Source organism: uncultured Streptococcus sp., assembly GCF_901875575.1.
Taxonomy (GTDB): domain Bacteria; phylum Bacillota; class Bacilli; order Lactobacillales; family Streptococcaceae; genus Streptococcus.
On record NZ_CABFMF010000077.1, the window covers coordinates 1 to 57,671 of the forward strand.

42 protein-coding genes and 2 pseudogenes (1 of these 44 running past the window's edge) are annotated in these 57,671 nt (G+C 31.3%); 25 read left to right on the plus strand and 19 right to left on the minus strand.

What is annotated here, in order from left to right; genetic code table 11:
- Positions 1–552, plus strand: a 552-nt coding sequence (locus QZ114_RS09000) for a zeta toxin family protein (protein ID WP_295502420.1), incomplete at its 5' end; no start/stop codon positions are given.
- Between the two features lie 143 nt (positions 553–695).
- On the opposite strand, the pseudogene QZ114_RS09005 reads toward QZ114_RS09000, so the two are convergent.
- Positions 696–1,482: pseudogene (locus QZ114_RS09005) on the minus strand (IS630 transposase-related protein).
- A 150-nt stretch (positions 1,483–1,632) separates the two neighbouring features.
- A pseudogene (locus QZ114_RS09010) lies at positions 1,633–2,635 on the minus strand (IS30 family transposase).
- 219 nt (positions 2,636–2,854) lie between these two features.
- Between QZ114_RS09010 and QZ114_RS09015 the strand changes: the two are divergent.
- The 22 genes from QZ114_RS09015 (at position 2,855) to xerS (ending at position 42,952) form a co-directional block, all read left to right on the plus strand.
- A complete protein-coding gene (locus QZ114_RS09015; protein ID WP_295502422.1) occupies positions 2,855–3,427 on the plus strand; it encodes a TetR/AcrR family transcriptional regulator in 573 nt (190 codons plus the stop codon).
- A 14-nt stretch (positions 3,428–3,441) separates the two neighbouring features.
- On the plus strand, positions 3,442–10,656 hold the full coding sequence (locus QZ114_RS09020) for a condensation domain-containing protein (protein ID WP_295502424.1): 7,215 nt from the start codon (positions 3,442–3,444) through the stop codon (positions 10,654–10,656).
- Positions 10,640–14,908, plus strand: a complete 4,269-nt coding sequence (locus QZ114_RS09025) for a condensation domain-containing protein (RefSeq protein ID WP_295502426.1) — start codon at positions 10,640–10,642, stop codon at positions 14,906–14,908. Before QZ114_RS09020 ends, QZ114_RS09025 begins: the two co-directional genes overlap by 17 nt.
- A 21-nt stretch (positions 14,909–14,929) precedes the next feature.
- Positions 14,930–24,913 carry a condensation domain-containing protein gene (locus QZ114_RS09030; protein WP_295502428.1) on the plus strand — a complete coding sequence of 3,328 codons (9,984 nt, stop codon included), beginning with the start codon at positions 14,930–14,932 and terminating at the stop codon, positions 24,911–24,913.
- Entirely contained in the window at positions 24,910–25,602 is a 693-nt protein-coding gene (locus tag QZ114_RS09035) for a thioesterase II family protein (protein WP_295502430.1), read from the plus strand. Before QZ114_RS09030 ends, QZ114_RS09035 begins: the two co-directional genes overlap by 4 nt.
- A gap of 23 nt (positions 25,603–25,625) precedes the next feature.
- Positions 25,626–26,342, plus strand: a complete 717-nt coding sequence (locus QZ114_RS09040) for an ABC transporter ATP-binding protein (RefSeq protein WP_295502432.1) — start codon at positions 25,626–25,628, stop codon at positions 26,340–26,342.
- Positions 26,335–27,873 carry a hypothetical protein gene (locus QZ114_RS09045; protein ID WP_295502434.1) on the plus strand — a complete coding sequence of 513 codons (1,539 nt, stop codon included), beginning with the start codon at positions 26,335–26,337 and terminating at the stop codon, positions 27,871–27,873. Before QZ114_RS09040 ends, QZ114_RS09045 begins: the two co-directional genes overlap by 8 nt.
- Before the next feature lie 227 nt (positions 27,874–28,100).
- On the plus strand, positions 28,101–29,825 hold the full coding sequence (locus QZ114_RS09050; RefSeq protein WP_295502436.1) for a non-ribosomal peptide synthetase: 1,725 nt from the start codon (positions 28,101–28,103) through the stop codon (positions 29,823–29,825).
- Between the two features lie 33 nt (positions 29,826–29,858).
- The gene (locus QZ114_RS09055; protein WP_295502438.1) at positions 29,859–30,086 is read left to right on the plus strand and encodes a PLDc N-terminal domain-containing protein; all 228 of its coding nucleotides are present in this window, start codon (positions 29,859–29,861) and stop codon (positions 30,084–30,086) included.
- Positions 30,086–31,030, plus strand: a complete 945-nt coding sequence (locus QZ114_RS09060) for an ABC transporter ATP-binding protein (protein ID WP_295502440.1) — start codon at positions 30,086–30,088, stop codon at positions 31,028–31,030. Before QZ114_RS09055 ends, QZ114_RS09060 begins: the two co-directional genes overlap by 1 nt.
- On the plus strand, positions 31,002–31,775 hold the full coding sequence (locus QZ114_RS09065; protein WP_295502442.1) for an ABC transporter permease: 774 nt from the start codon (positions 31,002–31,004) through the stop codon (positions 31,773–31,775). The genes QZ114_RS09060 and QZ114_RS09065 overlap by 29 nt, the downstream gene beginning before the upstream one ends.
- A 6-nt stretch (positions 31,776–31,781) precedes the next feature.
- Positions 31,782–32,465 carry a 4'-phosphopantetheinyl transferase superfamily protein gene (locus QZ114_RS09070; RefSeq protein WP_295502445.1) on the plus strand — a complete coding sequence of 228 codons (684 nt, stop codon included), beginning with the start codon at positions 31,782–31,784 and terminating at the stop codon, positions 32,463–32,465.
- Positions 32,466–32,872: 407 nt separating this feature from the next.
- A complete protein-coding gene (locus QZ114_RS09075) occupies positions 32,873–33,229 on the plus strand; it encodes an SAG1252 family conjugative relaxosome accessory protein (RefSeq protein ID WP_295502446.1) in 357 nt (118 codons plus the stop codon).
- 4 nt (positions 33,230–33,233) lie between these two features.
- Positions 33,234–33,599, plus strand: a complete 366-nt coding sequence (locus QZ114_RS09080; RefSeq protein WP_295502448.1) for a MobC family plasmid mobilization relaxosome protein — start codon at positions 33,234–33,236, stop codon at positions 33,597–33,599.
- Entirely contained in the window at positions 33,586–35,415 is a 1,830-nt protein-coding gene (locus QZ114_RS09085) for an SAG1250 family conjugative relaxase (protein ID WP_295502450.1), read from the plus strand. The genes QZ114_RS09080 and QZ114_RS09085 overlap by 14 nt, the downstream gene beginning before the upstream one ends.
- Before the next feature lie 103 nt (positions 35,416–35,518).
- Positions 35,519–35,743, plus strand: coding sequence for a helix-turn-helix domain-containing protein (locus QZ114_RS09090; RefSeq protein WP_004261340.1), 225 nt, complete (start codon positions 35,519–35,521; stop codon positions 35,741–35,743).
- Between the two features lie 270 nt (positions 35,744–36,013).
- Complete coding sequence (locus QZ114_RS09095) at positions 36,014–36,247, plus strand: hypothetical protein (RefSeq protein ID WP_001022845.1); 234 nt, start codon at positions 36,014–36,016, stop codon at positions 36,245–36,247.
- A gap of 84 nt (positions 36,248–36,331) precedes the next feature.
- Complete coding sequence (locus QZ114_RS09100; protein WP_295502453.1) at positions 36,332–37,840, plus strand: site-specific integrase; 1,509 nt, start codon at positions 36,332–36,334, stop codon at positions 37,838–37,840.
- Positions 37,841–37,921: 81 nt separating this feature from the next.
- Positions 37,922–38,773 (plus strand): ribosome biogenesis GTPase YlqF, encoded by an 852-nt coding sequence (ylqF, locus tag QZ114_RS09105; RefSeq protein ID WP_295502455.1) that lies wholly within the window; start codon positions 37,922–37,924, stop codon positions 38,771–38,773.
- Positions 38,760–39,539, plus strand: a complete 780-nt coding sequence (locus QZ114_RS09110; protein WP_295502458.1) for a ribonuclease HII — start codon at positions 38,760–38,762, stop codon at positions 39,537–39,539. The genes ylqF and QZ114_RS09110 overlap by 14 nt, the downstream gene beginning before the upstream one ends.
- 15 nt (positions 39,540–39,554) lie before the next feature.
- On the plus strand, positions 39,555–41,105 hold the full coding sequence (locus tag QZ114_RS09115; RefSeq protein WP_295502460.1) for a ClC family H(+)/Cl(-) exchange transporter: 1,551 nt from the start codon (positions 39,555–39,557) through the stop codon (positions 41,103–41,105).
- A 776-nt stretch (positions 41,106–41,881) separates the two neighbouring features.
- Complete coding sequence (gene xerS, locus QZ114_RS09120; RefSeq protein ID WP_295502462.1) at positions 41,882–42,952, plus strand: tyrosine recombinase XerS; 1,071 nt, start codon at positions 41,882–41,884, stop codon at positions 42,950–42,952.
- Between the two features lie 162 nt (positions 42,953–43,114).
- Here the strand turns inward: xerS and QZ114_RS09125 are convergent, their stop codons facing one another.
- The 14 genes from QZ114_RS09125 to dhaK all read right to left on the minus strand — a co-directional run bounded on the left by QZ114_RS09125 (position 43,115) and on the right by dhaK (position 54,335).
- On the minus strand, positions 43,115–44,458 hold the full coding sequence (locus tag QZ114_RS09125; protein ID WP_295502464.1) for an MATE family efflux transporter: 1,344 nt from the start codon (positions 44,456–44,458) through the stop codon (positions 43,115–43,117).
- 41 nt (positions 44,459–44,499) lie between these two features.
- Positions 44,500–45,768: a dihydroorotase gene (locus QZ114_RS09130; RefSeq protein WP_295502466.1), complete on the minus strand. Its 1,269-nt coding sequence runs from the start codon at positions 45,766–45,768 to the stop codon at positions 44,500–44,502.
- 12 nt (positions 45,769–45,780) lie between these two features.
- On the minus strand, positions 45,781–46,245 hold the full coding sequence (locus tag QZ114_RS09135) for an 8-oxo-dGTP diphosphatase (protein WP_119943325.1): 465 nt from the start codon (positions 46,243–46,245) through the stop codon (positions 45,781–45,783).
- 9 nt (positions 46,246–46,254) lie between these two features.
- Positions 46,255–46,908 carry a uracil-DNA glycosylase gene (locus QZ114_RS09140; protein WP_295502469.1) on the minus strand — a complete coding sequence of 218 codons (654 nt, stop codon included), beginning with the start codon at positions 46,906–46,908 and terminating at the stop codon, positions 46,255–46,257.
- A gap of 275 nt (positions 46,909–47,183) precedes the next feature.
- Positions 47,184–48,275 (minus strand): hypothetical protein, encoded by a 1,092-nt coding sequence (locus tag QZ114_RS09145; protein WP_295502471.1) that lies wholly within the window; start codon positions 48,273–48,275, stop codon positions 47,184–47,186.
- Positions 48,276–48,277: 2 nt separating this feature from the next.
- Positions 48,278–48,922 carry a YiiX/YebB-like N1pC/P60 family cysteine hydrolase gene (locus tag QZ114_RS09150; protein ID WP_042751211.1) on the minus strand — a complete coding sequence of 215 codons (645 nt, stop codon included), beginning with the start codon at positions 48,920–48,922 and terminating at the stop codon, positions 48,278–48,280.
- A gap of 218 nt (positions 48,923–49,140) precedes the next feature.
- Positions 49,141–49,833 carry a YjjG family noncanonical pyrimidine nucleotidase gene (locus QZ114_RS09155; protein ID WP_295502474.1) on the minus strand — a complete coding sequence of 231 codons (693 nt, stop codon included), beginning with the start codon at positions 49,831–49,833 and terminating at the stop codon, positions 49,141–49,143.
- 119 nt (positions 49,834–49,952) lie between these two features.
- A complete protein-coding gene (locus QZ114_RS09160; protein WP_295502512.1) occupies positions 49,953–50,165 on the minus strand; it encodes a hypothetical protein in 213 nt (70 codons plus the stop codon).
- Positions 50,166–50,193: 28 nt separating this feature from the next.
- On the minus strand, positions 50,194–50,427 hold the full coding sequence (locus tag QZ114_RS09165; protein WP_295502514.1) for a hypothetical protein: 234 nt from the start codon (positions 50,425–50,427) through the stop codon (positions 50,194–50,196).
- 113 nt (positions 50,428–50,540) lie between these two features.
- A complete protein-coding gene (locus QZ114_RS09870; RefSeq protein WP_366926348.1) occupies positions 50,541–50,720 on the minus strand; it encodes a hypothetical protein in 180 nt (59 codons plus the stop codon).
- Between the two features lie 281 nt (positions 50,721–51,001).
- The gene (locus QZ114_RS09170; RefSeq protein ID WP_295502475.1) at positions 51,002–51,733 is read right to left on the minus strand and encodes a hypothetical protein; all 732 of its coding nucleotides are present in this window, start codon (positions 51,731–51,733) and stop codon (positions 51,002–51,004) included.
- Between the two features lie 641 nt (positions 51,734–52,374).
- A complete protein-coding gene (dhaM, locus tag QZ114_RS09175; protein ID WP_295502477.1) occupies positions 52,375–52,749 on the minus strand; it encodes a dihydroxyacetone kinase phosphoryl donor subunit DhaM in 375 nt (124 codons plus the stop codon).
- Positions 52,749–53,324, minus strand: coding sequence for a dihydroxyacetone kinase subunit DhaL (gene dhaL, locus QZ114_RS09180; protein WP_295502479.1), 576 nt, complete (start codon positions 53,322–53,324; stop codon positions 52,749–52,751). Before dhaL ends, dhaM begins: the two co-directional genes overlap by 1 nt.
- A 21-nt stretch (positions 53,325–53,345) precedes the next feature.
- Positions 53,346–54,335, minus strand: a complete 990-nt coding sequence (dhaK, locus tag QZ114_RS09185) for a dihydroxyacetone kinase subunit DhaK (RefSeq protein WP_295502481.1) — start codon at positions 54,333–54,335, stop codon at positions 53,346–53,348.
- A 153-nt stretch (positions 54,336–54,488) separates the two neighbouring features.
- Here dhaK and dhaS point away from each other — a divergent pair, with 153 nt between their 5' ends.
- Positions 54,489–55,019 (plus strand): dihydroxyacetone kinase transcriptional activator DhaS, encoded by a 531-nt coding sequence (gene dhaS / locus QZ114_RS09190; protein WP_295502483.1) that lies wholly within the window; start codon positions 54,489–54,491, stop codon positions 55,017–55,019.
- Positions 55,016–56,005 (plus strand): DhaKLM operon coactivator DhaQ, encoded by a 990-nt coding sequence (gene dhaQ / locus QZ114_RS09195; RefSeq protein ID WP_295502485.1) that lies wholly within the window; start codon positions 55,016–55,018, stop codon positions 56,003–56,005. The genes dhaS and dhaQ overlap by 4 nt, the downstream gene beginning before the upstream one ends.
- Before the next feature lie 249 nt (positions 56,006–56,254).
- On the opposite strand, the gene QZ114_RS09200 is transcribed toward dhaQ, so the two are convergent.
- The 3 genes from QZ114_RS09200 to QZ114_RS09210 form a co-directional block, all read right to left on the minus strand.
- Positions 56,255–56,794: a ClbS/DfsB family four-helix bundle protein gene (locus QZ114_RS09200; RefSeq protein WP_295502487.1), complete on the minus strand. Its 540-nt coding sequence runs from the start codon at positions 56,792–56,794 to the stop codon at positions 56,255–56,257.
- Between the two features lie 39 nt (positions 56,795–56,833).
- Positions 56,834–57,328: a YkgJ family cysteine cluster protein gene (locus QZ114_RS09205; protein ID WP_295502489.1), complete on the minus strand. Its 495-nt coding sequence runs from the start codon at positions 57,326–57,328 to the stop codon at positions 56,834–56,836.
- A 170-nt stretch (positions 57,329–57,498) separates the two neighbouring features.
- On the minus strand, positions 57,499–57,671 hold the 3' portion of the coding sequence (locus QZ114_RS09210) for an MBL fold metallo-hydrolase (RefSeq protein ID WP_295502491.1). It continues 637 nt past the right edge of the window; 173 of the gene's 810 nt are visible here — the last part of the coding sequence; its start codon lies off the right edge, out of view — the gene reads right to left on this strand; it ends in the stop codon at positions 57,499–57,501.

The following is a 57,671-nucleotide window of genomic DNA, read 5'->3' on the forward strand; positions in this document are numbered from 1 at the left end:
TCTCAGCATCCACACTATTTAGAACTGCAGCAAGAATATGGCAAAGATAGTGTAGAATACACCAAAGATTTTGCAGGTAAAATGGTAGAGTCTTTAGTAACAGAATTGAGTCATTTGGGATACAATCTTTTGATAGAGGGAACTTTACGAACGATTGATGTTCCAAAGAAAACAGCACAACTCTTGAAAAGTAGGGGATATGAAGTACAATTAGCCTTGATTGCGACAAAGCCTAAGCTGTCCTATCTGAGCACTCTTATTCGATACGAAGAACTGTACGCTATCAATCCAAATCAAGCACGCGCAACTCCAAAAGAACATCATGATTTCATTGTAAATCATCTAGTTGATAATACACGACAATTGGAAGAACTAGCTATCTTTGAAAGAATTCAAATTTATCAACGAGATAGAAGTTGTGTATATGATTCAAAAGAAAATACAACTTCAGCAGCAACCGTTCTTCATGATTTACTATTTGGAGAATGGAATCAAGTGGAGAAAGAGATGCTTGAATCTGGAGAAGAAAGATTGAAAGATTTAACTAATTGAAATGGTTGTTAGATTTTTGATTTTAAAATACAGCTAAATTTCCAAATTAAGTTCCACCTCTAGTACAAGTGGAAGTTAGTCTGATAAAAATTATAAAAACCAGTGGAATTCCGTGTCAGAGTAAGTTCCACTGGTTTTTATAGTTAATTGAAACAAGAACAAGATAAAAGAGCCTCGTAAAAGGTATTGCAAGTTGGTAATACCTTTTTGAGGTGCTTTTTGATATGAGCCCATGTTTTCTCAATAGGATTGTACTCAGGTGAGTAGGGAGGAAGAGGTAAAAGTTTATGCCCAAACTCTTCACACAAGACTTCTAGCTTACCCATTCTATGAAATCTTGCATTATCCACAATAATAACTGATGGTGTATTTAATGTTGGTAAGAGAAACTTCTGAAACCAAGCTTCAAAAAAGTCGTTCATCATCGTCTCTTCGTAAGTCGTTGGAGCGACTAACTCACCATTTTTTAGCCCTGCAACCAAAGAAATCCTCTGATATCTTCTTCCAGATACTTTACCTCTTATTAACTGCCCTTTTAATGAGCGACCATATTCTCGATAAAAATAAGTATCGAACCCTGTTTCATCTTCTGGGTCTTGTTCATAGTAGGTATGGTTCTTTTTTTCGAGTGTAGCCCATTGCTTTGAGAGCATAGTGGATGGTAGTTGGATGACAGTTAAATTCAGAAGCTATTTCAGTCAAATAAGCATCTGGATTGTCAGTAAGATAGTTTTTAAGTCTATCTCTATCAACTTTTCTTGGTTTTGTTCCTTTTACTTGATGTTTTAGCTCTCCTGTTTTCTCTTTTAGCTTTAACCAGCCATAAATGGTATTACGTGAGATTTAGAAAACGTGTGCTGCTTCTGTTATACTACCTGTTATCTCACAATAGGCGAGAACTTTTTTACGAAAATCTATTGAATATGCCATAAGAACACTATACCACATTATGTACTATTTTTGATTCATTCTACTATAATAATGCTTGATTTCATCGCTTTTGTAGCCGAAATGAATCGGAAAAAAGAGCGCACAAAATCCCCTCATCTGAAACGTTTGAATGGGGTTTAAAGTTAATTTTTAGAACTTATGTTGGAGTAATGTAGAAGATTGACAGACGTCTTCTGCAGGTATTTTAGAAATACCTAGAAGCTTAGAAATCTCTTCTCCATAAGTAAAGGCAAAGAGTTCATAAGCTGATTTTCCATTCAAAGCAGCGCGTTTGACACTGTTGACATGCGAACAGACGAGATTAATATCCTCTTGAGTTAAGTTGTCAAAAGAAGTTCCTTTAGGTAGAATGTCGCGAATTAGCGTGTGATTTTTCTCAATTCTCCCTTTCTGGTCAGAGCGATTAGGATCACAAAAGAAGAGTTTACTCTCTCCTCGAACATCCATTTCGATATCATCAACCTTGGCAAACTCTCCACCATTATCGGTAAGGATGACAGGGAAGAGTTGACAGAAATCTTTGTCAGCTTGGTGAAGAGTGTTCTTGATATCATAGAGGTGTTTGGTAACCTCAAGGGCAGTTTTATTATCGAGAAGTCTAGCGAAGATAAAGTTACAGAAAGAGAGATTGAAGGTGAGTAGGACTTTACCTCCCATTCTGCCCAGAACTGTATCCATTTCCAGCCAGTAGTTCAGTTGGTTGAGGGATAAATAATTTTGGAAATCCTCATAGGAGCGGCCTTTTTTGGCTTCTTTAGGAATGGAAGGTAGATTACTTTTTCTTCTTTCTTTAAATTTAACGGCTCTGGCTAGGTCAATAGGAGCGATAGATAGGTATCCTTTTCAGATATGTCGATAGACAGTTGAGGAGCTGACATCAAGATTGTGAGTTTTGAGGATATGATAGATGTGTTGTCCCTTTTTAACCCCATCAGAAATGATTTTATCCATGTCCCAGAAGGTCTTGGAATTGAGGGGAGTTCCTTCACGAGCTTCGACAAGTCACTTTTTTAGAAACAGTAGTTGGATTTTTTAGTATGAATTGTCCAATAGCTTTGAAGGTTTTACTGCACTCTAAATCTAATTAAATATCATTACCGTCTGAAAGGGGAAGGTGTGTATGTTTTATAATAGTAGACCTCATTTTTAATTCAAACGTCTCATACTTAATTACACCATAAAAATCTGTTTTAGACTAATTTCCACTTCGGTTAGACAAATGTAAGTTACTTTGAGAAGTTACCCTATTTAATAACTTAACTTTTATATTGTTCATTTTTGTCAAAAGATTTCTAAAGTGTTATAATAAAAATGACCAGATAATTTTTTTGGGTCATAAATGGAGGGGGAAATGGCGTTTACAGATTTAGAAAAAGAAAATATAAAGAGAAGATTGATAAATAGTTGTGAAAAAAAATGGTCTAAATTTGGTTATAGAAAAACAAAGGTTGAAGAATTATGTATTGAAGCAGGTATTTCAAAAGGAGCATTTTACAAGTTTTACAACTCTAAAGAAGAATTATTCTTGGATGTTATGATTAATGTTCAAAATCGCTTTGTTAATCAAATTTATAGTGGATTACATGAAAATATAACGAAAAAAGAATTTGCTAACTTATTGAAAAATGTTTACAAAGAATTTGTTAAAATACCATTCATATTTGAAACACAATCTCCAGATTTTATTACATTTATTAATAAATTACCAGATGATAAGGTAAAAGAATTGACCTCACGAGGTAATTATGATTTAGATAAGATTATTGGAGAAACAAATTTAATATATTGTGTGGATAAGAGGTTAGCTTTATCTAGCCTAGGTCTTATATTTTCTCCTATTCCTGAGGAGGAACAAAACTTACTAGAGAAAGTTGGAACTATTGACTTTCTGATTGATTTGATTGTTGATAATATTTTTAGTTAGTAATGGAGGATAGTATGAATTTTGAAAATTATAAAATGCCAACAGAAGTAGAGGCGGGATTATTTGCTTTATGCAATCAAAAAAAGAATAAAAGTCTTTATACAGAGACTTGGTGCTATGAAATTGACTCAAGTATAAAAGTGAGTGATTTAGAGCGTGGTATTGTTGAATTTATGAAGTATGCAGAAGGTTTACGAATGAACTTCTTTTCTGTAGATGGTAAAATCAGAAAAAAATTTAATGATTCCAAGGTATCTATAAATAATGTGACATCTGACGAAAAAACACTGGAATCTCTTATTTTAGAATATAAAAATCGTGAATATGATTTAATGAATGATTTATTGGTAGAGTTCAGTATATACCATGAATTAGATAATAATTGTCTATACCTATTGATAAATTCTCACCATATTGTTACAGATGCATGGTCAAAAAATTTGATTCTTTCCGAAATAATGAAGCTAAGTAGGGGTGAGCTACTAAAAAAAGAGTTAGAATTTCCTATAAAAGAAAGACGAACTGTATCTGATAAAATTAAACAAGAATTTAAACTATATCAGGATGTAATTCGTAATTATCCTACTAGATTAAATAATTTTTCAAATCACAATGTAAATAATACGGGGTACTCTCTATCTCATTTTTTTAATAAAGATAATGTATCTAAGCTTATGGAAAATGCATATAAAAATAGAGTTTCTTTATTTTCATATTTACTGAGTCTTTTCTATGTTTATACATGTCATTTTTCCAAGGAAAGTAATTTTAATATCGGAATTCCTTTTGCTAAGAGACTTGATAAGGTAGATGAAGAAAGCTTAGGTTATTTCGTTAAAATTTTACCTTTTGGTTTGAGTAGTAAAATTGAAAATATTTTAGATGATATTCCTGGATATTTTAGAGAGACACAAAAATTATTGTTGAAACTTTCTTCATTTCTGCCAATTGATAATAGTAATGATTTAGCCATAAATACAGTATTTAGTTTTCAAGAAACCGAAAAAATAGACGGAATAAATAGAGAGTTATTTTTAACTCAAAATGGTGCAAAATTTGAGCTGACTGTTAACTTTAAAAAAGCTTATGATGTGATGGCGTGCGAATTTGAGTTTTCTGATGAAGTTTGGAGTAATAATTCATCAGAAGAATTTTTTGAAGGTTTTTGTGAATTTATTTACAATATCCTGGATGATCCTAATCTTAAATTATTAGACAATATTCTCTCTATTGATAAAAATAGAAGTCAATCAATTATTAGTGGACCACAAAAAAGTGTGGAATCTAATATCTATGAGAGATTTTTAATGATTAATAAAAACTCCTCGAAAGTAGCTATTATTGAGGACGATAATGTTATTACTTATAAAGAGTTAAATGAAAGAGTTAATAAGTTTAGTCGCATATTAAGAGATTACAAGCTAGATTTTGAAATAGTATGTTTGCAATTATCTCGTAGTATAAATTCTATTGCACTTATTTTGGCTTTGGCTAAAAATAATGTAACTCACGTTAATTTAAGTAGATTGTACCCTGAAGAGAGAGTGAAATTTATTATAGATAGTAGTGGAGCAGATCTATATATTTCAGATTATGAAATTCCAGATTTCATAGATATAAATTCTATTTTACTTTCTAATCTTTTAAAATTAGAAAAAAATACTGATAACATTTTTGAATCGTTAGTGGATGATGGAAGTACTTTTAAGAATGCAGATAATAAAATTTTTGAGCTAATTTACACATCAGGAACAACAGGAAAACCTAAAGGTGTAAAAATAACACAGCAAAATATTTTAAATTTTGTTGCAAATTTTGATCGCTTTTCTCTAAAACAAACGGATATTTTTACTCATTCGACTTCTTATACATTTGATGCATGGTTTTTTGAAGTATGGATGCCATTATTAAATAATGCGAGCATATATATTATTAAGGATCCAATAATTGAACTTTCAAATTGGGATTTTAAAGAGAGTATTTATAAGCCAACTGTTTCCTTTTTTACTACATCGTTATTTAATTTGTTAGTGGATAATGGCTTTATTGGTAAACTTAATAGTATCGATAGAATATATATTGGTGGCGAAGTAGCATCCGAAAAATTTATTAATAAAGCAATAAATGAGTATAGAAAAAAGATAATCAATGTTTATGGACCCACTGAAAATACTTGTATCACTTCTACAATGCTTTTTGATAAAACAATAACCGATGAGATTCCGTTAGGGAAAGTCATCACAAATACTTCAGTTGGTATTGTTAATTCAAAGAATGAATTTTTACCTCGTGATATTTTTGGAGAGATTGTAATTAGCAGCGATAGTCTTATGGAAGGATATTACAGAGATGACGAAAAAACTCAGGAAAGTATTGTATATTTAAGAACAAGTTCAGGTACACTAGAAAAATTTTATAAGACAGGAGATATAGGAAGGATAGGTCATGATTCTTTATTATATTATAAATCGAGAAAAGATAGACAAGTAAAAATTCGTGGATTTAGAGTAGAGTTATCTGAAATAGAAATGCAAGTTATGAAATTCGACGGAGTAAGTAAATGTGTTGTTGATTTTAACAAAGATAATCTAAGTAGATCACTTTCTTTAGTTTATGAAGGTAGTATTTTAAGCAAAGATTTAAGAGAGTATATGATAAAAACATTACCTCCTTATATGATCCCGAATGAAATTAAGCATGTTCAAGAATTAAAATTGAATATTAATGGAAAGATTGAGCAAGAGCTGAGTTATATTGAAGAAATCAAAGAAGAACACTTGATTGATAAAGAATCAAGTAATAATACTAAAATAGAAAATATTATTTTTGAGGCGATAAAAGAAACTCTACAAATCAAATATGTAAATAAAGATGTTGATTTTTATGAATTGGGAATTGATTCGATTGTCTCTATTCAAATTTGTTCTTACTTAAATAACAGAGGAATAGATGTAAAAGTATCCGATATTTTTAATTACCCTACTGTAGAATTATTGACGGAAAGAATCCAACACATAAAAAATAATTCTAATACTTCAGAGTATTTGAGAACTTGGCGAAAAAATAAGTTGTCGCCTATTCAAAAATGGTTCTTTATTACACAACATGAAAATAAATCTTTAAATCATTTTAATCAGACTTTTCTTATAAAATTAACCCCTTACATTGAGAACGATGAGATTCTAAGGGGACTGCGAGAAATTATCGATGTATTTCCGATTTTTAATACATATTTCTCAACAAAAAACAACAAGTGGTATCAAACTATGAAAGATACTTATAAGTACTTTATTGAGACTTACAGTGTTGAAAATTATAGTGAGTTTGAAAAATTATTAGCGACTCTTCAAGGGAGTTTAGATATACATGAAAAACTATACAATTTTTGTTTAATTAACTTCAATGGAAGGGATTATTTATTCTTTGTCATTCATCATTTAATTATAGATGGTGTTTCCTGGAGAGTTTTTCTTGATAATTTCTCTAGAAGGTTAATATCCATAGAAGAAAATAGAGGAAAAATTATAGCTCCAAATTTTTCTGAATGGATTAGATATATTGAAGATTATAAGGTTTCGGAAGATGTTTCTGAGTATTGGAAAAAATTTGAATTATACCCTCAGAAAAATAATGTTCGTTTTTCAACTTTCGATTATGAAGTAATAGAATTTTCTTCAAGAGAAACAGAACGTTTTAAAGAGATAGTAAATGAAAGCTATTTTGCAGATATGGAAAGTTGTTTACTGTCTATAGTTTCAAATGCTTTTTATAAAAATTTTATCTCACAAAAATTCTTAGTCAAAATTGAAGGTCATGGTAGACCTTGGAAAGCAGAGCAATTTAACGATAGTTTAGGATGGTTTACTGCTGTTTATCCATTTCAAAGTAGAACTAAAGATAATTTAAAAGATAGCATTATAGATATTCATAATAGATTAGGAAGCGTTCCAAATAAAGGATTTGACTTTCAATTAGAAAATGACTTAAATTTTGATTCTGATTTTTCATTCAATTTTATGGGAGAATTTTATTCAAATAGTTATAAAAATTTTGAAATATGTTCAATGTTTCGAAAAGACGATTTTGATTTAAACTTATTTTCTACAGATTTGGTGTTATTTGTTCCAATTATTGTGGATGGAAAGTTGCAGTTACGAGTTTCATATGCTAGGAATTTAGTAAATGAAACTGGGATTAAAAATACTTTGGAATCCTTTATAAATTTAATGAAAAATTTCATTAAGGGAAGTCATTCACGATATTTACCAGTAACCTCTTTGCAAAGTAGTTTATTGCTGAAGGATGTTTCAGAAGTGAATACTGGTGCTTATGTGATTCAATGGAGTGGTTATTTTAAAGAATTTGACTTTTCTAAATTTCAAAATTCAATTAATAAACTGATTAGAAGCACAGATACTTTAAGAAGCGTTTTTGAATTTAGTGGAACCAATGCTATTCAACTTATAATGAAACCAGAAGAATTCTTTACTAATAGCTATATAAAAGCTTTAGATTGGTCAGTTTATTCGAAAGAGGAATCTAAATTAAAATTAGAAACTTACTTAAATGATAACAGAAGTAAGGGATTTGATTTGAATAATGGACCACTATTTAGAGTTACAATAGTTAAATTAGGTATTGGGTATTACCTTGTTTTCGAGCATCATCACATTATTTTAGATGGTTGGAGTATGCCAATCTTATTTAAAAAATTATCAAGATTTTATAGTGATTCGAACTCAGATGATAACAATAATAATAAACTAGATAGTTTAAACTCTACATATAGATATATTGAAAATAGGAAAAAAACTTTAAATACTTCAATATATAGAAAAGTTTTTGAAGACTATAATCCTGTTGAATTTTATGAGAAAAATGAAGAAACTACTGGTCAATACCAATATCTAGGTTGTTTTGAAAATAGTAATAAGCTTAAGTTGTTTTTAAAAAGACACCAAATAACTTTGAATGAATTCTTTTTAAGTATTTGGGTTCTAGTATTATCTTTTACATTTGGTCGTGAAGATATCTTATTAGGAGTAAGTTTATCTGGTCGCTCCACATTTCCTATAAATATTTTAAATTCTATAGGAATGTTTGTCACTACATTACCATGTAGAATTAAAAATATTGAATATTACACTAATATAAACACGCTTTTTAAAGATATTCAAACTCAGTCATCTCAAATGCAAGATAGCGACTTAATATCGTGGAATGATTTAGCTCTTCAAAATGGTTTCAATGTAGACATACAATTTGGATATGTATTTGAAAATTATCCTATTAGTGATAAAGACGAGTTCTTTTCATTTGATAAATTCAAAGGTAAGGAAAGAGTGGATTTTCCATTAGCACTCTCAGTAACTGAAAATATTTCTCAAATTAATTATGAGTTGCATTATAAAGGTGAGACACTTAGTGAAGATGCAATAAAGGTAATAAGTGATTTATTTGATAATATTGTGAAATTATTACTTGAAAATAATTTTGATTCTCTCAATGCTTTGAAAGCTGTTCTAATAAAAAATAATAATCTTTATCCTAAAAAAAGAGATACTATCTTTGAATTTAAAGATAATTTTTCGTATGAACTAATAAATAACTTTAAGAAGTATGAATCAAGAATTTTTATAAAAAGATTTGAAAATGAACTGTCATATAAAGAGGTCTTTTTAAAAATTGAAAATATCATTGAAAGGACCAAGATTAAAGATTCGGATGTTGTAGGGATTTTAAGTAATGACAGATATGTGCAGACTCTATTAGCAATTGCTTGCTTTATTTCAGGAGCAACCTATATTCCTTTAGATGATAGTATGAGTGATGAGCGAATACAGTTTATAATCGAAGATTCAAGTATTAACTGTATGTTTACTGATGCAGGTGAGTTTCAAAGATTGGATGGTAAATCTAATCTTGTAGATTGCAACGATCTTGCCTATATTATCTATACGTCTGGAACTACAGGTTCCCCAAAAGGAGTAAAAGTAAGTAAAGAGAACATTCTAAGTACAATTGAAAATCTAAAAACTAAGAATATTTTAAATAAAGATGATATAGTTTATCAAAATATGTCAATGATTTTTGATCCTTCAATTATGGATATTTTATACCCTATTGTTGTTGGAGCGTCAATTTACATTCCTCAGCAAAGGTTTTATGGGGAAGAACTGGAAGAAGTATTACAAGAAGAAAAAATTACAGTATTAACAATGACACCATCATTACTTAGGGTATCTAACTTATCCAAAAATACTTTTTTAGAGAAAATTATAGTTGGAGGTGAAAAATTACGTAAAGGTGACTTAGAAGGTATACCAGATAAAATAAAGATTTATAATGAGTATGGACCTACTGAGGTTTCTATTGTTGCCTCTACTTTTTCTATAGATGAGAAAAATAGAAATCAATATGATTATTATCCAATAGGAAAAGGTTTTGATAATATGAATTATTATGTGGAATCTAAGGAAGGATATAAATTGCCTTATAATGTTCCAGGTGAGCTTGTTATAGAGGGACCACAAGTTTCAAGAGGTTACACCCAAGAATTATTAAATGATAAAGTATTTGATTTTTCAGAGAATCGTTCAAAATACCGAACTGGAGATATTTGTTTTATTGAAAAATCAGGAAATATCGTTTTTCTTGGAAGAAATGATAGACAGGTTAAAATCAGAGGTTTTCGAATTGAACTTGAAGAAATCGAAAAAGTAGTAAATTCTATTGAAGGAATACAGTTATGCCAAGTTTTAGTTGATGAAAATAAGACGAAACTGTATCTAGCATATATAGGAAATGTGAATGAAAGTAGGGTACATGAAATAGTATCGAAAAAGCTTCCTGATTATATGCTTCCTCAATATATTAAGAAGTTTACTAAGTTTCCATTATTATCAAGTGGTAAAACTGACTTCAAATCATTGATATCATCACTTGAGAAGAATATAATCACTTTTTCAGAAATGAAAGATGAAGAGGATAGCGAAATCAAAAATACGATAAAAAAACTATTAATTGATATTGTAGGAATTGATGATAATTTCAATATTAAGTGTAACTTTTTTGAATTAGGGGGAACATCAATTCTTGCAATTCAATTCATTAGAAGTATTAACGATTCATTAAATATTAGTATGAAGATAACTACTCTTTTTGAAAGTAATAGTATTGAGGATTTTATAGAGAAGGTGGAGGAATATATTGATGGAGAAAGTATATAATCTAACTCCTTTGCAAAAGGGAATTTGGAATCGAATTAAATTATTTGGGGAAAATACAGAATATGAAATCCCTTGTTTAATAGAGTTATCTAAAGAGTATACAGAATTTGAGATTGAAAAATCACTTAGAACTCTAATAGAATACAATGCCGCTTTAAGAGTTAAAATCTTCGGTTCAGATCATCCTAAACAATCCATATCAAAAGTTCAAGAAATAGATCTTAAAGCAGAATATCTTGATGTTAATTCAGAAGAAATATTATTAAAATTTTTGAAAAGCAGTTCAGTGAGTATAGATAATAAATTGTCAATTTTTAAATTATATTGTTTTCCAGAACGTAAAATTTTAGCTTGTAAATTTCATCATATTATCTTTGATGGCTTCTCTGTACAGCTTTTTGAGAAAGAACTCAAGACATTATTAAGTGGACAAATTCTTGGAAAAAGAGGAACAGAATACGAAGAACTGTTAGAAAATAATAATGAATCCGAGTCATCTAATAGGTTTTGGAAAAAATATTTAGAAAAACCGATAGACCTTTTGGAACCGAATAGTATTACACATATTCGGAAGAGGGAAAAAATAAGAGTAGAACTTAATTTAACAGGAGGTGATTTAAAAAAATATGCAAAGAAATTTGGGACTACAGAATTTTGTTTAGCATTATCTTCAGTAAAAGTGTTTACTAGTTGCTTTTTTGATAAACAAAATTTACTAGTTGCCACACCTATAAATACACGCAAAACACTGAATGATAATAATACTATAAACTTTATGGCCAATGTACTTCCAGTCATATTGCAACTAACTCCCAATATGACGGTGAACGAGGCCTGCATAGCGATACAAGATATTTTAGCAAAAATAATCAACTATTGTGATTATCCTACATTAAGTGTATCTAATCATCTAAAGAAGAATACATCAATGGAGAAGGTAGATAATTTCTTTTCTATTGTATTTGATATGAAAAAAATAGTTAACACTGATTTGGAGAACTTAGTGATGGATTATTCAAATGAAACAGAATATCCACTACTTTTAAGTTTTGTTCAATCTGATAATAAAACTTATTTAGAATTGAATTATGATTGCGATTTTTTAGATGATTTAATTGCTAGTGAATTTCAAGAATCATTTAAAAATTTTATTGATGTATTTTTTGAAGATACAAATAGATTTATAGCTGACTTACCAATATCTTCAAAAAATTTCCATAAAATGTTACTAGAACGTAATGACATTGATTCAAACCATAATATATATGATTCAAAACTATCGTATATAGATAAGGAACATGTAGAAATATTCTATGGTGATAAAAAATTAGATTCAGAAAAATTAAGAAGATTCTCGGATTCTTTCAAAACATTCTTATCTCAAAATAATATATCAAAAGGAGCTAAAATAGCTGTATGTAACAGCAACAAGATTTTGAATGCATTGTTATTTTTCTGTATTCAGGATAATCAATGCTGTTATATTCCTATTGATTCCGCTTATCCTAAACAGAAAATAATTGAAATATTAAATGAATCGAATCCTTTGTTTTTATTTACAGATATTAATGGCTTAAACTTTAATAGAACTTTCTTCATTAAAAGTGTAGCAGATTTTGAAGATGTTTTAAAAAAATCAATAGCTGATATAACAATTACTGGAAGTGAATACTTACCTGATACTTCATATATTATTTTCACATCTGGTTCAACAGGTAAACCAAAAGGAGTCCCTATTTCCTATAGCAACTTGTTTAGTTTAGTTTCGATATATGAAAAATATTTTGATATTTGTAACGAGGACAGAGTTGCACAAGTATCTAGTTTTTCATTTGATGCAAGTATTTTTGAAATGACCCTTGCGTATTCTAGAGGAGCAAAATTAATAATATTTGATAAAAATAAAGGACTAGATAAATTTCCTCAATTCATTCAAGAAAGCAATATAACTCACTTTTTATTAACACCAGACTTATATACTTTGTTAGATTTTTCTGACTGCCATACTTTGAAATGTGTAGTTGTAGGAGGTTCGAATTACAAAGAAAACGAGACACTTCCATCAGCAGCAAAGTTAATTAATGCATATGGACCGAGTGAGTCAACAATTATGACAACGATAAAGTTTATTAATAAAGATACTGAAATGAATAATATAGGGCAAGTTCTGGATAATTCAAAAGTAATATTGATTAATAGCTTTGGCCAAATAGTTCCCAAAGGAGTCAATGGGGAGATTTGTATCCTTGGAGAAGCAGTATTCCAAGGATACTTAAATATTGATAATTCTTCAACATTTAAGACAGTTAATTATAATAATAAGAAGTTTATATACTATCCTACCGGAGATATTGGATATTTTGATAATAATAATGATCTTCACTTTGTTTCCAGAACAAATAACTTAGTAAAAATAAGAGGGAATCGTGTAGATCCAAATGAAGTTTCAAAACTTTTGATAGATAAACTAAAAGTAAAAAATGCGATTACAATTTTTTATAAAGATAACTTGTACGCATTTTATTCAGGAATACAATCTATAACAACTCTTTTGAACTCTCTGAAAGAGTTTTTACCAGGTTATATGATGCCACGTAAAATCATTAATTTGGAAAATATTCCGATTAATACAAATGGTAAACCAGACATTGCGGTTTTAAAAGATAAAATTGATAAACTTGGGACTTCAGCTCGCAGTATTTCTGAATCAAGTTTAAAAAGTTTATCACCGATAGAAAATGATTTTTTAAGTGTTTTTAGAACAGCACTAAATAATCAAAATATCAATTTGGATTCTAATTTTTTCTCTGAGGGTGGCGATTCAATAAAGAGCATACAAGTTGCAAATGAATTGGGCAAAAAAGGCTATAATATCTCTTCTATAGATATTTTAAAAGCGAGTAAAATTGGAGATATTTATGGAAATGAGTTTAGTTCTCAAACAATATATGATCAGGCTGAGGTTATTGGAAAAATAAGTCTTACACCGATTCAGAAATGGTTTTTTGAACATAAATTCTATAATATAAACTTTTGGAATCAATCAGAAGTATTTGATATTGAGGGTGAATATTCTGAAGAAGACTTCAAAGAATACTTTTATAAGTTACGTTTAATACATGACAATCTTAGAATAAAATTTGCTAAAAAAGGTAATAAATGGTCAGCTACAATTAGAGAAAATAATTTAATTGAAGCTAATAAAGAATTTTCTTTTATCAATTTATCTGGAGTTAATTCTCAACAATTACAGATTGAGAGTAATCAAATTAAGCAAGATTTAAATGGAAATCTTGATATAGAAAAAGGTATATTAAATAAACTCTGTGTAATTCAATATAGTGAAACAAATTTTAGGTTAATTTGGGTAATGCATCACCTAATTTGCGACAATATTAGTTGGTCAATACTAAAATCAGATTTATTTCTATTGTTAAGTAAGGATGATAATCCTAAATTATTAGATAAAAAAACGAATATTAGGCAATGGAGTGATTACCTACAACAATATGAAGTTAGTCAGGAAGTTAAAGAGATTTGGAATGAATATATTGATGACAAAAAGAAATTAAACAATGCTTTCAATACTCAGACAGATAATTCTATTATGAAAATAAAAATAGTAGATGACTGCTTTATTTCAGAGAGTATCATAAAATATTTAAATAAACAAAATATTAGTATGGAGTTGTTTTGGTTAGTCGTTTTCAGTAGAAGTCTTGCTGAAACTTTAGATTTGGAAGAAGTTTGGATTTCAAAAGAAAGTAATGGAAGGAATAATCATCCATCTTTCATTCAATTAGATAGACTTGTAGGATGGTGTACTTCAGTATATCCTATTTGTATTAAAAATCAACATACTTTAAAAGAAACATTATCGTTCAATCGTTTTAAAATTGAACAAATGTCATCAATTGGTTTTGATTATCATATGATCAATTCTAGTTTACAAGTTCCTAATATTTCATTCAATTATTTAGGAGATATAACTACTGAAGATAATCTGAAAAATATCGCAGAAACCTTTGATATAAATGAGTTCGATTTCTTTGATGAAATAGGTTTAAATGTCATCAAGATAGAAAATAAGTATTATTTACTTATAATGTTTAATGAACAAAATTCTATTAAAGTTGAATCTGTTGTTAGTAATATAAAAGAAAATATTTCAAATAATTTCGAGCAAGAACATGGAATTCTAGGGTTTGGGTTATCTCAAGAGACTTTAATTAGTTTAGAAGACTTATTTTAAAAAAATTATAGGAGGATAAAAATGATGAATACAAAAGCAGCTTTTCCTATGTTAAATTTACAAAGAGGCATTGCTTATGAATGCCAATTAAATCCTGAAACGCCACTATATGTTAGTCAGATAATATTAGAAGTTAATTATCAAGATATTTTTAGTTATAAGAAAGCTTGGGAATTTATTTTAAATAAATACGAAATCTTTAGAACTAGATTTGTATTTGGGAAACTTGAAGAAGATGTCCAAGTTGTAGTTGAGCAAAGTGAGTTTGTTTGGGAAGATAAGGACATCAAATATAATAATCTAAAAAAATTGGCTGAAGAAAAAAGAAATCTATTGTTAGATGATTTTCCGTTGACAAAATTTACTCTTGCAAGAACAGAAAAGGGAACTTTTTTGATTTGGACATTTCATCACATTTTGCTTGATGGTTGGAGTAGTTCACTTGTATTGGAGGAAGTTGATAAAACTTATATTAGGTTAACAAAAAAGGGTTTGGAATCTGTGTTGATTGAAGGAGATAATTCTTATAGTAATTTTGTATTGTGGAAACTTTCTAATCTACAGAACAAAGATATATCTTTTTGGGAAAAATATTTAAAGGGATACAACGGTTTCAAATTTCCGACTCTAACTAATGGTAAGCGTTATGATTCTTTTGATGAAACTTATATTAATACAGATATTTCCGCTAGAAAAGTTGAAGAATACTGTCGAAAGAATTCTGTTTCCACAGCAACCTTTTTTCAAACTATTTTTGCTGTTTTTCTCAGTCTATATACTAATCAAAAGCAAGTTGCTTTTAATGTTATTGATTCAGGTAGAACAGGAGGAAGTTTTCCAAACTTAGATAAAGTAGTTGGGTTATTAATTGATAATTCAATACGTTACTATGAAATTGATGAAAGCAATGTATTTTCCACATTTTTAAAGAGTGTACAAGATAAGGAGTTGAGAATTAAGGAAACAAATTTGTATCAATCATCAGTTCGTTCGCCAATATCTATTCCTAATACAAATGTTACATTTGTATATGAAAATTATCCGACCTCAGAACAGAATGAGAGATATAGAATAATATCTGGAATTGAAATGTCAAGCGATGATATTACATTCTCAGTAGGAGCTAGTGGAGAATCGTTTGATATGAAATTGATGTATTCTCTAGATATTATTAATCATATTCAGGCTAATGAAATTCTTAAGACGATACAGCGATTTATTAATATTGTTCTTAAAATGGATACACAACAAAATGTGGCAATAGTAGTCAAAGATTTTAATAAGGAGATTAGATATAGCAAAGTAAGTTCTTCACAGACGGTTCTTCCTAGTTTAAAAAGTTTTTATGAACAATTTAAAAATATTGCAAGTAAGAAACCCAAAAAAATTGCAATCAATGATGAAACAGAAGTTCTAACTTATGAGGACTTGTGCCAAAAGATAGAACTTTTGGTAGCTAATTTACACAAACTAGAATTGAAAAGTGGTAAGTCGGTTGGGATTATAGGGAATAGAACTGCTAATAGTATATCTTTAATGGCAGCACTACAGTATCTGCAGATTCCATATACTTTCCTTGATGATAAAAATACTAAAGAAAGATTAGAATATATATTATCCGATGCTGAAGTTGATTATGTTATAAATTGTTATATTAACCCAAAGGACTTACCAAATATAGGTAGTAATTATGAAATAATCAATTATTTTAGTTTAGAAGTCAATTTTAATGATGAGATAGAAAATATAACAATTGACAATAGTTCAACATTTTGTCAATTGATTTATACTTCTGGTTCAACAGGAAATCCTAAAGGGATTGAAATGACCTTCGAAAATATATTGTCACTTTCCTTTGATAATGGCTTTTATCATATTAAAGAAAATGACAATTTTGCACAAGCTTCCTCAATGGCTTTTGATGCCAGTATTTTTGAGATTTGGTTCCCACTTCTTAATGGTGCCTGCGTTACAATTATACCGGATCCCGTTATAGATTTATCGAATTGGAAGAAGCGAATTGAAGAAAACGAAATAACAACAGCTTGGCTCACATCTGGCCTGTTCAATACATTTTCTGATTTGGATATATCTATATTTGAACCATTAAGATCAATTTTTGTTGGAGGAGAGATTATCTCTCCAAAGCACATCAAAAATGCAATGAGGCAGTGTAAAGAAACTCAATTTTATAATGGATATGGTCCAACTGAAAATACGACATTTACTACAGTTTATGAAATTCCTAGTGATTTTAATACAGATAATCCAATTCCAATTGGTAAATTATTAAATAATTCAGGAGCTAAAGTAGTTGATGATTTTGGGAATGTTGTACCAATTGGTTTTCCTGGTGAATTAGTGGTCAGTGGAACTGGAGTAACAAACGGTTATCACAAAATTTCTTTAGATACCCCCTTTACTTATAATGATTTTGGAAAATATTATAATACTGGTGATATTGTAATGTTTGACGGTGAAATCTTTCATTTTGTAGAAAGAAAAGATCGTCAAGTAAAGATTAGAGGTTTTAGAGTTGAACTGTCAGAGATAGAGCATGTAATAGAGCAAATACCTAATGTAGAAAAGGCAGCAGTTATAGATATTACCTCAGAAGGCATAACAAAATTACTTGCATTTTATACAGGAACATTGGCAGACGAAACTTTGAGAAAAGTGATACAAGATAAGTTACCAAATTACATGTCGCCAAGTCTTATCAAAAATGTTTCTAGTATACCTTTGACGTTAAACGGCAAAGTTGATAAGAAAAAATTATTGGAAGCTGGTGATGAGATCCGAGTTTCTAACAAGTCAGATTACTCAGATAATAAAAAAAGATTTTTAGAAATTTTGTCTAAATATTCGAACACTGTAAATATTGATTTAGACTCAGATTTATTTGAAATTGGAATAGATTCCTTGATTGCTGTTAGGTTGCATAATTTGTTAAATGATGAATATTCTAAGGATATTTCATTGAAAGAATTTATTGAGGCTGGTTCCATTAATAATATGATCGATTTATATGAGTTTAATACACATAAGAAAATTGCAAGTGAAAAAAAATATAATGAATTGATAATATCAGAGAACAGTCAAGATGACTTCCTATCTTTAGCTACTGAAATTCAAAAGTCGATGTATTATTTTCAAGTGGAAAATGAAGAGAAAACTATTTATAACATTCCTTATGTTAGTAAACATGAGAAGACTAAGTTCTCACTGAACGAACTTTCAGAACGATTTGATTTATTTATAAAATCTAATCCAATTTTTCATTCCTATTTAAGTGAAGATGAAGATGGTGAGCTAGGATGGTACAATCTTACTTCAAAAAAATTATATAAGATTAATCATATAGAAATAGACTTTGAAACAGAAAATAAGATCAATGATTTAATACAAAAAGAATTGAACTATAATTTTATTTTATCAAATAAAAAAGAGCCACTGTTACGTTTCACTATTCTTGAGACTCCAACCTGCTACTATTTAATTATTGTGGCTCATCATATAATAGCTGATGGAAATTCAATAGATATTCTACTTGATAATATCTTTGGTTCAGTTGATAGTTTGGATAAAACACAAGATTATTTTAAATTTTTGAGCTCATACGAGGAAGACTCACCTGAAGATATTAGCTATTGGGAAGACAAACTAAATAGTGTACAACCTATTCCACTATTTGATAAAGTTGATGAGGAATTTGAGCATTTAGGCAAAGCTGAAAATCTCTCATTAGATTTTCAATTTTTTAAAAAAATCGAAAAGCTATCTGTTGAATATAAGGTATCTAAATACAATGTTTTACTATCGCTTTATTCACAATTCTTAATGCTCTACTTTAATCGGAATAATATTTTTGTTGGTACACCTGTTTCAACACGTACCGATGAATACAATACTTCTTTTGGAATGTTTTTATCATTTCTCCCAATAATTAGTAGTAGAAATAGTAAAAAAACATTTTTAGATAATTTACTGGTGGATAGACTAGAGGTTTTAGAAACGATAAATCATTCTTCTGTTAGTTTCTCATCGTTAAGCCAATTAATGAATACAAAAGTAAGTTTATCTTCCATTGTACAGGCAGTATTTAATTATCAAGAGGGTGGGAGAGAGGTTGATTTTTTAGATAAGGATATCATTACTAAGCATAGAGACTATATTCAGTTCCCGCTAACTTTTACTGTATATAACTTCCCTTCTCAGGCATTTGTACAAGTTGAATATGCAAGTAATATGTTTAATAGGGAACAAATTCAAAATTTATTACTAACATTTAATAAGTGGTCAAATAGAATACTGGATAATTTAGAAAAACCAATGGGAACTATACCTTTGTTTTCTGAAGTTGAGAGTGCAGATTTAGTAACTGAACTTAATCCTAAGTTTATCTTTAGAAAAGAAGAATTGGGAACGTATTTAACTCACTTAAAACCTAAAAATAATAATATCGCAATTGTAGATTCAGAAAAATCATTAACCTATGCAGAAGTATATTATTTAATCCTTATGCTTGATAAAAAACTGAAAAGAATAGGTGCATATAAAGGGATGAAGATTTGCTTCTTTGGAGTACGTTCTTGGCAACAAGTTGTTATATTTTATCTTTGTTTGCTTAAAAATTATGTATACGTTCCAATAGATAGTCAACACTCAAAAAATAGATTAGTTGATGTAGTATCAGAATTAAAACCAGATTTGATTCTTTCTTCTGATGAATATTTTGATGATGAATTAGAAGTTATTGAAGTAAATAGCTTATTCGATAATAATATTTCATCAGAAATTCTCATCAAAAATCCATGTAATAATCATGTGAGAGATTTAGCGTATATACTTTTCACTTCAGGAACTACAGGTAAACCAAAAGGGGTGCAAATTTCTAGAAGTAATTTAGCACATTTTGCATCTACCTATAAAAGAGATTGGTATTTTGAAAAGGAATGGCGTAGTTTATTTTTGACTTCAATTTCTTTTGATGCAAGCATCATGGAAATGATGAGTGCTCTTTCTTTGGGGAACTCTCTCCATATCTTTTCTGATGAATATCAAAATTTACCTAATTTTATAAATGAAAATAAAATAGAGTCTATGATCATCACACCATCACTATACAGTATTCTAGATTTTTCTAAATGTGAAAATCTAAAATTGGTAATAAATGGAGGAGATAAATTTAGAAAGAATAATACTATCCCTCAAACAACAAGAGTTGTAAATGGGTATGGACCAACAGAAGGAACAGTTGGGGTAAGTAATGCTGACGTATTAGTTGATTCTACCATCGGAATACCAACTTCAAATTCCATTGTATTAGTTATGGATAAACTATTTAATATATTACCAACTGGTAGTGTTGGAGAAATTTGTATTATTGGACCATCAGTTATGGTTTCTTATGTGAATAATGCTGACAATATTGATAAACTGTATTCCCCACCAAGTTTTCTAACCCCCTACGGGTCAAAAATCTATAGAACTGGAGATTTAGGATATTTTGATAGTAAAGGTAGGCTTAATTTTTATGGAAGGAATGATGGACAAGTAAAAATTAGAGGTCACCGAATTGAATTATCAGAAATAACTGGTCGAGCTTTAGAAGAGTCACAGATCAAAGATGCCTTCACAAATTTAGTTGAACTGAAGGCAGGAAATACAAAGTTAATTGTATTATATGTGGTTTTACATTCAGGAGTTGAGTTTTTTGAAGATAAGTTTAAAGAAAAATTATCTAATATATTACCTAGTTATATGGTTCCAGATAGAATAATGGTAGTGGATTCATTTGAACTTACTGTTAATGGAAAAATTGATACGACTAAATTACCAAATTTGGGAATAAAAAATAGTATGATAGAAAATGATACAGATATCACTATTTTTGAAAAAGACTTACTTTGTGTTTGGAAAGAAATTTTTAATTTAGAACAGATCAATATCCATACAAATTTTTATGAGATTGGTGGAGATTCAATAAAAGCAATTCAAATTGTATCTAAACTTCGTAAAAAAGGATTTGATTTATCTGTTTCAGATATTTATAAAAATCAGACTATCAATTTAATTTCTAAAAATGCTCTTAAGATCGATAAGAATTCGATGGTATCTAATAATATAAAAGATTATCAATTTGTAGATAATTTTCCTATATTACCAATTCAGGAATGGTTTTTTAAATTAGATATGAATGTTTCTAATCATTGGAATCAGTCAAATTATTTTGTGATTCAAAGCGATGATGAGCTACAAATTTTAAATACAATACACCAAATTTATAATAACCATCCTATGCTCAGAGGAAAGGTTATAAAAAACAAAGAAAATTATAAAATAGTTATTTCTGATAAGGAGGATTTTAAGATACAAGAGATTATCCAAAAATTCTCTGATAGACTTACTTTAGAGGAACAATGGTCAGAATTGCAGAGTAGTTTGAATATATATAAAGCGCCTACTTCAAGGATTGCGTACTATGTTGAAGATGGAAAGACATTTATTTATTGGACAGTTCATCATTTGTTTATTGATTCGTATTCTTGGATAGTTATAAAAAATGAATTAGAGGTCTTAAATAATAATATTAACTATCGTTTAAATCCGGATATTTTAACAGATGAGGAAGTAATTCAAAATATATTAGATACAACATTTCATTTTCCTAGTTCGAAGAATAATTTACTGGATACTAGTACAGGAGTGAAAGAATATATTTTTGAAAATGAAGAATTTGCTAAAGTAGGTGAATCTAATTTTGGATTATTAGTAAGTAGTTTACTTTGTACAGTTATATCTAGGATTGAAAAGAGTGATCTAACTGTTGTCAGAGAAAATAATAGTAGATTTAATGAAGTTAATAAAAACTATGATTTCAGCCAAACAATAGGTTGGATGACTGAATTTAATTTTCATCATATTTCTAAGGATTCAAAATGGGAAGAGAATTATGTAAGTCTATTAAAAAGTTCACAAGATTATTTAGATTCTGAAGTTTATTTTTATTTAAATATCACTGATATGTCTAAAAAAGTACAAAATGATTTTATTTTGAGAGAGACAAGTGATATTAATCAAGCTAACATAAAAGCAATGCCAGCAACAATTAATATTATTTGCTATGATTCAAAGGTTAGTATCACTACTCTAAATCTGAAAAATACTGATTTAATTTTGAAAGAATTAAATAAAGAACTAAAAGTTATTAAAAAGTTTGCTGGAATTGCAAAATTTGTAAAAGAGATTGAAAAATTAGAATATAATGTTATTTCTGCTGAAGAATTTTCTGAAATTTATTTGCAGTATGGAGATGATATAGAATCTATTTACCCTCTTTTTCCATTGCAACAAGAGATGTCATTATCATCTGTGAAATCAGCATCTAGCTATATTAATCATATTTCGTGGATTTCAAAATTTAGTCTTGAAAAATTTGTTAATCGATTTACACAAGTGTATTATAAATATGAAGCTTTGAGAACAAGCATTTATTATACTGACCGCCTTAATTTTGTTCAAATCATTAAAAATAAAGAGATACCATTGCAATTTAACTACTATTCGATTGATGGTTTAAATAAAGAAAAACAGGAGGAATTTTTAAATAGAATTATACAAGAAGAGGCTGGAAAATATATCCCTAGAAATGAGAATAAACTATACGGCATATATATTTTTAAAATTGATAATGACAATATCAGAATTCTGTGGTTGTTTAATCATTTAATTTTAGATGGATGGAGTATAGGGATTATTTTACGAGAGCTTTGGTCAGAGATTAATTTTCCACATGAAAGTTCTATAACTAATTTACCTTATATAAAGTGGTTGTTATCTAATAAAAATGATACTGAAATCTATCAAGTAAATTCCGATGTACAAAATAGAATTGGAAGAGTGTTCTCTAATGAAGAATTGACAAGTCTCGAAATGAGCCATAATGTTGATAAACATTTTACTATAAGTAAAAATTTATCGGATAATATTCTTACTTTTTCTAAAAATAATAAAATTAGTGTAGCTAATATTTTAGGTTCTTTATGGGGATATATTCTTTGTAGTTTAAGTAATAGCAATACTGTCATTTTTGGTTCTGTGAACTCAGGTAGAAATTGCCCTATTGACAACATTGAGAGCCAAGTTGGTTTATTTATAACTACTAATCCAGTTTATTTTAAGGTGTATAATTCAGAGTCTATTTTAGTATTTTTAGAACGAAATTCTAAAATATTAGATGAATTAAATCAAGTTTATTTTGTTGATCAAAGTTGTTTTAGAAGACAATACGGCTTGAATGAGAAGGAGACATTATTTGAGACTATTTTCGTGTATGAAAATTATCCAGAACCCGAAGCGAATTCTAACTTTATTAAAGACTTTAGAGCTAATGAGCAATCAGGTTTGCCTCTTAGTTTGAGTGCAGGTGGAGATAAAAATTTAATTTATAAATTGTCGTATAATAGTCAACTTGTTTCTGAAAAAGACATTGATATTATAGGAAAATGGATACAACTTCTTCTTGAGTATATCGTGATGTACTATAATGTAGAAAAGAAAGTAACTAACTTGCCTAATTTGAGTCATGAAATTGTATTAGGGAAACATATCAATTGTCAACTAGGTGCTAAAAAGAAAAGAACAGATATTGAAGATTTGAAAATGACAAAAACAACAAAAAATATTATAGACATTTATTCAAATGTTTTAGGTCACAATAAATTTAATTTAAATGATAGCTTCTTTGAAATTGGTGGGGATTCTTTAAAATTATCAAAATTAATATACTTCCTGAAAGAAAAATATAATATTAAACTTGACACATTAAGTTTTTTTGAAAATCCAACTTTAAAATTCATCATTGACAATGAACCAGTTACTTTTGAAGTTGACAATAACCATTCACTAAGTCTCCCAGAAGTACAACTTGGAACGAGTTCGTTAAAAATGGAAAAAAAGAAATCTATCTTGATTACGGGAGCAACTGGTTTAGTAGGGAGTGAACTAGTATATCAGAATTTGAAAAAGGGATATGATGTTTATTGTATTACAAGAAGAACAGCAAAGAGTGCTGAAGAGAGAGTGAAAGAATGTTTAGATAATATTTCAAACACAAATGATGATATCTGTTTTAAAAAACTACATGTATATTCAGGTGATATTACTAAAGAAAATTTTGGATTATCAAATCAAGACTATGAGTTTTTGAGTTCAGAAGTTTCAATAGTTTATCATGCAGCAGGAAATATTAATTTTATGTCTTCATTTGAGGATTCATACAACACTAATGTTAGTGGACTTGATCAAGTTATGAAGTTTGCACAGACAAATGTTATTAAGAAAATAAATTACCTTTCAACTTTATCAGTAGTTGGACATGATCACTATTTAGTTGAGGATATTAATATGGCACCAATTAGTTATGTGAAGACAAAGGCTATGTCCGAGAAGTATCTTAGACAGTATCGTACAGTTAGAGATAGCGTAATTATTTCCAGACTTGGAAGAATATCAGGTAATACTAGAAATTCATCAATACCTAGAGATGATCTATTTTGGAGATTGATACAATCAATTATTCAATTGAAAGCATACCCAGAAGAATTTTTAGGAAATGAAACTGATTTGACTCCAGTTAATGCAATCGTAGAAAAATTAATAAATGACACTGAAAAAGGGGGGAGCAATAATCAGATTAATAATTATTTTTCAAATTACATAATTACTTTTGATAGAGCGATAGCTCTGCTAGAAAGTTTAATAGAAGATAACCTACAAAAAATCAGTTATGAAGAATGGTTGAATCTAGTAGAAACTTCTGATGATAATAATAGCATCAAAGTACTTGCTCCTTTATTTAGAGAAAATGTATTTTATGAGCCCGAAGAAGCTACTATTGTTTCTGAAAATTCTCCTGATATTGGTTATCAAAAAGATATTTTATTTGGAAAAAAACTTGAGGATGAGGTGTTTATATGCTATGTAAAAAATCTCTTATCGTGAACAATGAAATTCAATTGCTAGTATTTCCTCATGCAGTAGGTTCATTAGGAAATTACATAAAATTTAAAAGAGTAGATAATTTGCATTTGGTAGATTATGAACTCCCAGGTAGAGGACATCGTCTTTCAGAAGGTATTTATGATATGAATCAAATTATCAACGAGGTAGTCTCGTGTATCGATTTTTCAAATGAGTATATTTTATTCGGTCATAGTATGGGAGCTTTTATAGCTTATGAAATTTGCTCTTCAATTGAACGAAGGAAATTACCAAAGCCTAATAAATTAATTTTAAGTGGTCAAAATCCTCCTAATTTAAATAATAAGTTCGAAGAATACAAATATTACTCTATTAAAGATTCTATTAAGTATTTTAAAGAAATGGGTGGCACCTCCAAAGAAATCTTAAATAATACTGAATTGATGAGTATATATACTGATATTTTAAATAAGGATTTGAATTTTTTAAATATGTATTTAAATAATTTTGAGTTTAAGAGACTTGAGACGAATTTAGAAATTTGGATTGGTAAAGAAGATAAATCGATATTTACTGAGAATTGTCTTGATTGGAAAGATTTTACTAGTGGAAATTGTAAATTACTTCAATTTGAAGGGGGACATTTTTTTATAAATAAGTTATTGTCAGAAAGTAAAAGATTAAGTGTTCTTTTGGGGATGAGGTTGTAAAATATCGAAAGAAAGGAATGAACATGTTAAGTATTAAAAATTTAAAAAAAATTTATGGAAAAAGTGGGAAAGGTATAACTAACTTAAATTTATTCTTATCGGAAGGAACTATTTGCGCCTTTATTGGCTCTAATGGTGCTGGAAAATCTACTTCAATTAAATCAATTGTTGGTATTCATCCTTTTGATCAAGGTGAAGTTATATTAGATGATATTAGTTTGACTCAAAAACCTCGGCTTTTTAAGTCTCTTATGGGGTATGCAGCAGATTCACCCGAGTTATATGATAATTTAAGAGGTTATGAATTTTTAAATTTTATTGCTTCAATCTATAAAGTATCAGGTATTGAATTTACAAGACGAGTAAATTATTTAGTTGAGAAATTAGAAATGAAAAGTGCATTAAGTCAGTTGATTTCCACGTATTCCCATGGAATGAAGCAACGACTTGTTTTAATTTCTATCTTTCTACATAATCCTAAGTTGATCGTATTAGATGAGCCATTTGTTGGTTTAGATCCGAATGCAACTCACTTTCTAGTGGAAGAATTAAAAAGAAGGGCACAGCAGGGGAGCATTATCATATATTCTACCCATGTTTTAGAGGTTGCAGAAAAATTATGTAATCATGTTGTTTTAATTGACAATGGTGTTGTAAAAATAAATAATAATATGGCTACAGTGACCAAAGAATTATCTTTAAATGAAGTTTTCAGACGGGAGACATATAAAAATGATTGATGATTTATTAAAATTTTTATGTATTCGTCTTAAGAATCAATTAGGTATTTCAAAATTAAGTGATGACTCATCTACTGTAAAGTCACACTCGCGTATTACTTTTATTGGCTATAGCGTCGCAATTCTGCTCCTTTTTTCTTACTTTGTTTATTTACCATTTCAAATGTCTGCGGAGGGAGAGAGTGAATATGTTAATTCCTATGTTATTGGTTTGATGTTTTGGATTCTAGCTATTTGGACTAATTTATCAGGAGTTAAAAATCTGTTTTATAGTAGAGATCATGATTATATTTTTTCATTACCTTTGGAGAAATGGCAAGCAAAGATATCTATAATTGTTTATCAATACCTACTATATTCTGTTCTTTCAATTGTATTATTTTTAGGAGCGCAGATATCATTAATTATTATTGAACAGGCAGCAATAAATACTACGTTATACATTCTACTGTTATCTTTATGTATCCCAGCACTTGCTATCATAACCAGCGTGTTACTTACTTTTACAGTTGAGACTCTTTTGCGCTTTTTTAAAGTTAATTCAAGCTTAAACGCTTCGTTACTATCATTCTTATTGCTTATTTTACCACTTATAATGAGCTACTTGAAATTAGGAATAAGTAAACCTAGATTAGGCATTGTCGTATCAACCGTTTTCTCATTTCCAATTTTAGGAAGTTTAAGTATAATACATCATTTAATAATTGTAGGAATGATTATTTTTACTCTTGTTTTGACTTCTTTGTTTCTTTTGGGAGTAGTCTGTAACTATGAAAAAATTGTTGTGATGATTAGAGAACAATCAGATAATTTAAGTTCCAGTTATCATTTGTCTGTAGCTTCAACATTCTCTTCATTGCTAAGGAGAGAAATTCAAGTCTATACGTCATCGTTTTCTTATGTAAGCAATACTATATTAATGCCGTTTTTATTGGTAGTAGTTGGTATTATATCAATGACTTATGGAGAAAAGTTGATTCCAGAAGTTGTTCTTTATAATTTAACTATCCCAGTCGACCAAGTATACTATATTATATTTACTTCATGTTTGATATTGACAACAACAACAACAAGTGCTTTTTCAATAGAAGGAAGAAAAATTTGGATAATGAAATCACTGCCAATTTCAATTTTAGAAATAAGTTTTATAAAACTTATCTTGAATTTGTTATTATTTCTACCAGGTTTAATTATTGCATCTATTAGTTGTTTAAAAATGAATTTAAACTTAATTCAATTTTCACAAGCAATTTCTTTACTCATCAGCAATTTAATTTTTGTAACATGTCTTGGACTATTTATTAATTTTAAATTTCCAAATTTTAAGTGGAATAATGAAATGGAAGTAGTAAAACAAGGAGCATCAACTATTATAACGGCATTCATCAGTATGACATTAATTGGAGTAACAAGTATTCTAGTTATTTTTACAAATTTTTCATATCTTTTTATTCTTAGTATAGTAGAAGTGTTACTAGTAGTTTACTTTATTAAGACATTGAAAAATGAAAAATATATTAAAAGCAACTGATTATAGTAGAAGGTGGTGAATGTTAAAAATTACTGAAATAAATTAATTTAATTATATCGAATATAGAGATTATATTATTTAAACTATATTGAAGAGACAAATATATATAATTAAAATAGATAATGTATTTACATTGCTATCTCTTATTTGATATTTAGTAGATTAAGGTAAGGTATACTTCCTTAGTAATATTAAGTTTTTACTCGAATAAAGTAGGGAGTTTTAGCATGACGAGATATGATTTATATAATGATACTTTTTTAGAAGTTGATAAAATGTTTTTGGATTCTAGTTTAAGAAAAGCTGCATCAGATTTTAAAAATAAAATTGCAGTTCAAACTTTAGATGATAAAATTAGTTATGGTGAGTTATATGAAGAATCACTGAAATTATCTAAAAGCTTTAAATTTCAAAATCAACCTATTGCTATTATAGGTTATAGGGAGATTAAAACAATTATACAGATTTATGCTGTTCTTATGTCTAACAACTACTATATTCCAATTGATCCAGAGTATCCAGAAGATAGAAAGCAATATATTTTGGATAAATCTTCTGCTAGAATATTATTGGATGGAAATATTGTAAAAGAAGTTAGGAAGAATAGTACGACAATCCCTTACAGAGATAAAGTAGGTTCATCTGACAGGATAGCGTATATTATATTTACATCAGGGAGTACAGGAAAGCCTAAAGGTGTAGTTGAAACACATCATCAGGTATGGAATACATTGATAGACTTAAAAAATAGATTGGAGTTAACTTCTGAGGACTACTTTCTTGGCTTAGCGTCGTACTCATTTGATTTATCTGTATTTGACATTTTTGCTCCTAGTATGGTGGGAGGGACTCTATTTATTGTAAAAGATCAGAGGGATTCGAAAGAAATAACAAACATATTATCAAATGAGCAAATTTCAGTGTGGAATTCAGTTCCAAGTGTTCTAAATTCTTATTTACAAAGTAATTTAAAAAATTCTTCCAACTTGAACTTGAGAGTTTGTTTATTGAGTGGTGATTATGTTTCTAAAGAGTTAGTAGAATGTACACAAAAGGCACTTCCTGAATGTCGAATCTTTAGTTTAGGTGGGGCAACAGAATGTTCTATTTGGTCGATCTTATATGAAATAACAAACGATAATATAAAAGACACTGATTATATTCCTTATGGTTACCCAATGTCAAATCAACAAGTTTATATTTTAGACAATGATAATAAGATTGTTAGTGATCATACTATAGGTCAAATTGCTATTGGAGGGGCTGGAGTTGCTTTAGGGTATATTGATGATGATAGAACTAATGAAGTGTTTATTCAACATCCTGAGCTAGGATATTTATATCTTACTGGGGACTTAGGGAAACTCTTTTATCCCAAATATATAAAATTTATGGGACGAAAAGAAACGCAAATTAAGGTTAATGGATACAGGGTAAGTTTTAATGAGATATCAAGAGTATTTAGAAATAATTTTAAAAGTGAATGTGTAACATTTTCTTTTAAAGACGAGGAAAAAATTGACAAAATCGTATTAGTATATTTTTCTAAATATGATTTAAATGAAAAAGCTATTAGGAATAATTTGAAATCTCAATTAGCTAAATATGAGCTACCTCATTATATTTTTAATATGAAACACGTACCACTGACATCAAATGGTAAAATTGATATAAGCTTTTTAAAAGAATCTATTATTGAAAGGATTGATTCATTACATCAACTGAATGATGGATTTATAGAGGAAGAAACTCCAGTCATAATTATGTTAAAAGAAATTTTAAGAGTAGATAGTGTACCATATGATACCCCAATTTTTTCATTAGGTATTGATTCATTAAAGATGGTTAGGATAAAAAATTGGGCTTTAGATGAACTAGGTGTAGAGATTGAATTAGTAGATATTTATAATTGTGATACTGTTCGTGACATTGAAAAATTGTTGTCAGAATGATTATAGAACATAAAAGATAATAAAGGAGCAAGTATGTTAGAAAGTATAAGTAGTTTAGTGGGAGTATCAAAAGATTTGTTCATGATACTGTTTCCAATTTTTGTTTTACACTTCTTAATGATCATCATTAGTTGCATAGATTTATTTAGAAATTATAAAAGAAAGTCTGAATTTTTATGGATTTTAGCAATTATTTCTGTAACAATTTTTGGTCCAATTTTATATTTATCTGTAGGTAAAAATTTTAGAAAGGATAACTGATGGAGAAAGAGTTACTTAGTATTGATAATATATCGAAAAAATTTGATGATAAACTGGCAATTAAAAATTTTTCTTTGAAAATTTTTAAAGGAGATTGTATAGGGCTTATAGGTCCTAATGGGGCAGGAAAGACAACTTTATTAAGAATGATAACTGGTCTATTATCTCCAACAACAGGAAATGTAATTTTTGATGGTGAAGTAATTAAGAATCAAAAAGAATTTATTGGCTATTTACCACAATATCCAAATTACTACGAGTGGATGACACCTAGGGAGTTTCTAAAATTTAGTTGCAAATTATTTAATATGGATATTTCTATGATTAACGAACGTATAGAAGAAGTCTTGAGTAAAGTTGGACTATTGGAAGATTGTGATAGAGTAATAAGTGGTTTTTCTGGAGGAATGCGACAAAGATTAGGAATTGCACAAGCAATAATACATAAACCAAAGTTTGTTGTTTTGGATGAGCCTGTTTCTGCATTAGATCCAATTGGTCGTAGAGAAATTTTGAATCTCATTAATGATATAAAGAAAGAATCAACTATTATTTTTTCAACACATATTTTAGCTGATGCCCAAGAAGTTTGTGATAGATTTTGTGTTGTAAAAAAAGGTACTATGCTGGATGACTTTTATTTATTAGATATGTTGACCAATAATAGTTACATTAAGTTAAACATTCGATTAATTGATAATGATTTTGAATGGATAAATTACTTGAAAAATATGCAAACGATTGATACTGTTTTTTTAAATCAAAACAATATAATTATAAAATTTAATGCTGAAATTGATAGCTGGAAATTCGATTTTTTGAAATCACTTATTGATTATAATGTTAATTTTTCAAAAATTGAAGTAAATAATTTTTCTTTAGAGGATTATTTTATGCAACTAATGGAGGATAAATATGAAAAATTTAGTTTTACTGATAACTAAAGAGTGGAAAGAATCGAAAAAAGAATATAAAATTTTATGGATACCGATTGTTTTAATTTTAGCGGCGATTATGCAACCACTTACCATGCAAATACTCCCTAAAGTAGTTGAGAATAATGATATGCTTGTGGTCAATCCTGATTATATTACTCCTTCTGGAAATGAAGTTTTTTCTGGAATTTTTGGACAGTTAAATCAATTTGCCATTTTCACTATAGCAGTAACAACGATGGGAAGCATTATTAGCGAGAAAAAAAGTGGTGTTCTTGAATTGCTGTTTTCAAAGCCAGTTACTTCTTTACAATATTTGTTAAGTAAGTATATTTTTTATAATATTTTATTTATTGTTAGTTTGTGTATTGGATTATTTGTAGGTCTATATTATACAGAGGTGTATTATTCATCGGTTATAGTTTCTCTATTTTTGAAAGCATCAATCTTTTATGCTATTTGGCTTTGGTTTATAGTAAGTCTTGGTATCATGGGAAGTGCGATTTTTAAAAATCAGATACAAGCTGTGCTAGTTATTTTTACAATTCCAGTATTATGTTTAATTCTTAATAATTTTAAAGGTACTTTTCTAGAAATATTGAATCCAGGAAGTCTAAGTAAAAATGCAGTATCGCTTATGGCAAATGGTAGTTTAATTGATTACTGGTATATTAACGTTCTATGTGTAATACTTTTAATCATTCTTTGTATGTATTTTTCATATAAAAATTTAAAAATTACTCAAAAGGAGTAATAAAAATTGAAAGTAATATATTCTGATATCTCAAACGAAAGATTTAGTAATTTAAAAAAATATATAGATTTTTTATCTCCAAATAGGAAAGAAAAAATAAACTGTTTTAAATTTGAAAAGGATAAAATACGTTCAATTTTTTCTGAATTGCTTTTGAATTACGCTTTAAAAACATATTATGGTATCAATTTAAAGGATTGTAAGATTCATTTTAATATATATGGTAAACCATACATAGACCATGACTTTGATTTAAAATATAATTTATCACACTCAGGAGATATTGTCATATGTTCTATTTCAACCAATAATATAGGTGTTGATATTGAGGAGAATATATCATTAAATTTGGATACAGTTATTAATTGTCTCCACACAATGGAAAGAGAGGAACTTGATAATTGTAAAACAGAAGAAAAAATTAAATTATTTTATAATTATTGGGTTTTAAAAGAAAGTTATTTAAAATACTTAGGAATAGGTCTTCAATATCCAGTAGAAAAATTGGGATTCAATATCAATAATGAACAAATAAATGTTATTAGTGATTTAGAAACTGAGAAAAAAACTTTTTTCAAATTATTAAACATTTCAGATTATTATAGTGCCGCAGTATGTTGCGAAAATAGTGAAGAGATTGAAGTAGTAATGATTGAACCTGATATTCTGAAAAATTATTTTGAAAATTGAAAAAATCTTTATTAAATTAGCTCATCGATAACATTAAATATGAAAAACAAACACAGTTTAAGTTTTCTAATTACTAGAATTTTAATTGTGCTTGTTTTTTCTTTTTAAGAAATTATATTTTTAAATTTCAATTAATATTTTGTGATATTTTTTTCAAATTTATTTTGTTAATGTTTTACTTGTTAAGAAAAAATGGGGTTTGGGGGCTTGCCACCACATTGTCATATCGTTTGTTTTTGAACCGTAAGGTTTGAAATGGCAAGCGATATTATTTTTGGGATATTGTGGACACAATATCTGAGCTCGCAAAGCCTTACAAAAACGTTGAAGCTATTTTGAAAAATGTACTGACAGTGTCTGTAAGCTTACATTGTCAGTACAGGTATCAATGAAGGAGGAAAAGTCATATGAAAAGAGATATACGTAGTATTCGGAAACAATTTCGCTTAACAGAAACGGAAGAAAAACAAATACTAGATTTAATGAGAGAGAAAGGAGAGGATAATTTTTCTGATTTTCTCCGTAAAAGCTTACTATTGTCTGATGGACAAAAACAGATGGAAAAATGGTTCAACATTTGGAAAAAACAAAAGTTGGAACAAATTAGCCGTGATGTTTATGAAATATTCATAATTGCTAAAACAAATCATCAGGTTACTCAAGAACATGTTTCTATTTTGTTAACTTGTATTCAGGAATTGATTAAAGAAGTAGAAAAAACAAGTCTTCTTAGTGAAAATTTTCGTAACAAATACATGAGGTAGTAGAGTGGAGCACCGATATAGAACAAATTTAAAAAAAGTCTTTTTATCTGACCTAGAATTAGTCAAATTGAATGAAAATATCTCAAAAAGTCACTGCTTATCATTCTCAGAATATGCTAGACGAACTCTACTAGATCCTGGTATGAATTTTATCACCATTGATACAAATAGTTATCAAGATTTGATTTTTGAATTAAAACGAATCGGAAATAATATTAATCAAATAGCCAGAAGCATAAATTATTCGAATTTAATAACGGAAGTTGAATTAAATGAGTTGAGAAAAGGTATAGAAGAGTTAATAGTAGAAGTGGAGAAAGATTTTCTTATTCAATCTGAAAAATTGAGGAAATTTTATGGTTATCACTAAACACTTTGCGATTCATGGAAAAAATTATCGTAGTAAACTAATCAAATATATTTTGAATCCAAGTAAAACAAAAAATCTAACACTAGTTTCAGATTTTGGTATGAGAAATTATTTAGATTTTCCTAGTTATAAAGAACTAGTGAGGATGTACAATGATAATTTTTTAAGTAATGATACTCTTTATGAATTTCGTCATGATAGGCAAGAAGTAAATCAACGAAAAATTCATTCTCATCATATTATTCAGTCTTTTTCTCCAGATGATCATCTTACTCCCGAACAAATCAATCGGATTGGTTATGATACAGTTAAAGAGTTGACAGGAGGTAGATTTCGTTTTATCGTAGCAACACATGTCGATAAAGGTCATATCCACAATCACATCATTCTAAATTCAATTGATCAGAATTCTGATAAAAAGTTTCTATGGAATTATAAGTCAGAACGTAATCTACGAATGGTTTCAGATCGTCTTTCAAAAATTGCAGGTGCAAAGATTATAGAAAATCGTTATTCGCATCGTCAGTATGAAGTTTATCGAAAAACCAATTACAAATATGAAATAAAACAACGGGTATATTTTCTAATTGAGAACTCGAAAAATTTTGAAGATTTCATGAAAAAAGCAAAAGCTTTACATTTAAAAATTGATTTTAGACACAAGCATGTTACTTTTTTTATGACCGATTCAAATATGAAACAAGTCGTACGTGATAATAAATTGAATAGAAAACAACCTTATAATGAAACTTATTTTAAGAAAAAGTTTGTTCAAAGGGAAATTATAAACATCTTAGAATTTCTACTTCCGAAAATGAAGAATATGAATGAATTGATTCAACGAGCAGAATTGTTTGGATTAAAAATAATTCCGAAAGAAAAACATGTTCTATTTGAATTTGATGGGATTAAGCTTTCAGAGCAGGAATTGGTAAAAACGAATCAGTATAGTGTTAGTTATTTTCAAGACTATTTTAATAACAAAAATGAAACTTTTGTCTTAGATAATAATAATTTAATTGAACTTTACAATAAAGAAAAGCTAATTAAAGAAAAAGAGTTGCCGACAGAAGAGGTGGTATGGAAATCCTATCAAGATTTCAAGAGAAATAGGGATGATGTTCATGAGTTAGAAGTAGAGTTGAATCTTAATCAAATAGAAGCAGTAGTAGACGATGGAATTTACATTAAGGTACAGTTTGGTATCCGACAAGAAGGACTTATTTTTGTACCAAATATTCAAATCAATATGGAAGAAGAAAAAGTTAAAGTATTTCTCAGAGAAACTAGTTCTTACTATGTATATCATAAAGATTCAGCAGAAAAAAATCGCTTTATGAAAGGTAAAACTTTAATTAGGCAATTTACGCTTCAGCATGAACCGCAACATATGTATAGAAGAATACCTCTTAGCAAAATTAAAGAAAAAATAGAACAATTAGATTTTCTTATATCTGCGGAAAATAGTCCGAATGATTTTGAAGATATAACAAATGATTTCATTGCCCAAATATCTTATCTAGAGAATATGATTGAACAACTCCAAAATAAAATTGATGATTTAACTAATTTAGAGGAAGTATTGTTGAAAGATACGACAAATAGTTCTAGCAATTTAGAAAGTAGTATTCAAGGTAAAAGTTCAGTAGATACAATAGAGAAGGATTTATACATATATAAAGGAAAGATTGAAACACTGAAGGAACAACATAGAGAAGCAATAAATTTATTTGAAATGTTTAATAAAACAATAAAGAAATATAAGAAAAAACAAAATATGAAATCTATTGAGGAAAATGAGATACATTTAGAGTAAACAGTTTCCTAAAAAGTATATATAGAATAGTTTCATGTGCCAATTTGTCACATATTTAATAATAAGAAAATAACTATATTATACTTGTTTTAGGAGACAACAAATGTTGAAAAGGATTAGAGATTTACGTGAAGATGATGATTTGACACAAGAATATATTGCGAAAATCGTTTTGAATTGTACAAGATCAGCTTATTCTAAAATGGAAGCTGGTAGCAGGCTAATCTCTATAAATGACCTTATCAAACTTGCAGATTTTTATAAGGTGAGTCTAGACTACCTTGTAGGTCGAGTGGATAATAAAGAAGACCATTACTCTAAAAAGTAGTAGGTTAAGAAAGCACATTGACAATTGAATAGTCCAAAATGGTACTTTCCTCATTTGTGGAGCAGTTTTGAATGGCTCGCCATGATAAGAGCGACATTAAAACCATCAATAAAATAGAGCGATACTTTATATGCCATGATACAAATGATATACAATGATACTTCTGACCGTTCAGGCTGCCACCGTAAAAGAGCAGTAAGTGAAATTCTTATGATGACTTCATCAGTCATGCCATGGAGGAGAAAATATTTTTTTAGGAAGGATGATGACATGAATATAAAATATATATCTGTCGAAAATTCCATTGCAGAATGGGCTGATAAAAAGGGAATTCTAAAAAGATGGGATGGTTTAAATCAATATACATTGAACAGATGGATTAAAGAAATGCGAGAAAACAGAACATTTTCCATGTATGTAATTAACCCAACCCATAAACTTGTTTTCATTAATCTAGAAGGATTTGAAAGTTTCTTAAGATGGAAGCAAAAGCGGACAAAATAAGGAAGTCATGGTATAATATAGGGTAGTTATTTATTCTATACAACAATGATTTATTTCTTTTTAAGAGTTAAGAGGAATTAAATTATGTATTATGTAACTAAAACAAATTCAAAAGGGCAACCCTTATATCAAGTGGTTGAAAAGTACAAAGATCCACTAACAGGAAAGTGGAAATCAGTAACTGTAAGTTATACTAAGAATACTAGTAGGGCGAGGAAACAAGCTGAAAGAGAGGTTCTTGATAAAATAGATAGACTAACTACTTCATTTGAAAGTCAGTATAGTCCTGAACTGATTACAACATTTGGAGAGTTAAAAGAAAATTGGTTTCAGACTTGGTGTGTCTCTGTTAAACCACAAACAATTCAGAGAGAACTACTGGTTATGAAGCGTCTTGGGAAAATTATAGGAGATGATTTTTTGTTAGACAGGATTACTCCACTTCTGATGAAAAATAGTCTCAATAAATATTTAGAAATGTATGATGCATCGCCTTCAACAATGACTCATATAAAAAGTACTTGTAATAAGATTTTTAATCATGGTGTGTTATATAATGTCATTAAGTTTTCTCCAATGACTGCGGTAAAACTAGATATTTCACTAGAGAAAAGGCGTAAAGCAAAAGAAAGACATGATTCTAAATTTCTAGAAATCCATGAATTACATGCATTTTTTGATGTGTTACGCCAATGCAGAAATGCAAACTATTATGATCTTGCTATAGTATTGTTGCTTACAGGTATTCGAATTAGTGAAGCAGCATTTTTACCATCAGATATTGATTTTGAAAAAGGAATCTTGCATATTGATAAGGCACTTCAATATCATTGTTTAAAAGTTGAACAATTTCATTTTGATACAACTAAAACACTCAATTCAATTAGAGAAGTAGCTTTGCCTGAAGCTGCAAGCGAAGCTATTAAAAGGACAATACAGAGAAATAAAGAGTTTGATACTTATATGGAGAAACATCCCTGTCCTGCTTTTACACATTCTGAAAGTGTATTTAGAACAGAATACGGCTCTCCAATAACATCAAGCACTTTTCGTCAAATTTTGAAACGAATAGAAGGAAAATTATTGACAAATTGTTTAAGTGACTATGGTTTTAAGTGGGTAAAACATGTTACTCCCCATTCGTTTAGGCATATGCATATTAGTTACCTTCAAAGTAATGAGATGCACATAGCAGTGAAAGATATTATGACTAGAGTAGGACATGCTAACTTTGAGACAACAATGGGCTATACACATAATATAAATCGTTCACAAGAAAATACTGTAAATGCCTTAAATCAATTTGTAGAAAATCACAATTTCCATTTTGAAGAATTGAAAAGTTATACCTGTAAATATTCCAGAATGATTGAAAAATTCATTGAAACTAGTGATAATAGCAATAAAGTAGAATTAAGTGTTGATGAGTTCAAAGACTTGTTACATCTTAGTCCACGTTACTCACCTAAAAATATTGTTTCAAATTTACTATTAAAAATCAAAAAAGATATTGTCAAATACCACCCACAGTTTGATATAAAGATTGTGAAATCAAGTGAGAATCAAATAAGAGGTTTTTCCATTGCATGGTAGTTTTGGTGTTCGCTTGGTGTTTAGACAATAGTAAAATAAAATAGGGGCTCTAAACCCTTGCTACGAAAGGAAAAAAACTCAATGGCTACTATTCAATGGTTTCCTGGGCATATGTCTAAGGCTCGTCGACAGGTTCAGGAAAATTTAAAATTTGTTGATTTTGTGACAATTTTGGTTGATGCTCGTCTACCATTATCTAGTCAAAATCCTATGTTGACCAAGATTGTTGGCGATAAACCAAAACTCTTGATTTTAAACAAGGCTGACCTTGCTGATCCAGCTATGACTAAGGAATGGCGCCAGTATTTTGAATCTCAGGGCATTCAAACTCTTGCTATAAATTCAAAAGAACAAGTTACTGTAAAAGTCGTGACAGAGGCCGCTAAAAAACTCATGGCAGATAAGATTACTCGCCAAAAGGAACGTGGCATTCAGATTGAAACCTTGCGTACCATGATTATCGGGATTCCAAACGCTGGTAAATCCACTCTTATGAACCGTTTAGCTGGTAAGAAAATTGCTGTTGTTGGAAACAAGCCAGGGGTCACAAAAGGGCAACAATGGCTCAAAACCAACAAAGATTTGGAAATATTGGATACCCCTGGGATTCTTTGGCCTAAATTTGAAGATGAGTCAGTTGCTCTTAAGTTGGCATTAACAGGAGCTATTAAAGATCAGCTCCTTCCCATGGATGAAGTGACTATTTTTGGTCTCAATTATTTCAAAGAACATTATCCAGAAAAGCTGGCTGAACGCTTCAAACAAATGAATCTTGAAGAAGAAGCGCCTGTTATTATTATGGATATGACCCGTGCCCTCGGTTTCCGTGATGACTATGACCGATTCTACACTCTCTTCGTGAAGGAAGTCCGCGATGGTAAACTTGGTAACTATACCTTAGATACATTGGAAGACCTCAATGACGACGATTAAAGAAATTAAAGAACTCCTTGCTACAGTCAAGGAGTTAGATAGTCCTGTTTTTTTAGAACTCGAAAAGGATACTCGGTCTGGAGTTCAAAAGGAAATCAGCAAGCGTAAAAAAGCCATTCAAGCTGAATTGGATGAGAATCTTCGCTTGGAAAATATGCTTACTTATGAAAAAGACCTTTATAAGCAAGGTTTGACCTTGATTGCAGGTGTTGATGAAGTAGGTCGTGGTCCTCTGGCTGGTCCAGTAGTGGCCGCAGCCGTTATTTTGCCTCAAGGTTGTAAAATTAAGGGCCTTAACGACAGTAAAAAAATCCCTAAAAAGAAACATCTGGAGGTTTTCCAAGCTGTTCAAGACCAAGCCCTGTCAATCGGAATCGGAATCATAGACAATCAAGTCATTGACCAAGTCAATATCTATGAAGCGACCAAACTAGCCATGAAAGAAGCTATTTCTCAGTTAAGTCTACAACCTCAACACCTTTTGATAGATGCCATGAAACTAGACTTACCTATTTCTCAGACATCTATCATCAAGGGAGATGCTAATTCCCTCTCTATCGCAGCGGCTTCAATCATCGCTAAGGTTACACGTGATGAACTCATGAAGGATTACGATAGTCAATTTCCTGGTTATGACTTTTCGGCGAATGCTGGCTATGGTACAGCAAAGCATTTGGAAGGTATTGAAAAACAGGGAATTACAGCTATTCATCGTTTAAGTTTTGAACCCATAAAATCATTGGTTTCATCAAAGCAAAAAAGTTAGGTTAAGGAAATAACAATGGAAGAACAGACGGAAATAATCCGCTCTAAAAAAGAATTTGCCTTTGCATCCAGTACCATATTAGCCCAAGTAGGAAGAGGAGTTATGGTCGGCCTTGTTGTCGGCATGATTGTTGGATCATTTCGATTTTTAATCGAAAAAGGTTTCCACTTTATTCAAGGACTTTATCGAGATCAAGCAAACCTAATACCTAATTTGTTTATAATTGGATTTTTGTATCTGATCATTTCCTTACTTAGTGCCAAACTAACTACATCAGAAAAGGATATTAAGGGATCAGGAATCCCTCAAGTTGAAGCTGAATTAAAAGGGCTTATGTCTTTGAACTGGTGGAGTGTTCTTTGGAAAAAGTATCTTCTTGGTACAGTAGCAATTGCTAGCGGATTGATGTTAGGTCGTGAAGGTCCCAGTATTCAATTAGGAGCAGTTGGTGGAAAAGGAATTGCAAAATGGCTCAAATCAAGCCCTGTAGAAGAGCGCTCTTTAATCGCTAGTGGAGCTGCTGCAGGTCTAGCTGCTGCCTTTAATGCTCCCATTGCGGGACTCCTATTTGTAGTAGAAGAAGTCTACCATCATTTCTCACGCTTTTTCTGGGTTTCCACTCTAGCAGCCAGTCTCGTAGCAAACTTTGTTTCTCTACTCATATTTGGCCTAACACCTGTACTGGATATGCCAGATAATATTCCTCTCATGACCCTGGATCAGTATTGGATTTACCTCCTTATGGGAATTTTTCTAGGACTTTCTGGTTTTCTTTATGAAAAAGCTGTACTTAATGTTGGCAGAGTTTATGATTGGATTGGTCAAAAAATCCGTTTGGATAGAGCGTATTATCCAATTCTAGCCTTCATTCTCATCATACCAGTCGGCATCTTCTTACCCCAAATTCTTGGTGGTGGAAATCAACTTGTCCTGTCTCTAACTAGTCAAAATTTTAGTTTTCAAGTCTTATTAGCATACTTTATCATCCGCTTTGTTTGGAGCATGATTAGTTATGGAAGTGGCCTTCCAGGAGGAATTTTCCTACCAATTTTGGCGCTTGGTTCCTTACTTGGTGCCCTAGTTGGTGTTATTTGTGTCAATCTTGGGCTTGTAAGTCAAGAGCAGTTTCCTATCTTTGTCATTCTAGGAATGAGTGGCTATTTTGGAGCAATATCTAAGGCCCCCTTAACCGCTATGATACTCGTAACTGAGATGGTAGGAGATATTCGCAACCTCATGCCCCTTGGACTAGTAACACTAGTTGCCTACATCATCATGGATTTACTTAAAGGTGCGCCCGTATATGAAGCCATGCTCGAAAAAATGCTACCAGAAGAAGCGTCGGATGAAGGAGAAGTCACCCTCATTGAAATCCCTGTATCAGACAAAATCGCTGGAAAACAAGTACACGAACTCAACCTACCACACAATGTCCTCATCACAACCCAAGTTCATAACGGCAAGAGCCAAACAGTTAACGGCTCAACCAGAATGTATCTCGGTGATATGATTCATCTGGTTATTCCAAAAAGTGAAATTGGAAAAGTCAAAGATTTGTTATTGTAGGAGTTTTTACATAATTTATGTTATGTAAAAATAAACTTCTTAATTAAATATATTAGAAAACCGGTTCTCAGCAATGAGATCGGTTATTTTTTACAGATAAGATATTTCACATACAAATAATTGAACTTTGGTAAAAATAAGACTATAATCAAGTTAGGAATGATAAAGCATAAAGCTAGAAAGGAGTTTACTGTATCAAATCTTTACAGTAAGATTAAAATCATGAAAAAGAAAACAATAGCAATTATACAATATATTTTGTATCTCATAGCTCCTTATATAGCTCTTCAGTTATGTAGAATGAACAGAAGTATCGTTACTGATAATCTCTTTTTTATTTTCCTTATTCTGTTAACTATTTCATTCTGGTTTAGTATTTGGAAACTAGAAAAAGCACTAGCTAATGATTCACAATGAAACTCCAAAAAAACTGGAAATTTTTGTACTTTTCCCTAGATAGTGATTAAACCCTTGATACGACTGAGTTTAAGGCCTAATGTACACTCTTTGAAAAATGTACTTTATAATTGAAATGTACTTTATTTTAAGGTGAGATAAAGTACATTTTTTGATCTAGTAGCTAGATGTATTTTGAAGTTTAGTAAAATACATTTTCACTAAAATGCACATTAAAAAATTTTTAGCTATTCTAAGATCCAAAGTCTTTTTTATTACTTCTAAAAATCTCTATAACATCTTTCCGAAAAACTATAATTTTCTTGAAAAATATATAGGTCTATGCTATACTACTAGTAGACTTATTTATGGAGAAAATCATGAAACGTGAGATTTTACTGGAACGAATCGACAAACTAAAACAAATCATGCCCTGGTATGTTCTGGAATACTACCAATCTAAGCTTGCTGTGCCCTACAGTTTTACGACCTTGTACGAGTACCTTAAGGAATATGACCGTTTTTTTAACTGGGTTTTGGAGTCTGATATTTCAAAAGCTGATAAAATGTCTGATATTCCTTTATCCGTGTTGGAAAATCTAACCAAAAAAGATATGGAATCCTTTATTCTCTATCTACGTGAACGTCCATTACTAAATGCCAATACAACTAAGCAAGGCGTCTCTCAAACAACCATCAATCGAACTTTGTCAGCACTTTCTAGTCTTTACAAGTATCTGACCGAGGAAGTTGAAAATGATCAAGGAGAGCCTTATTTTTATCGTAATGTAATGAAGAAAGTTTCAACTAAAAAAAAGAAAGAAACCCTTGCCGCTAGAGCTGAAAACATCAAGCAAAAACTTTTTCTAGGTGATGAAACTGAAGGTTTCCTTACCTATATAGACCAAGAGTATCCTAACGAGTTGTCAAATCGCGCACTCTCATCTTTTAATAAAAATAAAGAACGAGATTTGGCCATTATTGCCCTTCTACTGGCTTCAGGTGTCCGCTTGTCAGAAGCAGTTAATCTAGATCTAAAAGACCTGAATCTTAAGATGATGGTCATTGATGTCATTCGAAAAGGTGGAAAACGAGACTCTGTTAACGTTGCTGCCTTTGCTAAACCTTATCTAGAAAACTATCTCTCAATAAGAAGTCAGCGTTATCAGACTGAAAAAACAGATACAGCCCTTTTTTTGACTCTATACCGTGGAATTCCAAATCGAATTGATGCTTCTAGTGTTGAAAAAATGGTCGCTAAGTATTCTGAGAACTTTAAAGTACGTGTCACACCCCACAAACTCCGACATACACTAGCAACTAGGCTCTATGATGCGACCAAATCTCAAGTATTAGTCAGTCACCAGCTAGGTCACGCAAGTACTCAAGTCACTGACCTCTATACTCATATCGTCAATGATGAGCAAAAAAATGCTTTAGACAGCCTATAATTTTACATAAATTATATTATGTAAATATTTCCTAAAGAAAGCTGGGTAACTAGTCTTTAAAATCATAAAACGCATAATACCAGGTCTTGAAAAAACTTGATATTATGCGTTTTGTTATGAATTTTTTTTATTCATTCTCTATTAAAATAGATTTTATTAATTTTAAGAACTGACTTTTTTCATCACAACTTGTAGGCGCCATTCATATAATAGACCTGTTATCACTAAACTTACGATCAAACCAATCCAATAGCCGTATGCGCCTAGATCGGTTAGCTGGTCTAGCATAAAGCCGAGTGGAATAGAGATGCCCCAGTAGCCAATTAAACCCAAGTAAAAAGGAACCACAGTATCCTTATATCCTCTTAAAATACCTTGAAGAGGAGCTGCAAAGGTATCAGCTAACTGAAAGAACAGGCTGTAAGTTAAGAATACTGCTGTTGTTTCTATAAATTTCAGATCATTTCCATATAAACTAGCTACATTATCTCTAAAAATATAGAGGAAGGACAAGGTAAAAGCTGCAAAAACAAGAGCTACACTTCTTCCTATATGAATAAATTTTTTTGCATCTTGGAATCGTTTAGCTCCAAGTTCGTAAGATACAACAATCGCCATGGCGGAAGAAATACTCATAGGAAAGGCGTACATGAGTGTTGAAAAGTTCATAGCAGATTGATGACTGGCTATAATGAGCGATGAAAATTTAGCCATCAACAAACCAACTACAGAGAAAACAGCTACTTCAGCAAAAACTGTTCCTCCTATTGGCAAACCAAGTCTGACACCTTCCTTCATTCTTTCAAAATCAAGGGGAATGATTTTGGAAAATTGATATTCCTTCAGCTTCTTATTCTTTATCAAAATGAAAATTGAAATGGCTAGAAGGCACCAATAAGCTAGAGATGTTCCTAAACCAGCTCCTGCTCCTCCTAACTCAGGCAAGCCAAAAACTCCATAAATCAAGAGATAGTTAAAGCCACTATTTAGAGGCAGTAACAAAAGCATCAGATACATGGAAAGTTTTGTGAATCCTAAGGAATCCAACAAGGAACGGATAACACTAAAAAGTAAGAGAGGAATAATACCAATCGCTAAAAACTGTAAGTAGTATATAGCTACTGCGGCTACCTTTGGTTCTAAGCCAATATGATTTAAAATTGGTGGTGCTAGGAAAATCACCAATCCAAATAAGAAGATAGAAAGTCCTAAAGCTATGTAAATAAACTGATAAAAATCAGAAGCAACTTCTTCCTTTTTTCCTCTCCCTAAATTGTGTCCAATAATGGGAATCATAGCATAGACGATACCTGTCAAAAATGTGAAAAAAGGATTCCATAAACTAGTTGCTGTAGAGACACCAGCCAAATCCATGGTATTGTATTGACCAGTCATAGTGGTATCTACAAAGGAAGCGGAATAATTGGCAAATTGATAAATCAGGATAGGGAAGAATATCTTAAGAAATAAGATAAACTTTTCTTTAAAACGATGAGTTGGATACATAAAAAGTCTCTATTCTTTAACATTATAGAGCAGGGTTCCAACTAGTTTTGATAGACAATTTGTCCTTTACAGATGGTATATTTGACCTGCCCTTTTAAGTTTTCACCGATAAATGGTGAATTGGATGCTTTAGAAGCAAAATGGGAGTCCACAAGACGGTCAGCTTTAGGATCAAAAATAGTGATATCTGCTGGACCATTCTCCGCCAAGTAACCTGCTTCAAAGTTATATAGTTTTGCTGGATTGTATGTCATCTTTTCAAGTAATTCCATCAAGCTCAACTCACCCGCTTCGACTAAATAGGTCAATCCGAGAGAAAGAGAGGTTTCCAAACCAGTCATACCAGATGGTGCTTTGGTAATATCCTCAACGTTTTTCTCATCTGCATGGTGAGGGGCGTGGTCAGTCGCTATAACTGTGATAACGCCTGATTTAAGACCTTCTATAACGGCACGACGGTCTGATTCCAAACGAAGCGGCGGATTCATCTTAGCATTGCTTCCTTGTGTCAAAAGGAGTGCTTCGGTCTTAGAAAAATGCTGTGGCGCTACTTCTGCTGTTACTTGCGCTCCCAATCCTTGAGCAAACTCCACTACTTTAACACTTTCTTCCTTAGACAAATGCTGGATGTGAACATGGGCCTTAGTTGCATAGGCAATCATGACATCACGCGCCATCATAGCATACTCAGCCACCCCAGTCGCACCACAGATATGGAAATGTTCTTTAGCAATATTTTCGTTAAAACCAAGAATCCCATTCAAACCTGGATCTTCTTCATGAAGGCTAATAAAGGTATTAAGCTTTTTAGCTTCTTCCATGGCTTCCTTGACAACTTTACTGCTTTCAAGCGGAATACCGTCATCAGAAAAACCGACTGCACCAGCTTCTAAGAGTTCTTTAAAGTCAGTCAAATCTTGCCCATTAAAATTTTTAGTAATGGTCGCAACCGTCTTAACATGAATCTTCTCTTTGGCAGCTGACTGGAGAACTTCTTGCAAGGTTTCTACATCTGAAATGGTTGGACTAGTATTAGCCATCATGACAACCGTTGTAAAGCCACCTGCAGCGGCTGCTAGGGCACCAGTATGAATATCTTCCTTGTGGGTCTGACCAGGTTCACGGAAATGAACGTGGATATCAACCAAACCAGGAGCAACTACAAGACCTGTAGCATCAACGATGTCTACTCCTTCTTCTTTGATTTCGGGCGCAATTTTGACAATTTTCCCATCTTGGACTAGAACATCACACACTTGATCCAAACCAGACTTGGGATCCATAACACGACCATTTTTGATTAGTAGCATCTGCTTTCTCCTTTATTCATAGAAATCAACTTGGGTATCCAACAATTTATCCCCATCATAAACAAACTTGGCTGAAAAGAAGGGTTTATCTTCTAAAAGCCACCCAACAAAGGTATGGTCACCTTCCCAAGTCGGCTTACTCAAAACCTCGTCATAGGGAACCCATTCTAGCGTTCCCTCATTGCAATCAATCAAATCCCCCTCAAACTCCGTCACCTTAAAAACATAGGTGTACCAGTCTAAATCTGGTGTAAATTCAGGAAAAGTGATGACACCTTTTAGAACTGGTTTGGCTTTGAGCCCTGTTTCTTCAAGGATTTCACGCGCCGCGCATTCCTGAGGAGTCTCTCCTCTCTCTAGCTTACCACCCACACCAATCCATTTACCCGCATGAACATCATTAGGCTTCTTATTACGATGGAGCATGAGCAGTTCTTTCCCGTTATCAATGTAGCAAATCGTCGCTAACTGAGGCATATTTTCTCCTTATCTAAGCCAATCGATTGGCTCTTGTCCGGTCTCTTTTAAGAATGCATTGGCCTTGGAAAAAGGCTTGGAACCCCAAAATCCTCTATAGACTGACAAAGGACTGGGATGGGCTGATTCGATAATCAAGTGATGAGGATTGGTAACCAAGGTCTTCTTCTTGCGTGCATAGGATCCCCAGAGTACAAAGACCACTGGCCTATCTAGATGATTGACCACCTGAATCACAGCATCCGTAAAAGGCTCCCATATCTGACCAGCATGACCATTGGCCTGTCCAACAGGAACCGTCAAACAAGCATTGAGAAGCAAGACTCCTTGCTTAGCCCAAGCTGTCAAATCATGGGATTTCTTAACACCAAGATCATCTGACAATTCCTTCAAGATATTTTGCAAGGACGGCGGAGCTGGGATAGAGTCAGGAACAGAAAAACTCAAGCCCTGAGCTTGACCTGGCCCGTGATAGGGATCTTGCCCTAGAATCACCACCTTAACTTCTTCAAGCGGTGTTGTCAAGAGAGCCTGAAAAACCTTTTCCTTTGGCGGATAAATAGTCCCCTGAGAATAGACCTGATTCATAAACTGATTGATTTTCCCAAAATAACCCTCAGGTAATTGCGCCTTAATCAAAGCATGCCAAGACGAGTGTTCCATAGCCAACTCCTTCGTTTTTACTGCCTCTATTATAGCAAAAAGTGGCTATCTAAACCACTTTTTACAGTATCTACAAACATTCGAGAAATTTTGTAAAAAATTTATAATAGAAGGCGTTTATTCATTACCTTATTGACGCTTGACTTAAACTCATCACTTGTTTTTTGTTTATAATAATCAACTCTTATAGAAGCCACGCTACAGCAAATCGACGAATCAGAAAGATAGCCAATAAATTTTAAAATACTATCATTATGCTTTTCAACATCAATAAACTATCTAACAATTAAATAATGTGCATCTTTTATCTTATAATTTTCTAGATTAATTACCGTTTGATTTTTATTAACAATATTATATTTAACAAGAGAATCATTGAATAAAAAATAATAGAAGTTATCTTTAAATGTAAAATAAGGTGAAGTGTAATTTTCTGTACTAAAACCTTCCAGATGAATAATATCTTTTTCTAAATTATCTAAATTGACAGTAGTAAAGGAGAATTCGCCATTATTCAAACCATCATTCTCTATAATCAATTGATTATTTTTTAAATCATAGTGAATATTAGTTGGATACTTATCAGGAATATCGATATAATTCTTGTTTTGACTTTTTAAATCAAAAACCAATAATTTATTTCCTGACTGATATTCCCCATTAGAATTACGCCCACTAAGTGCTTCCACAATATACAAGACATCATCTACATTAACCATTCTCATATATGCAGATGGTTCGTCTAGATTATATTTTTCGACGATGTTGAATTCTTTATCCATTTTCCAAATTTCTGTATTAGGAACATGAGTTGATAAATCCAGTGTGCTTACAAGTAAGTATAAATAATTATCTACAATAACAAACTGTTGACTGGCATTTAGTTGATCATCATTTTTCACGGTAACATTAGTGACAACATCTAAATTATTATCATATTTATAAAATTCAATTCTATCTGTAAAGACAGCAGTTGCATATAAATAATCTCCATCAGTTATGGATGCATATGCATCATTCCCTTCTGCTACTTTAAATTTTTCACTTAAATTTTCCTTATTAATTCTAGATACATATCTTTTCAGATTTAGTGTATCTTTTGTTTTTGCAGTTGAATAAGACCCTGCTTCTGAAAAACTTTCTGCCCAATAGATGTATTTTTCTTTTCTAGCTATATTTACCTTGAACTCATTTAAATCATAATCATTAAATACAGCTATTTTATCGCTAGTCCAGATAGCCATTTTAAAATTATCTACTGAATTTTCCTTATTTAACTGACAGGCACTTAAACAAATAAGGTAGAAACAAGCACTTATTGCAATCAACAAAAGGCCCAAAGCTATCATTCTTTTTTTCAATTTCATACTCATTTATTCCTATATATCAATACTGTTTCACTCGATTTAAGTAGCTCAAACGGATGGATAGCATAACCCCAATCCCAAGTACCAATATCTACTCCTGTTACATCTTTATATCCTGCCCAAACTAACTGAGAACAATAAAATTTATTTCTAGTATTAATATTGAAAAATTCATGGTTGTAAGGTTTTCCGATTTGTCTAGCAGCCCAATATGCAACATTTTGATCATCTTGAATACTTGTTTTTTTAACACCTATTTGATAAACAGTACTACCGCTAAAACGATTTGTCCAATTCCCATATACAACTTGAACCCCTGTGCCTGGATTAGATTCAATCGTTGCATAATAGTAAGGGTCAGCTGCTACAATTCCAGCATGCCCATTATTAAAAAGAGGAGTTATCGCATATGAATCACTTATGCAAATAACACCATCTCTCCAGGTCCATCCTCCATGTGCAGCTCTATCCATTGTTTTCCAGTCACCTATGGGAGTTTCAGAATTTATATCTTCTAAAACAGATTTTTCCCAAACTCTCATTTCATTTTTATCTATAGATTCCTCCATAGCATATACATATTCGTTAAAACCACATAATGACAAAAAAATGACACCAATACTTAATTTTTTAGTTAATTTACTCATATTCTTTCTCCTAAATAAACCACAACTATTGGAATTAATATTCATAAATAACTCAACTGCACATGACAATCTCCTTCTTTCTGTTTATATTTTTATATATATACAATTATAACTGAATAAATAAAATCTGTCAAATATATATAAAGCGTTTTCAAAAAAAGCCTTGTAATCTAAATTTCCATAATTTCAATACCACTCTACACTTTATTTTGACATGTTTAAAGTAGTTCCAAGCAATCCAACAAGTCTTGATAGGAATGGACTTCGTAGGTTGGCTGGGCTTGTGTGTGATTTTCGAGGTTATGAGGGTTGTACCAGATGGTGTCAATCCCAGCATTATTTCCACCTTGAATGTCGGCAGTTAGAGAATCTCCAATCATCAGCGTCTTTTCTTTGCTAAAGCCAGCAATCTGCTGACCGATTTTTTCATAAAATAGAGCATCAGGTTTTTGTGTTTGCAACTGTTCAGAGATAAAGACTTGATTGAAATAAGGCGCTAGACCAGATTGAGTCAAACGCCCTGTCTGAATGGCAGTTATTCCATTTGTCGCAGCATACAGCTCATAATCTCGCTCGATAAGGCTATCCAAGAGTTCATGAGCGCCTGAAAAAGTTTGTCCCTGCTGGGCAAGGTAAAATTGGTAACGCTGGGCTAGAAAACTACCGTCTTTTTCCTGTCCAAAATAAGCAAATAAACGAGAAAAGCGCGTGTTAACCAGCTCTTGTTTACTGATTTTCTTTTGTTCCAAGTCCTTCCAGAGAGCCTTGTTCATGGGAACGTAATAATCTTTATAAACCTGAATATCTGCAACCCCTTCTTCTTTTAGGAGTTGCGTTAAAGCCACATCCTCAGCAACATCAAAATCAAGAAGAGTGTGGTCAAGGTCGAAAAGTAGAAATTTGTAGGACAATTTGGTGTTTTCCTTTCTAAGATAAACAACTTTCACTTCAGCCAGTTGTTCAATGTAAAAACTTAAAAGTAGTATAGTACCACAAAGAATAATAGTTCTAATGGATTAACTAACCCATACTATTCTAGTGAATTATAGAAAAATCTCCTATAAATTCGAGCAATAGTTAAAATACATGCAAATATGACTCCCAAAATAGATAATACTATTTTCACAAAACTCATTTCAGAGCCTATTACATAGATATGAAAAAGAGGGGCTAGTCCTACACATAGAGACAATAGATAACTAATAAATCTTATCTCACCAATTCCTGCAAAAAAATGTTTCATTTTAAATATCCCAATTCCACCTTTCATCTTAATAATCCACTAGCAAATCTATTGGCTTCTCTTTTTTTTTGAAAAATCTTGACAACAAATTTACTCCACTTAATGCTACTAAGACTTCAATGGGTAAAAAATAGTAATCCCATATCAAATGAGAAATCAGCAATGTTAGAAATAGTATACAGTCAAAATAACTATTCTGAAAATACTCTGTAATTACATAATACAGAAACACCACAACCATCAAAATTAAAACAACCATTATAATACTATCATCCTGTTCTTAATTTATTGTCACTTTTTCCATCCCATTCATCAATAGCATTAAAAAATCCAATCAAGAAATGATTACCTACTCACTAATACTATTTCCAAAATTTAATTTTTTGGGGGATTTAGTAACGCAATTCCAATTAGCAATACACCTAATATAAATAAAAGTATTTCCCAAAATTGATTCTCAGTTTTAATAAAAGGTATAAGATACATACTAACCAATATGGAACTTGCTCCTAAAAGAGCAAAGACCACTCTGACTTTATCGCTTAGTTTAAACATATTTAATTCCCATAAAATAAGCAGTGGCTACGTTTACTGTAATATTCCCCGTCTTTATGTAGAGATAATTCCCCATCAAGACACCTCATCTCTTCTTACTCAATAGCAGCATAATTGTTTGGTGATACGAGTTTCATAAGATTTCTCCTCTTTAACGTGGCATGGTTAAGATAGTTCTCTAATAAGTAATCGTCGACTGCGTTTAAAGCACTTTGTTACCTAGATAAGATATCCTTTCTCTATTTGATTTTAAAGAGAACTAAGATGCAACCATATTTATCTCACTTCTTATTTTTAAATAACTCATACTCTTTTTCTCTGATAAAGGGAAGTGAGAAATTAGAAAAAATTAGTAGAATTGAAAACAGATATTCGTCTTTTTGTATCACTAAAACATAGACAAAAAATAAATAGACCATCAAATCTAGTACAAAAAGAGAAAATAGCCTCCTTTTCATTACCTTACTTGTCTTAAAAATTCTGTTTAATAGAACCTTTATCGTAGTATCTACACAAATTTTTATCAAAAAGATAAGAGTCAGTACATGATTAGCAACTGTACCATGAAGAATAAATGGAAATATAGTTAATATAAAACTAGAAATCTCTAAATATTTTATCCAAGGAGAATGAGACATCTTACTTTTAAACTGACTGATTTTCCTATACTCGCTAGCTAATCTAGTATCAAAATCTCTACCAATTTTATTAAATATTAAGAACTCCAGTATAAAAATACTGATTAATACGATATAAGTAGAAAGGTTTCCTGGGAAAAATTTATTGATTAAAATTGGAAAACTCATTAACAGAATTGAGTTTATAGCCAAACAAATGGATACTATTTTATTCTTCACAGAGTATATAGGTAGCGATACTATTGAATAGAGAAACGCTAAAAAAATAAGCAAGAAATACTCAGTGCTGCTAATTAGCGGCGCCCTTAATGATAAAAATAGATAGGCACCCCACACGATGATATGCACTTTACGAATTGACTCTAGATTACTCATCTACCTACTCCTAATATGTAAAGGGAATCTATTTTTAGTTCCATTCTCTTTCCAACAAGTTATAAGCGTTTTATTATATTTCCTTCTTCTACATTAGGTAAAGTTGAAATACATTTTTTGCAAGTGAAAATATAATTGTTATTTGGAGACCCAAAATATCTATCCCTCTTCTAGACACAAACCAAGTCAGATTAAAGATACAAATATAATGGTAGGGCTTTCTTTTACTTTAGACTACCATAAAACAAGGAATCTTTCAACAAAATTCATTGTCAGACTACTATTCTAGAAGATTGACAGCCCAAATCTTTCAGAATAGAACTATCCTATCTATCGAACACCCTATCTTCATAAATATATATGTAATTCTAGACCTAGAATTCCTATAAACTAAATGTTTTCGCGCTATTCTAAGCTATTGATAGCCTTAAATGTTAATTTTTGAGCAATTCTAAAGCTAGAATAGTTCCATCACAATCAGTTTTGAATGATTCACAATTTAGAAACACTATGATTCTACTCCTTTTAAACAAAAAGGAACTGCCCAAGCAATCCTTTTCTGATTTTGTAATAATCTACTTAAAATTTGATAGTAGAGATAATCAATAACTCACCTATAGACGGAATGAGAGGAAGATTCCTTATTTATTGATTTCAAGCTCCGTCAACTGTGTTTGAATAACTGACAGTTCTGCCCCAGCCTGAAGAAGAGCTGCTGCAGTATAGGCGCCTTCTACAATTGGAACCCTGTTGATGATGATACTTTTATCACTGAAATCAGCCACCATTTCTAAGTTCATTTTAGCAGAACCGAGGTCAAAAAAAGCTAATAAAGTATCTGCTGGATTTTCGGAAACAACCCTGTCTACTTGATCAAAACTCGTTCCAATTCCTCCATCTTCGGTTCCTCCTACATAAGTAATCGGAACATCTTTAGCTACTTCACTAATCAGTTCAACAACACCTTCTGCAATGTTTTTGGAATGTGAAACGATAACAAGACCAATACTTCCCATTAAACCACCCCAGTTTCTAAAAGAGCAGTAAAGAGTAATCCTGATGAGAATGATCCAGGATCAATATGTCCAAGAGAACGTTCTCCTACATAAGATGCTCTTCCTTTAGTTGCAAGTAAATCTTTGGTAGCATTCACTACCTGATCAATAAGCTCTTTAGTCAATTGGCCAGCAGACAAGGCAGCAATAACAGGAGTCCAAACGTCAACCATTGTCTTTTCTCCAACTTCTGCTTTCCCACGTTTGACAATCATATCCAGACCACTTTGTAAAATTTCTTCTAATTTAGAATGAGAATCAGCCTTGGCCATGCCCATAAAAGCAGAGCCATACAGAGGACCAGAAGCACCGCCTACCTTACTCAATAGTTGCATTGAGACAAGTTTAAAAACATCACTGCTGGTTTCAAATTGCTTTCCTTCTAAGTTTTCCATAACTGCAACCATTCCACGCGCCATATTTCCACCGTGGTCTCCATCTCCTATAGGAGTGTCTAACTCACTAAGGTAATCTTTCTGTTCTTGAATTTTTTCATTAAAAAGCTTCATCCATTCAAGTGCTTGTTCAGCATTCATGCGACATTTCCTCCTTGACTTTTACCAAGCTGGTGTTGTAACAGGTGCATTTAAAGCATCCAACCACTCATCATCTGCCAATCGAATCAATGTCAATGACAAACCAGCCATATCGATTGAAGTCATATAGTTTCCAATTTTCTTAAATACCAACTCAACACCTTTTTCATGGAGTAATTTTGCCACATCATTTGCAAATACATATTGCTCCATAAGAGGAGTGCTTCCTAAACCATTAATGAGAAGCCCATAGCGTTCACCAGCTTTAAGTTGGAAACCTTCAGATAATTTTTCAACCAACTCTGAGGCCAATTGTGAGGAAGGCTGCATTTTCTCTTTTTTATACCCTGGCTCACCGTGAATACCAACTCCATATTCAAATTCATCATCTTCTAGAACAAAACCTGGTTTCCCAACTTCAGGAACAGTTGCTCCAGACAAGGCCAGCCCAATTGTTTTAATTTCTAAGACAAGTTTATCGGCCAAGTCCTTGATTTCAGCTAATGATTTACCAGAACGAGCTGCAGCACCCAAAATTTTATGGACTAAAATAGTACCTGCAACACCTCGACGGCCTTGGGTATAGAGACTATTTTCAACAGCGATATCATCATCAACCACAACACTTGCTACATCAATACCTTCCATTTCAGCAAGTTCTTGTGCAATTTCAAAGTTCATGATGTCTCCAGAATAGTTCTTGATAACCATGAAAACTCCAGCACCTTCATCAGCTGCCTTAATGGCTTCTAAAATTTGATCCGGAGTAGGTGAAGTGAAGACTGCTCCACAAATGGCAGCAGACAACATTCCATCTCCTACAAATCCAGCATGACTTGGTTCATGTCCTGAGCCTCCACCTGAAATAAGCCCAACTTTCCCTGTCTTTTCTACCTTTCTAACGATGACATCAAAACCATCTAACCGTTCTACCAAGTCATCATGCATGAATGACAAGCCCTGCAACATTTCATCAACAACTTGTGTCGGTTCATTTATAATTTTTTTCATGAGAAACTCCTTTCAGTATTTACCTTTGTTTTCGCTTTCATTATATATTTTTTGCTGCTGGTTGATAAGGGACAGATTCTATTATTTGTCCCCTTTTAAACCCGTTTAAAAAAATTTTTTGGTAAAATGAAGTAAGTAAAAGAAAGGTTTCCTATGGCATCATCACTTATTACAAAAAAACGGATTGCCAAGGCATTTAGAGACCTATTAGCTACTAGAGAATTTGATAAAATCTCTATTGTAGATATCATGGAATCAGCTGGCATTCGTAGACAGACCTTTTATAATCACTTTCTTGACAAATATGAACTGCTAGACTGGATATTTGAAACTGACTTAACCGAGTATATTACCAATAACTTGGACTTCATTTCAGGCCAAAAATTATTACAAGAACTATTTCTTTATTTCGAACAAGAGCGTGATTTTTATATTCAACTTTTTGATATTCAAGGGCAAAATAACTTCTATGACCACTTTATAAGTTACTGTCGCTTGCTTGTATCAAAAATTTTAAGAGAATACGGTCAGATTGATATCGATTCATCTGCTTATACTTGTTTTTTGTTAGACTATCATTCACATGCTCTAGCAGAAATCGTGAAGGCTTACGTCAATAAAAAAAGTCCAGTTCCACAACCAGACTATCTCATCATGACGATTATTGGAAAGAGACCACAATGACATTTATTTCAAATTATAAAGAGAAAATTATTTCAAGTTACATTTCAGCTACTGTTAACAGTCATCCTGAATTAGAAAAACACCCTACTTTACCATTAGTTTATGAAAAGAATCGCAACCCTCATCAGGTTCCAATATTATCGGGTGGAGGTTCAGGTCATGAACCTGCTCATATCGGATATGTGGGAGAAGGAATGCTTACCGCTGCTATCTACGGCCAATTATTTACTCCACCTACAAGAAATGAAATCTTAGAGTCCATTCGTTTTTTAAATAATGGACAAGGTGTCTTCATCATTGTAAAAAATTTCGAAGCAGACATCAAAGAGTTTAGCTCGGCCATTAACACTGCTAGACAAGAAGGAATTAAAGTCGGCTATAGTTTATCACACGATGATATTTCAATCGAACCCCACAATAAATTTCAAATTAGAGGGAGAGGACTTGCAGGGACCATTTTACTTCATAAAATCCTGGGGTGTGCCGCAAAAAATGGAGCCAATATTGAAGATTTAACCAACCTAGGTCATCAACTTGCCCCAGAAATCGCAACCATTGGCTTTGCAACAAAATCGGCTAGTCTCCCCCAAGCCACTCTTCCACTATTTAACTTGGAAGAGGGAAATATTTCCTATGGTATTGGGATACACGGCGAAGAAGGTTATCGTATCGTCCCATTCCAATCGTCAGAAATACTTGCAAATGAAATTATAAGTAAATTAAGATTGCACTATCACTGGAAAAAAGGAGAGCAATTCATATTGCTTGTAAATAATCTAGGTACTAGTACCAACCTAGAAATGGGCATATTTATCAATGATCTCCTTCAACTCTTAGAAATTGAAGGAGTCACTATTACCTTTATAAAATCAGGAACATTTATGACCAGTCTGGATATGGCAGGTATATCCGTAACTCTTTGCCCTGTAAAGAATAAGCAATGGTTAGATGCGCTCAATGCTCCAACGACAGCTTTTGCATGGTAATTTGCTTGTATAACTCAAAAGGGCTACATCATTTGATAGCCCTTTTAATCTTATCTTATACTCTTCGAAAATCTCTTCAAACCACGTCAGCTTCACCTTGCCGTATGTATGTTACTGACTTCGTCAGTTTCATCTACAACCTCAAAGCAGTGCTTTGAGCAGCCTGCGGCTAGTTTCCTAGTTTGCTCTTTGATTTTCATTGAGTATTATATATAAAAGAATTTATTCTTTCGATTTCAAGAAATCCATCTATCCCTTACAATTTTTCTGATGAGCTTTGAGTTTTTTCAGAGCCCAGTCATAGTGGCTTGACGTGCTACTGACAAAGTAGGAACCTAGACTTGTCCCTCCTGTCCACTTATAGACACCTTTGGTAAAGAGTTCGTCAGTGCTAAAAACTTCTATCAACTCTAAAACCTCTTTATGTGATTGTTCTAGGAGTCTAGTCGCTTCTTCTAATGCCGTTTTCTGGTGCTTCTTCCAAAAAGCGTCATTCATTTGTCCATAAGTTTTCCAATTATAAGGTTCAGGGAGAAAAGATCTCTCATGACCCTTTTGATTAGAATGGACCCAAGTCAAAAGTAACTGCTGCCATTCATAAAGATGAATCAGGACATCCCGTAGATTTTTATCTCTATTCCAGTGAGCTTCCTTTTTCTTTTGGTCTCTTGAAAAATCAAATGGAGTCTGTAGCTCATCTTCACTTAGTTGGGATATGAAACGATTGAGCTTTTCATAGTTTTCCTTAGAGGCCAGCACTAGCTCCTCTTTTGTTTTTGGTCTAGGCATGACTCAACTCCTTTTCTAATCCTTAAGATAAGAGTCTCTCTACAACTTATCCTTTAATTTCTCAACAAAGAGATAGGCTGATGGACAGGTCAAGGTATTCTTAATCGTTAGATGATTGATTTGATGAATCTTTTTACGGTCTGTGTGTGGAAATTCCCGACAAGCCTTTGGACGAACATCATAGATGGAGCAGAGATTATCCCCTCCTAGAAATGGACAAGGCATGGATTTAAAAACCTTGTCCCCATCCTCATCTACCTGAAGGAATTCCGCTTCAAAAGCAGGTAATTTCATCTTAAAATACTTAGCGATCCGTGTGATATCCGCCTCTTTGAAGTCAGGTCCCAAGGTCTTACAACAGTTAGCACAGGCAGTACAGTCAATTTCAGCAAAGACTTCTTCATGAATTTGCTGGGCTATTTTATCCAAATTCTTAGGTGGTTTTTTCTTTAAATTAGCTAACACTTTACGATGCTCCTTTTGTTTTTGAAGAGCAAGCTGGTGGTAGTATTCAATATCAATTTCTTTTGGCATTATTTCTCTCTAATATGCTTCTTTGTATAAATTTTAGCATGTTAATCGTGCTAAAAAGAAGTCAGTAGTTAACAGCAACAAGACTTGTTTTATATTTCATAAGGCCTATTATACCATATTTTCCGTCCTGAAATGAACCAAATAGAAAAAGAACACCCGTAGGTGCTCTCTTATATGTCTGTCAATGGTGTTGCGGTATCTGGTGATGTATCATAGACATTAAAATCTACTCCTACACCCAAATCTGCTTGAGCCAACTGATTGACCATAGTCATGTGGGCTAACTCCTTGATATTGTTCTCCTTAGACAAATGTCCAAGATAAATCTTTTTAGTACGATTTC

Excerpts from the sequence above, each read along its gene's own strand:
- QZ114_RS09015 (WP_295502422.1), top strand. The coding sequence starts at position 2,855 with ATGGCGTTTACAGATTTAGAAAAAGAAAATATAAAGAGAAGATTGATA.
- QZ114_RS09020 (WP_295502424.1), top strand. The coding sequence starts at position 3,442 with ATGAATTTTGAAAATTATAAAATGCCAACAGAAGTAGAGGCGGGATTA.
- QZ114_RS09025 (WP_295502426.1), top strand. The coding sequence starts at position 10,640 with ATGGAGAAAGTATATAATCTAACTCCTTTGCAAAAGGGAATTTGGAAT.
- QZ114_RS09030 (WP_295502428.1), top strand. The coding sequence starts at position 14,930 with ATGATGAATACAAAAGCAGCTTTTCCTATGTTAAATTTACAAAGAGGC.
- QZ114_RS09040 (WP_295502432.1), top strand. The coding sequence starts at position 25,626 with ATGTTAAGTATTAAAAATTTAAAAAAAATTTATGGAAAAAGTGGGAAA.
- QZ114_RS09045 (WP_295502434.1), top strand. The coding sequence starts at position 26,335 with ATGATTGATGATTTATTAAAATTTTTATGTATTCGTCTTAAGAATCAA.
- QZ114_RS09050 (WP_295502436.1), top strand. The coding sequence starts at position 28,101 with ATGACGAGATATGATTTATATAATGATACTTTTTTAGAAGTTGATAAA.
- QZ114_RS09055 (WP_295502438.1), top strand. The coding sequence starts at position 29,859 with ATGTTAGAAAGTATAAGTAGTTTAGTGGGAGTATCAAAAGATTTGTTC.
- QZ114_RS09060 (WP_295502440.1), top strand. The coding sequence starts at position 30,086 with ATGGAGAAAGAGTTACTTAGTATTGATAATATATCGAAAAAATTTGAT.
- QZ114_RS09065 (WP_295502442.1), top strand. The coding sequence starts at position 31,002 with ATGAAAAATTTAGTTTTACTGATAACTAAAGAGTGGAAAGAATCGAAA.
- QZ114_RS09075 (WP_295502446.1), top strand. The coding sequence starts at position 32,873 with ATGAAAAGAGATATACGTAGTATTCGGAAACAATTTCGCTTAACAGAA.
- QZ114_RS09085 (WP_295502450.1), top strand. The coding sequence starts at position 33,586 with ATGGTTATCACTAAACACTTTGCGATTCATGGAAAAAATTATCGTAGT.
- QZ114_RS09090 (WP_004261340.1), top strand. The coding sequence starts at position 35,519 with ATGTTGAAAAGGATTAGAGATTTACGTGAAGATGATGATTTGACACAA.
- QZ114_RS09095 (WP_001022845.1), top strand. The coding sequence starts at position 36,014 with ATGAATATAAAATATATATCTGTCGAAAATTCCATTGCAGAATGGGCT.
- QZ114_RS09100 (WP_295502453.1), top strand. The coding sequence starts at position 36,332 with ATGTATTATGTAACTAAAACAAATTCAAAAGGGCAACCCTTATATCAA.
- ylqF (WP_295502455.1), top strand. The coding sequence starts at position 37,922 with ATGGCTACTATTCAATGGTTTCCTGGGCATATGTCTAAGGCTCGTCGA.
- QZ114_RS09110 (WP_295502458.1), top strand. The coding sequence starts at position 38,760 with ATGACGACGATTAAAGAAATTAAAGAACTCCTTGCTACAGTCAAGGAG.
- QZ114_RS09115 (WP_295502460.1), top strand. The coding sequence starts at position 39,555 with ATGGAAGAACAGACGGAAATAATCCGCTCTAAAAAAGAATTTGCCTTT.
- xerS (WP_295502462.1), top strand. The coding sequence starts at position 41,882 with ATGAAACGTGAGATTTTACTGGAACGAATCGACAAACTAAAACAAATC.
- QZ114_RS09125 (WP_295502464.1), bottom strand. The coding sequence starts at position 44,458 with ATGTATCCAACTCATCGTTTTAAAGAAAAGTTTATCTTATTTCTTAAG.
- QZ114_RS09130 (WP_295502466.1), bottom strand. The coding sequence starts at position 45,768 with ATGCTACTAATCAAAAATGGTCGTGTTATGGATCCCAAGTCTGGTTTG.
- QZ114_RS09135 (WP_119943325.1), bottom strand. The coding sequence starts at position 46,245 with ATGCCTCAGTTAGCGACGATTTGCTACATTGATAACGGGAAAGAACTG.
- QZ114_RS09140 (WP_295502469.1), bottom strand. The coding sequence starts at position 46,908 with ATGGAACACTCGTCTTGGCATGCTTTGATTAAGGCGCAATTACCTGAG.
- QZ114_RS09145 (WP_295502471.1), bottom strand. The coding sequence starts at position 48,275 with ATGAAATTGAAAAAAAGAATGATAGCTTTGGGCCTTTTGTTGATTGCA.
- QZ114_RS09150 (WP_042751211.1), bottom strand. The coding sequence starts at position 48,922 with ATGAGTAAATTAACTAAAAAATTAAGTATTGGTGTCATTTTTTTGTCA.
- QZ114_RS09160 (WP_295502512.1), bottom strand. The coding sequence starts at position 50,165 with ATGAAACATTTTTTTGCAGGAATTGGTGAGATAAGATTTATTAGTTAT.
- QZ114_RS09870 (WP_366926348.1), bottom strand. The coding sequence starts at position 50,720 with ATGTTTAAACTAAGCGATAAAGTCAGAGTGGTCTTTGCTCTTTTAGGA.
- QZ114_RS09170 (WP_295502475.1), bottom strand. The coding sequence starts at position 51,733 with ATGAGTAATCTAGAGTCAATTCGTAAAGTGCATATCATCGTGTGGGGT.
- dhaM (WP_295502477.1), bottom strand. The coding sequence starts at position 52,749 with ATGGGAAGTATTGGTCTTGTTATCGTTTCACATTCCAAAAACATTGCA.
- dhaL (WP_295502479.1), bottom strand. The coding sequence starts at position 53,324 with ATGAATGCTGAACAAGCACTTGAATGGATGAAGCTTTTTAATGAAAAA.
- dhaK (WP_295502481.1), bottom strand. The coding sequence starts at position 54,335 with ATGAAAAAAATTATAAATGAACCGACACAAGTTGTTGATGAAATGTTG.
- dhaS (WP_295502483.1), top strand. The coding sequence starts at position 54,489 with ATGGCATCATCACTTATTACAAAAAAACGGATTGCCAAGGCATTTAGA.
- dhaQ (WP_295502485.1), top strand. The coding sequence starts at position 55,016 with ATGACATTTATTTCAAATTATAAAGAGAAAATTATTTCAAGTTACATT.
- QZ114_RS09200 (WP_295502487.1), bottom strand. The coding sequence starts at position 56,794 with ATGCCTAGACCAAAAACAAAAGAGGAGCTAGTGCTGGCCTCTAAGGAA.
- QZ114_RS09205 (WP_295502489.1), bottom strand. The coding sequence starts at position 57,328 with ATGCCAAAAGAAATTGATATTGAATACTACCACCAGCTTGCTCTTCAA.